The following is a 56,210-nucleotide window of genomic DNA, read 5'->3' as shown; positions in this document are numbered from 1 at the left end:
CTCGCTGCTTGCCAACCTTCGGCCGCGCCTCGCGGCGCTGATCGCACCCTCGTTCACCGAACCCGAGGCGGCGCTGACCGCGGCGGGAGTTCCGGTCAAGCATGTCGTGCTGCGCCCGCCGTTCGACTTGGACGGCGCGCGCGTGCCGAACGCCGCCGACCTGGTGGTGGTGGGCAATCCGACGAACCCGACCGGCGTGCTGCATTCCCGCGACCAGATCCTGTCGTTACGCAGGCCGGGCCGCATCGTCGTGGTGGACGAGGCGTTCATGGACGCGGTTCCAGGTGAGCCCGGGTCCCTGGCCGGCGAGCCACTTCCCGACGTGGTGGTGCTGCGCAGCCTGACCAAGACCTGGTCGGTGGCCGGGTTGCGGGTCGGCTACGCGGTCGGGCCCCGCGACGTCCTCGACAAGATGACCGCGCGGCGGCCGCACTGGCCGATGGGCACGCTGCAGCTCGAGGCGATCGCCGCCTGCAACGCACCCGAGGCGGTGGCCGAGGCGCGGCGCGGTGCTCACCGGTTGGCCGTACTGCGCGCCGCGATGGCCGGCGGCCTGAGTAGCATCGGCCTGGATGTCATCGACGGCAGTGCCCCCTTCGTGCTGTTCACCGTGCCGGACGCACAACTGATGCGAAAGATGCTGGACGGCAAGGGAATCGCTGTGCGCAGATGTGACACGTTCATCGGTCTCGACGGTGAATACCTGCGCGCCGCGGTGCGCCCGCACTGGCCTGTCCTTATCGACGCAATTTCTGAGTCGTTGCGATGAGCGTCGCGCTGTCCGAGATCATCGGCGTCCTCGACGAGGCATACCCGCCGCGGCTGGCGCAGGGCTGGGATTCGGTGGGCCTGGTCTGCGGGGACCCCTGCGAGACTGTCGAGACCGTCACCGTCGCGGTGGACGCCACCGCCGCCGTCGTCGCCGAGGTGCCCGACAGTGGACTGTTGCTTGCACACCATCCGCTGCTGTTGCGCGGTGTCGACACCGTCGCCGCCAGCACGGCCAAGGGCGCGCTGCTGCACCAGATGATCCGCACCGGACGGGCGTTGTTCACTGCCCACACCAATGCCGACTCGGCGGCACCTGGAGTGTCCGATGCGCTGGCGGGCGCGCTCGGGTTGACCGTCGAAGAGGTGCTGGAGCCGATCTCGGTAACGGAGGACGTGGACAAGTGGGTGGTCTATGTGCCCGCGGAGCACGCCGACGCGGTGCGCGAGGCCATGTTCGCCGCGGGTGCAGGCCACATCGGCGAGTATTCGCACTGCAGTTGGAGCGTGCCGGGCACGGGACAGTTCCTGCCGAATGAGGGTGCCTCGCCCGCGATCGGCACCGTGGGCAGCGTCGAGCGGGTGACCGAGGACAGGGTGGAGATGGTCGCGTCGACGCGGCTACGCGCCCATGTGCTCGCCGCATTGCGGACCGCACATCCCTACGAGGAGCCTGCATTCGACATCATTGCGCTCGCCGCCGTCCCCGGCGACGTCGGGCTCGGACGGATTGGCACCTTGCCTCGGCCGGAACCCTTGGCCGCGTTCGTTTCCCGGGTCCACGACGCGCTACCCGGCACCTCGTGGGGGGTGCGGGCGTCCGGTGATTCCGAGGCGGCGGTGTCGCGGGTAGCGGTGTGCGGGGGAGCGGGCGACTCGCTGCTCGACACGGTCGCCGGCGCAGGCGTGCAGGCCTACGTCACCGCCGATCTGCGGCACCATCCTGCCGACGAGCACCGGCGAGCGTCTGACGTCGCGCTGGTGGATGTCGCACATTGGGCCAGTGAATACCCCTGGTGCATACAGGCGGCCGATCTGCTGCGCAGCCATTTCGGCGACGCACTGCCGGTGCGGGTGTCGACAGTGCGCACCGATCCGTGGAACGTCGAGAGAAACGGAACATGAAAGCAGAAGTAGTGCAACAACGTTCGTTGCTCGAACTGGCCGAACTCGACGCCGAGCTGAGCCGGATCGCACACCGGGCCAAGAATCTGCCCGCCCAGCAGCATCTCGAGGAGGCGCAGTCGGCGCACCGGCAGGCCAACGATCGCCTCGCCGCCGTGCAGATCGCGCTGGAAGACCTCGACAGCCAGGTGGCCAAATTCGAGTCGGAGATCGACGCCGTCCGGCAGCGCGAGGACCGCGACCGGGCGCTCCTGACGGCAGGCAGCGTCGACGCCAAGCAGCTGACCGACCTGCAACATGAGCTCGAAACACTCGAGCGACGCCAAGCCAGTCTCGAGGATTCGCTGCTGGAGGTGATGGAGCGCCGCGAGGAACTGCAGAACCGGCAAGCCGGTGAACTTGCTCAAATCGACGAGCTGCAACAAAGACTCGCCGAAGCCCAGGAGGGGTGCGATGCGGCACGAGCCGAAATCGATCAGCTGAAGCACCAATCCCTCTCTCGCCGAGACGAATTGGTGGCGGCCCTGGACCCCGACCTGGTCGGCCTGTATGAGCGTCAGCGTGCACGCGGTGGCGCGGGCGCGGGTGTGCTGCAGGGCCGTCGCTGTGGAGCCTGCCGTATCGAGATCGACCGCGGCGAGTTGGCGCGCATCTCTGCCGCAGCCGACGACGAGGTGCTGCGCTGCCCTGAGTGCGGGGCGATCCTGCTGCGAGTCAAGGGAGTTGGCGCGTGAGGGTCATCGTCGAGGCCGACGGCGGATCACGCGGTAACCCAGGACCCGCGGGATATGGATCGGTGGTGTGGACGTCCGACCGCGCTGCGGTGCTCGCCGAGAGCAAGCAGGCGATCGGGCGTGCCACCAACAACGTCGCTGAATACCGCGGGCTGATCGCGGGCCTCGAAGAGGCGGCCAGGCTCGGCGCCACCGAGGTCGACGTCTCGATGGACTCCAAGCTCGTGGTGGAACAGATGTCGGGCCGCTGGAAGGTCAAGCATCCAGACATCGAACCGCTGCATCAGCAGGCGACGGCGCTGTCGAGAGGATTCGACCGGATCAGCTACACCTGGATCCCACGTGCCAAGAACAGCCACGCCGATCGGCTGGCCAACGAGGCGATGGATGCGGCGGCCGAACTCGAGCGGACCGCAGAAGAACCGAAGCAACCGCAGCCTGTGACGTCGCCTGCGGGGTGGACTGGGGCCCGCGGCGCGCCGACGCGCTTTTTGCTTCTGCGCCATGGGCAGACCGAGTTGTCAGTGGAGCGACGGTATTCCGGCCGGGGCAACCCCGCGCTGACCGAGGTCGGACGGCGCCAAGCCGACGCCGCCGCGCAGTTCCTTGCGCAGAAGGGCGGCATTGATGCCGTCATTTCCTCGCCGCTGCAACGGGCGTACGACACCGCGGCCACGGTCGCCAAGGCGCTGGGCCTCGACGTCGCGGTCGACCACGACCTGATCGAGACCGACTTCGGCGGCTGGGAGGGGTTGACGTTCGGTGAGGCGGCCGAGCGCGACCCAGACCAACACCGGCGCTGGCTGCGCGACACCGGAGTCGCCCCTCCCGACGGTGAGAGCTTCGACAGCGTCGCCGAACGGGTGCGTCGGGCGCAGGCGCGAATCATCAACGAGCACGGCGGCGCAACCGTGTTGGTGGTGTCGCACGTGACGCCGATCAAGACACTGTTGCGGATGGCGCTGGACGCGGGTCCCGGCATCCTCTACCGGTTACACCTCGACCTTGCCTCGCTTTCCATCGCGGAGTTCTATCCGGACGGCGTGGCCTCGGTGCGGTTGGTCAACCAAACGGCCTACCTGTAGTCAGCTGTGCAGGTGCAGCCGTTCTCCATGCACCCCGAACAGTGTGATCGCCTCGACAGGTCCGTCGATTGTCCCGAACCAATGCGGGGTCCACGTCGAAAACTCTACGGCTTCACCGGGTTTGATGATGAAGTCCTTGTCGCCGAGGATCAGCCGCAGGCGCCCCGACAGCACGTATATCCAGTCCTGGCCTTCGTGCACCGGCAGTTCCGGGGGAGGCGTGCGCCGCCGAGCGCTGATGCGGATCTTGTACGCATGCAAACCGCCTGCAGGTCCGGCGCGGGTCAGCGGCCAATACGTCACATCGTGATGGGTGTGCGAGCCGCCCCTGACCCGTGGGTCCTCGGTCTCCGGCGCGCGCAGGAGTTCGTCGGTGCTGATCGAGAGCGCGGCGGCAAGCCGCGGCAGATGGTCGAGCGCGAGTCGACGCTTACCGGACTCCAACCGGCTCAGAGTCGACACGTCGATGTTGGATCGGCTGGCCACGTCTTCGAGCGTCAGTCCGCGCTGCGTGCGCAGTTGCTTGAGCCGCTGCCGCACCCGCAGGTCCACGTCGTCCGAAGGGCTTTTTGCCTCCATGGCAAACGAGTTTGATTGATCCGCTTGGATTTGGGCAAGCTCGAAGCATGAACTCGAAATGGGATTGCGTCGTCGTCGGCGGCGGTGCGGCAGGCCTGAGCGCAGGATTGGTGCTCGGTCGTGCCAGGCGACGGACGCTGTTGATAGACGCCGGTCGGCAGAGCAATTTGGCCGCTCATGGCGTTGGAGGTCTCCTGGGGCACGATGGCCGCTCGCCGGCAGAACTGTACGAGATCGGCCGCCGCGAGCTCGCGGAGTATCCAACCGTCGAGGTGCGGACCGGCGAGGTGGTCTCCGGCGAGCGGGTCGGCGACCTCTTCGAGCTGAAGCTGTCCGACGGATCCCGTGAGCAGGCGCACCGGGTGGTGCTGGCCACCGGCATGGAGTACCGGCCGCCGGTAACGGAGGGGCTGCAGGAGTTTTGGGGCAAGTCGGTGTTTCACTGCCCGTTTTGCGATGGATGGGAGTTGCGTGATCAGCCTCTTGCGGTGCTGGCCCGTGGCGAGAAGGCGATCCATTCTGCGCTGTTGCTGCGCGGCTGGACCGACGATCTGATTCTGTTGACGGACGGCGAGGCGGATCTCAGTGACGACGACCGGGCCCGGCTGAGGTCCGCAGGGGTCAAAATGGACGAGCGGTCGGTGGCCCAACTCACCGGACGGCAAGGGCAACTCGAAGCCGTGCAGTTCACCGACGGCGGTCGGCTGGAATGTCGTGGGCTGCTTGCCGCCACCACGCTGCATCAGCGCTCCCGGCTGGCTGAGCAATTGGGAGCCGAACCCGGAGAGGCGACGCCGTTTGGCGAGACACCCGTGAAGGTGGACGGCCTGTGCCGCACCTCCGCGCCAGGGGTTTTCGCGGCGGGTGATCTCAGCACACAGTTACCGCCCTCGGTCGCCTCGGCGATCGCTGCCGGATCCTTGGCGGGAATGTCGGTGGTGCAAAGCCTGCTGGCAGACGATTGCGGGCTGCCCGTCCCGGATTGGAGCGAGCATGTCAACGCCTGATGCCAAGGAGCACTGGGAGCAGCACTACGCCGAAAGCGACAGGCGTTGGAGCGGTCGGGTCAACGTCCGTCTGGCCGAGATCGCTTCGCCGTTGCAGCCCGGTCACGCGCTGGATCTCGGTTGCGGCGAGGGCGCCGATGCATGGTGGCTAGCGGAGCGCGGTTGGACCGTCGTCGCGGTGGACATCTCGGACACCGCGTTGCAGCGTGCTGCCGCGGGCGCCGAGGATCGCGGGATGAGCGATCGGATCCGCTTCGAGCAGCATGACCTGTCGGAGAGCTTTCCCGACGGTGAGTTTGATCTGATCTCCGCGCAGTTCCTGCATTCGATGCTCCCGTTTGACCGGCCGAAGGTGCTCAAGCGTGCAGCGACAGCGGTGCGATCCGGAGGGCTGTTGGTGATCGTCGACCATGCGGGGCCGCCGCCGTGGGCGTCGAAGCTCGATCACCATCACCATGATTTCCCCAGCGCCGAGGAGGTCATCGACGCACTGGAACTGGGTGACGACTGGCAGCGGGTACGTGTCGACGCGGTCGAGCGTGAGGTGGCTGGACAGACCATGACGTGGACTGACAACGTGATCGTGCTGCGGCGAGGCTGAGCGCGCTCACGCAGGTCTCATGCGGCATCGTGGAAGACGAGCCCGAGGGTGAACCGCTCGCCCGATCGGACGGCCGAAACGCCATGTCGCACAGGCGATGCCGACCAACCGCGGGCTGATCGGACCGGTCGCTCGCGGGTGGTGAAGACGAATCCGTGGCCGAACGGCAGCAACGTCGCGGTGCCGCGGGACTGAGCCCGCGGGCGCTGTTCGACAAGCAGGAATTCACCGCCGGTGTGGTCGACACCCGGTTCGCTCAGGTTGATCACCACTTGCAGCGGAAAAACCAAGTCGCCGTAGAGATCTCGATGCAGCGCATTCCAGTCGCCCGCACCGTACCTGAGTAGGATCGCGGTCGACTTGCGCTGGCCGGCCGCGTGGCACATGGCCAGCCAGTCGTCGAGCGAGTCGGGCCACGGCGCGGTGCGGCCCAGTTTGGTCCACCAATCGCGCGCGATCGGCAGTAGGCGTGGATAGAGCGCCTCCTTGAGCGCCTGGACGGGTTCCGGATAGGGCTGCTGAAAATATCGGTATTCGCCCTCGCCGAATCGGTACCTGCGCATGTCGATCGTGGCGCGGAAGAGATGGTCGTCGGGGTACAGCCGTCGGACCTTCTCGGCCTCTGCCTTGCTGAGCAGCCGTGGGAGCAGCGCACCCGCGGAGTCGTTGAGCTCGGCAGTGATTGCATCCCAGTCGGCGGAGTCGACCCGCTGCTGCCATCTTGTCGGAGTCATCAGAACAGCCTCGCCGCCTTCACCTCGCTCGGTTCCTCCAATTCCAACAGAAGTTGCTTTCTCTTCAGCCCGCCCGCGTATCCGGTCAGGTTGCCGTTCTTGCCGACCACCCGATGGCAAGGGACCACGATGCTCAGCGGGTTGCGACCGACCACTTGCCCGACCTCGCGTGCGGTCGTGCCATCGCCCACCACGGCGGCAAGTTCCCCGTAGGAGATGGTCTCGCCGTACGGAATGGTGCTCAGCAAGTGCCAGATGCGCTGCTGGATTTCATCGCCGTGCAACCGGGTCGCAAGCGTGAAACCGTGCCGGCGGCCTGCGAGGTAGTCGACTAGTTGGGTCTGGGCCGCGGCGAGTAGTTCGTCGGAGCCGGCATCGACCCTCGGCCCCATCCTGTCGCCGTTCGGTCGGTACCAGTGGTGCGGGAAGTACAAACCGGTCAAGGCGTCGTCCTCGGCGATCAGGGTCAGTTCGCCGAGCGGGCTTTCGATTACCGCGTGTCGGGTGTTCATACCCAGAAGACGCTGGTCGGAGCTCGACCGTGAGATTTGTCGGCCTGTTGCCTCACGGCAAGATGCGCGCTTGGGCGGATTCGTTGCCTCACGTAAACGTGCGCGCTTGTTGATCGGTGTCGGAGCGGGCCGCAGCCACCTCGGTGATTGCCCTCGGCTCTGCCAACGTCAACCCCATCCACCGGGCGTACGCGCGCATTCGATGAGGCAACGAATCACCGGTTCGCGCGCATTCCGCTGTGGATAACTTCTGCTCACGTCGGTGGGCCGTGGCATTATCGAACATGTGTTCGAAGACATTGGGAATGGGGAGCTCATCGACGTGATGGGTGAGGCCACTCGTGATGAGTCGACTGCGATCGCGCAGCGGCTGGCCGCGGTGGCCGAACTTTATGTCCGGCGTGAGGAGGCGTCGTCACAGTGTGAGTGGTGGGTGGCTGACCATTGTGATGGGGTGGCCGCTGAGATCGCCGCGGTGCAGCACATCAGCCATGCCCGAGCGGTGGCGCAGGTGCAGTTGGCCTGCGATCTGTGGCATCGGCTGCCGCGGGTGGCGCGGGTGTTCATCTCCGGGGTGATCGATTACCGGCTGGTGTCCACGGTTGTGGCGCGCACCCAGAATGTCGATGAGGCCGTGATGCCGGAGTTGGATGAGGCGATCGCCCGGCACTGCGTGAAGTGGATGAAGCTCTCGCGCGAGAAGCTGCGTGACCGGGTCGATCTGTGGGTGACGAAATTCGATCCGGCCGGGGTGCGGGTGCCACCAGCGGTTGATGACAACCGGTATGTGGAGATCTCCGCGGTCAGCCCGGGTGTGGCCGCGATCGACGGCGTGGTGCGCGCCGAGGATGGCGCCGCCTTGAATGCCCGGCTGGACGCGGTGGCCGCCACGGTGTGCCCACGATCCGCGTACCCATGCCCAGCGCCGCTCCGATGCCGCTGGAGCGGTCGGCCGCTCGGAAGCCACCCTGGCCTGCCAGTGTGGACGTGTGGATTGCCCGGCCGCAGCCGAACGTGACCACGCGGCCGCAGCGGCAGCGGTGGTGATACACGTGGTGGCCGACCAGTCCACCATCGACGGCAGCGGTGATGCGCCAGGGTATCTGCCCGGGTTCGGGATCCTGCCCGCCGAATCGGTGCGCAACCTGGCGGGCACCGCGCAACTCAAGCCGGTGACGATGCCGTCGACCATGCCTGATCCGGGGTATCGGCCCTCGGCGATGACCCGGGAGTTCACTCGGTGGCGGGATCTGACGTGTCGCTGGCCTGGTTGCGACAAACCGGTGGCGTCGTGCGAGTTGGACCATACGGTGCCCTATCCGGGTGGGCTGACCCACGCCTCGGATCTGAAGCACTACTGCAAGATTCATCATTTGATCAAGACGTTCCACCCGGGCTGGGCAGAGAGGCAATTACCGGACGGGACAATCGTCTTGACCGGCCCCAGCGGACATACCTACGTCAGTGAAGCCCACGGGGCGGCGCTGTTTCCCACCCTGGCCCAACCCACCGAGGCGCTCGCGGCGTCAACGCTCACAGCAGAGCATCCGCCGTATCGGGAGGTGATGATGCCGCGGCGCAAACACACCCGTGAACAAAACCGCCGCGACCGCATCACCGCCGAACGCCGTCAACGCCGCGAACTCATCGCCGAAGAAGAACGCCAACGCCAAGCCTGGCTCGCCCAAAACTACGAGCCACCACCGTTCTGAGGCGCTGGCCGCCACGGCGTAACGCGTGGCACCCAGGCAGGCACATTACGGCGATAGTCCTCGTATTGTTCGCCGAACGACCTAGCGAGGGTTGGTTCTTCGTACCAGTGGACGAATGAGGCCGTCACGATCCAGCCGATGACGACGTAGAGCACGAGCCACGCGCTGTCGAAAAGCAGTGCCTGGCCGAGGATCGCTGTCAGCAGGCCGACGTACATCGGGTTGCGCACGAACCGGTTGAACCCGGTCAGCACAAGCCGGTCGGGTGGTGCGGCGGGCATCGGCGTGCCGCCGGCCATGGCGAACTGGCTGAACGCGTGGATCGGCGGGATGAGACCAAGCACGATCAGCGCGACGCCAAGCACCACACGCAACGGCGGACTCGTCTGCGGGATCTCCCATCGGGTGATCAGCCAGGGGCCCAGCCCGACAAAGGTGCCGGGCGCGACCACGAAGAAGGCCGCCGAGCCGACCGCTGCGGTGGACGTGCGCATTCACACAGTATTGGCCGGAGGCGGCGCCAGTTGGGTCAGTCGCACACTGTTTCCCGACGGGTCACGAAACCCTGAGTCGATCCCGTATGGCATCTGATGCGGTGGCTCGGTGAACTGTACGCCGCGGGAAGTCATTTCGTCGTAGTCGCTTTGGATGTCGTCGGTGGTGAGGAACACCGTGCCGGCGAATCCCTTTGCCGTCAGGTCGAGAACCTGCTCGCGGGTGGATGCGTCCATCACCGGCTGGCCGGGCACCGCCATCAAAACGATTGACACGTCATCCTGACCGGGAGGGCCGACGGTCAGCCAGCGGAAAGTGTCATCCATGTCGGGTAGTGAAACGTCTTGGCGCACTTCCATCCCGACCAGTTCGGTCCAGAATTTGAGTGCTTCATCCTGATCGTGAACCCATAGGTGAGCGCTTGCGATTTTCATCATGGCCGAAACGCTACGGTCGCGGCATGCGTCCCGTCTTCTCCCCGTGTGCTGTCTTGACGCGGCTGTCGGCGGGACGGCGGGTATCGCGCGCGAGAATGCAACTCGGCACGCGGGCGTAAATCGCGGCCGGCGGCATGCTGGCCCGGTACGCCGCAGGCGGCATGCCGTATACCCGGGCGAAGCTCGTGGTGAAGGATCCGACGCTCTGCAGTCCCACCATCACGCAGATGTCGGCCACCGAGCGGTCGGTGTAGCGCAGCAGTGCCGCCGCCCGTTCAAGGCGCCGAGACTGTAGATACGAGCGCGGCGACTCCCCGAAGGTCCTGGTGAACATCCTGCTGAAGTGCGCCCGTGACAGGCCGGCCGCGGCGGCGAGGTCGTCGACGGTGATGGCCTCGGCGTAGCGGGCGTCCACAAGATCCTTCGCCCGCTGCAGGTAACGGGCAGGCGGAACCTGCGTCATGCGATCATTATGCTGCGGATGAGTTGGCTGGGCGGCCGCGGACCTGACGGTTCGAGGAAAGTCCGGACTTCACAGAGCAGGGTGATTGCTAACGGCAATCCGAGGTGACTCGCGGGAAAGTGCCACAGAAAACAGACCGCCACCTTCGGTGGTAAGGGTGAAACGGTGCGGTAAGAGCGCACCAGCATTCCGGGTGACCGGAGTGGCTAGGCAAACCCCACCCGAAGCAAGGCCAAGAAGGCCGCACCCAGTGCGGTCGCGCAGGCGTCCGAGGGCTGCTCGCCCGAGCCTGCGGGTAGGCCGCTCGAGGCACCCGGCAACGGTGTGTCCAGATGGATGGTCGCCGCCTCGCCGCCGTTTAACACGCGGCGACGAGGGACAGAATCCGGCTTACAGGCCAACTCATCCGCCCGCTCGACGCACCGACCGGTCGAGCTTGCGCAACGCGTCGTCCAGTTGTGCGCGGGACCGCTGCGCTAGGTCGCCCTCCATCTGATAGAGCAGCCCGTAGGTGAAAGTGTCCTCGCCCGCGGCGTTGGCGGCTTCGGCCTGACGGCTGAGATGTGCGCGGCTGACCACACTGTCTTGATGGTCGCCGAGCAGCGTCTGGATGGTTTTGGCGCGGGCGGACACCTTGTCTTCGCCAGTGGCCGCCGCGGTGTAGCGAAGCCGCTTGGCGCCCTTGCGAATCCGGTGCAGTGCCTCGTCGCGGTCCTCATCGGCCGACGCGGCGGCGTGCTTCGCCGCCTTGCGCACGCGGCGGTAGGCCGAAGAGATCGTCAACTCCGCCCGCTCACCGTCGGGCGCAACCGGCGGCGGTTCCGCGGCCACCAGACCCTCCAGCGCGTCGAGCAGCCGGAAGTAGCGCTGCGACCGCATCGCGATCAGCGATCGCCGCAGGCCGGACTTGTACTGCTTCTTGGCGCCGTCGACCAACCGCTCCCTCACGGGTCCGCGCACCAGCTCGTCGGGCAATTCGTCGAGCGCCTTCTCGTATCGCTCGGCCAGCACCTCGGCGTCGCGGGCAACTCCCAAAATCGCTGCCAATTGCCGCAATTCGTCCAGCACCCAAGCGTCGTCGGAAATACCGAACGCATCTTCGGACGCCTGTAGCAGGCTGCGGATCTTTCGCGTGGTCACGCGCATCTGGTGCACGGAGTCGTAAACGTCGGCCCGCACCGCGCGATCCCACACCAACAGTTGCTCGACCTGCTCCGCCACCGCCCGGTGTACCGGGTCGGACGATGGCTCGGCCACATCGGCTTCGGATTCTTCGCCGTCGAGCACCCGCGCCAGCTTCGAACCATGTCCGGCCGACACCGCGCCCGCATCAATCAAGCGATTCGCCAGGCGGTCCAACAGACCGCGATCGGTGGCTTCGACCAGTTCCAGCTCCCACTCGCGCCACCGCTGCTCGGAATCCTCGTCGTCCTCGGCGCGCGCGACGACGTCATCGTCGCAGAACTCCGCCACCGGGCGACCGTCCGCTCCGTAGAGCACCTCGACCGTACGGGTGGTCGAGATGCGCGCGACGGGCCGCACCGGGCGGTCGCGCACGATGGCCAAGACCACATCCAACAAATCGGTCGGCACGGTGTCGTCGTCGTGGTCGCCGAGCGGCGTTCTGACCTCGGTCCTGGCATCCGGTCCTGCAGGCAGTTTCAGATGCCAGCCGGCATCTGAGCCACCGGTGCGGCGGCGCAACGTGATGCGGTGGGCCGCCAGATCGTGGGCGGGCGTGTCAAAGTAGACGGCATCGAGTTGCTGCGCCGGGTGACGTTCCACACGCGCGATCGACGACAGCCCCTCGAACGACGGGCTCACGGTGGACTCGAACACCTCGAACTTGCGCTCGACCTCCAGATACCTCGAGTTCGCCTGGTCATCCGATTTCGCCATGGTGCATCACAGCGTGCCATACGGAACGCGTGAGCTTCAGGACGCCCGGCGAAACTCTCCTGCCAGATCCCATGCCCGTCGTTCCGCGGCGAACGCGGCTGACTGCTGCCGACGGAACGCGCCGATGCTGTCGTCGTTGTCAGCAAGAAATCCTCGGTAGTCGGAGAGGGAGAACTTGCCGTCGTCGATGGTGACGTCGCCCCGCCCGGCGGCCATCTCGGCGCGCAGATGGACCAACTGGTCGGCGCTCACGGGATAGAAGCTGATGCGGTCGAAATAGCGGAGTAGCCACGGTGTCCCGGGCTCGAAGCACCGGGCCGTCCCGGGGTGGCGGTGATTCCACACCTGCGTGGTGCGCCCGACGAACTGATAACCGCCAGGACCCTCCATGCCGTAGATGCACAGGTACGCGCCCCCGATACCAACGGCGTTCTCCGGCGTCCAGGTGCGCGCGGGGTTGTACTTCGTGGTGACCAGCCGGTGTCGTGGGTCAAGAGGAGTGGCCACCGGCGCCCCGAGGTACACGTCGCCGAGGCCGAGGACCAGATACTCGGCGTTGTAGACGATGTCGTGTACCTGCGCGACATCGTCGAGACCATTGATGCGCCTGATGAATTCGATGTTCCACGGGCACCACGGCGCATCCGCCCGCACGCCGTGCATGTAGCGCTGGGTGGCTTCGTGGGTGGCCGGGTCGTCCCACGACAGCGGCAACCGCACAGTGCGGCTTGGCACGATGAGCTGATCGGATGGCGGCAGATCGGCGTCGAAACCGCGCAGCAGATCAGCGATTTCGGCTATCGAGAGCACCGCCGGATCGAATTGCACCTGCAGCGAACGCACGCCAGGGACCAGTTCCGTGATACCGGAAACGGCCTGGCCGAGGAGGTGCTCGTAGAGCACATGCACCCTGGCCCGCATGGCGAGGTCGAGCATCATCGGTCCGTACTCGATCAGCACTCCGCCGTCACCGGCGCGGCGCACCGTCACGTCGGTGCCGTCCGATGCGGAGTAGCGGTCGAGCATGCCGCCGTCGGCATCGCCGGACGTCGAGATCACCAGCGGAAATGACGCCCGCCTGTCGGCGTCGATGGTCTGCAGCGACGGCGCACGGTCCGCGCGCACCGCGACGAACCGCACCGCGTCGCCGGGCGCCATCTGACCCAACTTCCATCGGTCACCGCGGACCACGGTGACGGGACAGACAAACCCACCGAGGCTCGGCCCGTCGGGTCCGAGCAGGATCGGCGTGTCACCGGTGAAATCCAAACTGCCGACGCAATAGGCGTTGTCGTGAATATTCGACGGATGCAATCCGGCCTCGCCGCCGTCACTGCGCGCCCACTGCGGTTTCGGGCCCTGAAGTCGGACACCGGTGCGGTCGGAGTTGTAGTGCACCGAGTAGTCGGTGTTGAAAAGCGTGTCGATATCGGCGCGGGTGAAGAACTCCGGTGCGGCGTGCGGGCCTTCGGTCACCGCGACCTCCCAGCGGTGACCGATGCTGGGCTGCTCGTCGATGGCTGCTCGCGACGGGCGCACATCGACTGCCCCCGGATCGGCGCCCGCCGTGAGCACATCGCCTTCGCGGAGCGGCCTGCCGCGGTGGCCGCCGAACGTGCCCAGTGTGAACGTCGCTGTGCTGCCGAGGAAATCAGGCTCTTGCAGGCCGCCGGCGACCAGGATGTAGCAGCGCATGCCCGGACCGGTCAAGGTTGCGATGTCGAGCACTCCACTGGCTGGCACCGTGACCGACTGCCACTGCGCTACGGCCGCTCCGTTCAGCGTCACCGTCACCGGTGCCCCTGTGACGCACACCCGTCCACCCTCGGGGAAGCGCAGGGCCGGACCGCTTCTGGTGCACTCGAGCCCCGCCGCACCTTGAGGATTGCCAAGCACCCGGTTGCCGATCCGGAATGACAGGTCGTCCATCGGTCCCGAAGGTGGAACGCCGACATGCCAATATCCAATACGGCCGGGCCAGTCCTGGACTGTGGTCAGCATTCCCGGCCGCACCACCTCGATAGCGATCATGGCGCCGAGATCACCATGCGCACCGGCGTCGGGTTGAACCCGTTGCACGGATTGTTGATCTGCGGACAGTTCGACACCAACACCAACGTGTCGCATTCGGCGCGCAACGACAGCGACTTACCCGGCGCGGACAGTCCGTCCACGATGCCAAGGGTGCCGTCGGACTCGACGGGCACATTCATGAAGAAGTTGATGTTCGACACGATGTCGCGTTTGCCGAGATTCCACTTCGCGCCTTCGGCCAAAAAGTTTTCCGCACACGCGTGTTGGTGCACGGTGTGGTGGCCGTAGCGCAGCGTGTTGGACTCCTTGGAACATGCCCCTGCGAGGGTGTCGTGGTTGCCGACGTCGTCGGCGACGATCGTCATCAGCGCAGTGCCGTCGGCGGCTCGCAGCACAGAGCCTGTGCTCAAGAAGATGTTGCGTTGCGCGGCGACGGTGGCCTGCGCGCTGTAGCGAAGCCAGCGATCGACCTGATCGCCGGAGACGCCCCACAGCAGGGTGTCGACCGCCTGATTGCCGTGCAGATCGATGATTTGCAGTGTCTGGCCGGTGCGCACGATCGCCGACCATGGCGCGCACGCATCAACGACGTTGTCGGCGACGACGACACGTTCTGTGGTGGTCATTGCTCCGCCTCACTGGTGTGCGTTCCAGCCCAAGTACTTTCGGTGTTGAACAAGGCGCGTAAATATTCAGGATCGTGGTTGGCGGGGGTGGCGAGTTGTTCGCCCGCACGCCAGGCCAGCACGTCGAAGTCGGTGAGTGCCGGATCGGGATCAAGCGGGTGAGCGGTGTTGACCAGCGCGACCACCACGGGCATGTGAATGAGCAGATCGACTGCGGCGCCCTGGCCGGCCGAACCGGTGAAAGCGAGCGCACCGTCGTCCTCGACGCGAACACCCTTGAACAGCGACACCGACGGTCCGACGTCGCGGATGTCGAGACCGTGCTTGGCGGCGGCCAGCAGCATCTTCGCCCGACCCGCGTCGGTGATCCCGCACAACGTGTCGTGGTGGCCGGAGGTGTCGGCGACGACGGTCGCCAACACCCGGCCCTGATCGGACAGTAGCGGATGGCCCACACCCAGGTACGCCTGCCACGGCACCTTGATCGTGTCGGCGACGTTGAGTCGCTCCCACGATGCATCGGAGCGGAACAGCAACAGGTGAGCACACGCGCCGCCGTCGAAATCGATCAGCCGGAGTCGGGTCCCGCGACCGAGCGCTCTGGCGGCATACGAGCCTGCGGGTATGGCCTCGGCCCACAGCAGGCGGGACGGGTCGACGTCGGGCGGGGTGGCGGGTATCCGCATGCTGGCGGTGCGCACCTGGGACCGGGCGTGGTCGCGCGCTCCGGTAGTCGAGTCGGTACTCAAGGTCGGCTCCTGTCCGAATAACTGTCAGTTGAAAGTTTTCAGCGGAGCCGTTCCGCCCGCGTATCGCGGTTGTTACGAGTGCGTTGACCGTATTTCGATCAAGTGACAGGTACTGGCCTACCCGAGCAGCAAGGCCATCGCCGCGGCGAAACTGGATGCCAGAGACAGCAGTACCTGGCACACCATCCACCTGTGGGCTGAGCGGGCGACCTTCTTGTCGGCCTGGGCCTGTTCCTTGAATGCCTCCTGGACGACCTCAGGCGATTTGTCCGTGACGTCTTCGAGCTTGAGGTCTGCCATGCGCGTCAAGATGACGCGCATGGTGAACAGGGCGGCGATGAGCATCAAAATCGCCGCGGTCTCAGACCAGCCTCCCTTGTCGTTGTTCTGCATTGCGCCCACGACGAATCCGGCCGCGACCGGGAGCGAGAACATGACCACGAGCTTGGCGGTGTGCAGTACCTGGCGGGCATGGACGTCTTCTCGGGCCACCCATCTGGCTGTGCCGTAATCCTCGGTCACGTCGTGAGTATCCACCGCGATGGGCGACAATGAGGTCATGCGCAGCGAAAGCCGTGGCCGCCCGCGGCTCGAGCAGTCGCGGCGGCCAGGCAAGAGTGCACGCGAAGAGATTCTCGACGCCGCCGCGGAACTCTTCACCAGCCTCGGCTACGCGAGCACCTCGACCCGACGGATCGCCGACGCGGTGGGGGTGCGCCAGGCCTCGCTGTATCACCACTTCGCCACCAAGGACGACATTCTCGACGCGCTGCTGACAGGCACGGTCGACCAGCCGCTGCGCCTTGCCGGTGACCTACTCGGGGAGCAGGGGCCCGCCGCGCCACGTCTGCACGCTCTTGTGGTCGGCGACGCCACCCAACTGTGCGCCAGCCGGTGGAATCTCGGCGCGCTGTACCTGCTGCCCGAGTTGCGACTCGACCGGTTCGAGCAGTTCCGGCTGCGTCGCGGCGAACTGCGCGGCAGCTACCGCATGCTGTCGGCCGAGGTGATCGCGGAGTGCGACGGTCCCTCCGACGCCGACGACCTGCCATTTCGGCTGGTCGAATCGGTCATCAACCGCCGCTCCGACGACACCGACTGCCCACCGGAGCAGCCGTGGGTGATCGCCGACGGGGCATTGCGAACGGTGGGGTTCGACGGCGACTTCGCCGAACTCCGCAAGCTGACGGCGGCGCGGCTGGGGTTTGCCGATACAGTCCAGGTGTGACCGAATACCAGACCATCAAGTTCGAGCATTCCGGGCGCATCGCGCGGATCACGTTGAACCGGCCCGACGCCGCAAACGGCATGAACGACACCATGACTCGCGAGCTTGCCGCCGCCGCCAAGCGGTGCGACAACCCCGCGACCAAGGTCGTGGTGATCACTGGTGAGGGCCGATTCTTCTGTGCCGGAGGCGATCTGAAGTCATTCGCGGCGGCCGATACCCGCGGGCCGTTCATCAAGGGCGTCGCCGATGATCTGCACCGAGCCATCTCCACCTTCGCCAGGATGGACGCCGTGGTGATCACCTCGGTCAACGGTGTCGCCGCGGGTGCGGGTTTCTCGCTTGCGGTCACCGGTGATCTGGTGCTGGCGGCCGAGTCCGCGTCGTTCACCATGGCCTACACCCGCGCGGGACTGAGCCCCGACGGCAGTTCGTCGTATTACCTGCCCCGCCTCATCGGCATCACCCGAACCAAGGAACTGATGCTGACCAATCGCACGCTGAGCGCACAGGACGCGTCGCAGTGGGGGTTGGTCACCGAGGTGGTCCCCGACGCCGACCTTGCCGCCCGCACGGATCAGCTAGCCGACCAAATGGCAGCCACCGCAAGCAAATCGAACGGCGGCGTCAAGTCGCTGTTGCTGTCGACGTTCGCCAACGGGCTCGAAGAACAGATGGAACTCGAAGGCCGCCTGATCGGCCTGCTCGCCGATTCCGCCGACGGCCGCGAAGGCATCGACGCATTCCTTGGAAAGCGAAAAGCGGAGTTCGGCTAGAAGCAGTGCTCCTCGGCGGGGAACGCCCCGCTGGCCACCTCATTGGCGTATTGCGCTGCGGCGCTGCGTAATTCGCTGCCGACCTCAGCGAAGCGCTTCACGAACTTGGCTGTCTTGCCGCTAGTCATGCCCGCCATGTCCTGCCAGACCAGCACCTGCGCATCGCAGTTGGGCCCGGCGCCGATGCCGACGGTCGGAATCGTCAGCTTGCCGGTGATCTGGGTGGCCAGTTCGGCAGGCACCATTTCCAGCACGACCGCGATGGCGCCTGCTTCCTGCACAGCGATGGCGTCGTGGATCGTCTGCTCGGCGGCATCGCCGCGGCCCTGCACCCGGAATCCGCCGAGCCCGTTCACGCTCTGCGGAGTGAACCCGATGTGGGCCACCACCGGAATGCCCGCCTGGGTCAGCGTCGCGATCTGATCGGCGACTCGCTCGCCGCCCTCCAACTTGACCGCGTGGGCTCCGGTCTCCTTGAGGAACCGGGTGGCGGTCGCGAGCGCCTGCTGCGCACCCGCCTCGTAGCTGCCGAACGGCAGGTCTGCGACCACCAACGCGTGCGGGGCGCCGCGCACCACACCGCGCACCAGCGGAATGAGTTCGTCGATGGTCACCGGCACGGTGGTGTCGTAGCCGTAGACGACGTTGGCCGCGGAGTCACCGACGAGCAACACCGGGATCTCGGCCTCGTCGAAGACGCGCGCGGTGGAGTAGTCGTAGGCGGTCAGCATGGCCCATTTGTGGCCTTCTGACTTCCACTTCTGAAGGTGGTGGGTGCGCACCTTGGTCCGCGGTGCGGACGATTGGCCGGGAGTGCGCGGTTTGGAATCGGCAGCACCGTAAACAGTCTGCTCAGACATCGTTGTCCTTCGTAGGTTCGTCGGGTCGATCCTCGTGGCCCTGTGGGTCCCCGGGTTCGTCTGACCTTCACAAGTCTGCCACCCCGGCGTTGGAAAGTTAAAAGCCACGTTAAGTGGATTTCCTCACAGTCAGCGCGGCCACGCATAAGCTTCCCGGCATGCAACGGCTCAGTGGACTCGACGCCAGTTTCCTGTACCTCGAAACCGCAAAGCAGCCATTGCATGTGTGCTCGGTTCTCGAGGTGGACACGTCCACGATGCCCGGCGGCTACACCTTCGACCGACTGCGTGACGCATTGAATCTGCGCATCAAGGCGATGCCGCAATTTCGGGAAAAGCTCGCCGACAGCAGGTTCAACCCCGATCATCCGGTGTGGGTGGAGGACAAGGACTTTGACGTCGACCGGCACCTGCACCGCATCGGCCTTCCTGCGCCTGGCGGCCGACGGGAGCTGGCCGAGATCTGCGGCCACATCGCTTCGCTCCCGCTGGACCGCAGCAGGCCACTGTGGGAGACATGGGTGATCGAGAACATCGGCGGCACCGACGCTCAAGCGGGGGGCCGGCTGGCGGTGATGACCAAGGTGCACCACGCGGGCGTCGACGGTGTCACCGGCGCCAACCTGATGTCCCAGCTGTGCAGCACCGAACCCGACGCGCCCGCCCCCGACCCTGTCGATGGGGTTGGCGACGCGTCGAGCCTGGAAATCGCCGTCAGCGGCGCGCTCAAGTTCGTCACCCGGCCGCTGCGCCTGGTAAACGTGGTGCCGACGACGTTGTCGTCGGTCGTCGACACCGTCAAACGGGCCCGCAGCGGGCTGACGATGGCCGCGCCGTTCGCCGCGCCCAAGACCGCGTTCAACGTCAACGTCACCGGCCACCGCAACGTGGCGTTCGCGCAACTCGACCTCGAGGACATCAAGACCGTCAAGAACCACTTCGGCGTCAAGGTCAACGACGTCGTGATGGCGTTGGTGTCCGGCGTGCTGCGGAAGTTCCTCGCAGATCGCGGCGAGCTGCCGCAGAATTCCTTGGTGGCGATGGTCCCGGTGTCGGTGCACGAGAAATCCGACCGGCCGGGCCGTAACCAGGTGTCGGGAATGTTCTCGAAGTTGGAAACCCATATCGACGACCCGGCCGAGCGCCTGAAATCCATCGCCGAAGCGAATTCCGTTGCCAAGCAACATAGTTCGGCGATCGGCGCGACCCTGCTGCAGGATTGGACGCAGTTCGCTGCGCCCGCGGTGTTCGGTATCGCGATGCGCGTCTACGCCAGCAGTCGGCTGACCGAGGCCCGTCCCGTGCACAACCTCGTCGTCTCGAATGTGCCGGGACCGCAGGTGCCGCTGTACTTCCTCGGCGGCGAGGTCAAGGCGATGTACCCGCTCGGCCCGATCTTTCACGGCTCGGGCCTGAACATCACCGTGATGTCGCTGACCGGCAAACTCGACGTCGGGCTCATCTCGTGCCCCGAACTGCTGCCGGACCTGTGGGACATGGCCGACGACTTCGAAGCGGTGCTCGGCGAGTTACTGGACGCCGCGAGATAGCCAGGAGACGCCACGGAAAATCGGGCCTCGCCAGCGCCGATAGGTTGTCATGGCAGCATGTTGAGCCATGAACCTCAAGATCGGGGTCCTCGCGACCATCGCTGCCCTGTTGCTCGGCGGGTGCAGCAACATGGTCGACGGGCGTGCGGTCATCTCGGCGCCCAGGCCCGGCACCCCGATCCAGTGGAGTCCGTGTAAGGCGGCAGCCCCCTCGGAGACGGCCCGCATCCCCTCAGGGGCGGAGTGCGGCATGCTCTCGGTGCCCGTTGACTACTCCAAGCCCGACGGTGACGTCGCCCAACTCGCCATGATCCGATTCAAGGCGACCGGGCAGAAGATCGGCTCGCTGGTGATCAATCCGGGCGGGCCCGGCGAATCGGGTGTCGAGGCCGCCGCGTCGATGGCTTCGACGCTGCCTGCGTCGGTGCGCGAGCGGTTCGACCTCGTCGGTTTCGACCCGCGCGGCGTCGCCAACTCCACGCCCGCCGCGTGGTGCAACTCCGATGCCGACAACGACCGGCTGCGTGCCGATCCGATCGTGGAGTACACCCAGGAGGGCGTCGATCACATCGAGAGGGAGAACAAGGCCTTCGTCCAGCGCTGTGTCGACAAGATGGGATTGGAGTTCTTGGCCAACCTCGGAACCGCCAACGTGGCCAAGGATCTGGAAGCGATCCGAGTCAGCCTCGGCGACGACAAGCTGACATACCTGGGCTACTCGTATGGGACCCGCATCGGAGCGCTTTACGCCGAGGCGTATCCCGACAAGGTTCGCGCGATGATCCTCGACGGCGCCGTCGATCCGAACGCGGACCAAATCGAGGAGGAGGTCCGCCAGGCCGCCGCGTTCCAAAAGGCGTTCGACAACTTCGCCGCCGACTGCGCCAACAGCCCGGACTGCCCACTGGGCACCGATCCGAGTAAAGCGGTCGACGTGTACAAGAGCCTGGTCGAACCGCTGGTCCAGCATCCTGCCAAGACCAGGGACCCGCGAGGACTGAGCTACAACGACGCGATCGTCGGCACCATTCTGCCGCTGTACTCGCCGAACTTGTGGCGCCATCTCACCCAGGCGCTGTCGGAATTGAGAGATGGCGAGGGCGACACCATGCTCGCCATGGCCGATCTGTACATGGGTCGCGACGCGAAGGGCCACTACAACAATTCGACCGACGTGCGGGTCGCGGTCAACTGCATGGACAAGCCGCACATCACCGACCGCGCCAAGGTGGTCGACCAGGACCGCCGCACCCGTGAAGCGGCGCCGTTCATGAGCTACGGCCAATTCACCGGCCTTGCGCCCCTTGACTCTTGCGCGTTCTGGCCGATTCCCGCCACCGGTGATCAGCACGAGATCAAGGTGAGCGGCCTGCCGCCCATCCTGGTGGTGTCGACGACCAACGATCCGGCCACCCCGTACCAGGCCGGGGTCGACCTGGCTCAACAACTCGGCGGCACGGTGCTCACCTTCGACGGCACACAGCACACCGTTGTGTTCCAAGGCAACAACTGTGTCGACCAGATCGCGGCACGCTATCTGCTCGACGTTGTGGTGCCTCCGCCGAACACGCGATGCTAGCCGCCCGGTAACGGCGAGGTCACCGTTGTATCCCAGGCGCAGACCCGCGCCCGTCGCCCGTGCGAACATGTTGGCCATGTGGCGGGTGGGCAGGCTGAGTTCGATGCTGCTCGCGATCTTCCTTCTCTCGGCGATCGCGTGCCCTGCTGCGTGGGCGTCACCGGAGGGCGAGTCCGTCCAGCAATACGGCCAACCGCCGCTGTGGGGAAGCTGCGGCAGGTTCGTCGGCGACGCCGGCGCCGTCCCGACCGCCCAGTGCGGCACGGTGGCGGTGCCCGTCGACTACGCGAAACCTGAAGGCGCGCAAGCGCAATTGGCGGTGATCCGGATTCCGGCGTCGGGCGACCGAATCGGCGTTCTCGTCGTCAACCCTGGCGGACCAGGTGCGTCGGCGATCGACACCGTGGCCGGCATGGGCGCGTCGTTGGCGGACACCGACATCATGCGCCGTTTCGATCTGGTGGGCATCGATCCGCGGGGCGTCGGGCACTCCACACCGGAATTGCGCTGTCGCACCGACGAAGAATTCGATGCGTGGCGCCGTGAGCCGATGGCCGACTACAGCCAGGAGGGCGTGGCCCACATCGAAGCGCTCTACACCCAACTCGCCGACAACTGCGCCGCGCGCATGGGCCAGGAGTTCCTGGCCAACGCCGGCACCGCGTCGTCGGTGCGCGATATGGACGTGGTGCGCGCGGCGCTCGGTGAGAACCAGATCAACTATCTCGGGTTCTCGTACGGCACCGAACTCGGGGCGAGGTACGCCGAGCAGTACCCGGACCGCATCCGGGCGATGGTGCTCGACGGCGCCGTCGATCCCAGCCTCGACCCCATCGCGGGCAGCATCCGCCAAATGGCGGGCTTCCAAACGGCTTTCAACGACTACGCGGCCGACTGCGCACAGTCGACGGGCTGCCCGCTTGGCACCGACCCCGCGAAGTTCGTCGACCGCTTCCACGAACTGGTGGATCCGCTGGTGACCAAGCCCGGTTTGACGTCGGACCCGCGCGGGCTGAGCTATCAGGACGCGATCACCGGCACCGTCAACGCGCTCTACACACGCCGGTACTGGCCGTACCTGACCAGCGGGCTGCTCGGTCTGCAGCGTGGCACCGATGCCGGCGATCTGCTGCTGCTGGCCGACGACTACCAGCATCGTGACGAGTCCGGTCACTATAAGAATCTGCAGGACGCGTTCGCCGCTATCCGTTGCGTCGACACGCCCTATCCGACCGACCCGGCGGTGTGGGCCGACGCCGACCGGCAGATCCGCCAGGTCGCGCCGTTCATGGAGTACGGCACGTTCACCGGGTTCGCCCCGCGCGATCTATGCGCGATGTGGCCGGTGCCGCCGACGTCGACGCCGCACCCGGCCAGTTCGCCGGGGCCGGGCAAGGTGGTCGTGGTATCCACCACGCACGACCCGGCAACCCCGTATCAGGCCGGCGTCGACCTGGCCCACCAGATGGGTGCACCGCTGATCACCTTCGACGGCACGCAGCACACCGTCGTTTTCAACGGTGACCAATGCGTCGACACGGCCGTCGTCGACTACCTCGTCAACGCGGTGGTGCCTGCGGACGGAACGCGCTGCTGACCGCCAAACGCATCGCCCGTGTAACACAGATTTAACAGCGCGAACCTACGCTGCGGTCATGGATCGGCAGAAGGAATTCGTGCTGCGCACGCTGGAAGAACGCGATATCCGCTTCGTCCGGTTGTGGTTCACCGATGTGCTCGGATACCTGAAGTCGGTGGCGATCGCCCCGGCCGAACTGGAAGGCGCCTTCGAAGAGGGCATCGGCTTCGACGGTTCGGCGATCGAGGGCTTCGCGCGGGTGTCGGAAGCCGACATGGTGGCCCGGCCCGATCCGTCCACATTCCAGGTGTTGCCGTGGACCAGCAGTTCGGGCAAGCACCACTCGGCGCGGATGTTCTGCGACATCACGATGCCCGACGGTTCGCCGTCCTGGGCCGACTCGCGGCACGTGCTGCGCCGTCAGCTGTCCAAGGCCAGCGACCTCGGCTTCTCCTGCTACGTGCACCCGGAGATCGAGTTCTTCCTGCTCAAGCCGGGCGAGGAGGACGGCACGCCGCCGGTGCCTGCGGACAACGGCGGCTACTTCGACCAGGCAGTGCACGACGCGGCGCCGAACTTCCGCCGCCACGCCATCGACGCGCTGGAACAGATGGGCATCTCGGTGGAGTTCAGCCACCACGAGGGCGCGCCAGGTCAGCAGGAGATCGACCTGCGCTACGCCGATGCGCTGTCGATGGCCGACAACGTGATGACGTTCCGATATGTGGTCAAGGAGGTCGCCATCGGCGACGGGGTGCGAGCCTCGTTCATGCCCAAGCCTTTTGCCGAGCATCCCGGCTCGGCCATGCACACCCACATGAGCCTGTTCGAGGGCGAGACCAACGCCTTCCACAGCCCCGACGACCCGCTGCAGCTGTCGGATGTGGCCAAGTCGTTCATCGCGGGCATTCTCGAGCACGCCCAGGAGATCAGCGCCGTCACGAACCAGTGGGTGAACTCTTACAAGCGGTTGGTGCACGGCGGTGAGGCGCCGACGGCGGCGTCATGGGGTGCCGCGAACCGCTCGGCATTGGTGCGGGTGCCGATGTACACGCCGCGCAAGGCGTCCTCGCGCCGCGTCGAGGTACGCAGCCCCGATTCGGCCTGCAATCCGTACCTGACGTTCGCCGTGCTGCTGGCGGCCGGTCTGCGCGGCATCGAAAAGAACTACGTGCTCGGCCCTCAGGCCGAGGACAACGTGTGGAGCCTGACCGCGGAGGAGCGCCGCGCGATGGGTTACAAGGAGCTGCCCGGCAGCCTCGGCGTCGCGCTGACCGAGATGGAGAACTCCGAACTGGTCGCGGAAGCGTTGGGGGAGCACGTGTTCGACTACTTCCTGCGCAACAAGCGCACGGAATGGGAAAACTATCGCAGCCACGTGACGCCGTTCGAGCTGAAGACCTACCTCTCCCTCTGACCCGGCGCCGCGATAACGTCGAGGCGTGGCCAAACCCGCGACGCAGCGACCGAAGCTGCCAAGCGTAGGCCGGCTGGGGCTGGTCGAGTCCTCCGCGACCGCGGACCTCGACCGGCTGGGGTGGACCACCGACGCGCACGTCGAGCTGCTGTGGGCGCTTTCGCGGGCACCGGACGCCGATGAAGCCCTTCGCGCGATCGTCCGGCTCGCCGACGCCATGGGCGCCGATTGGGACGAACTGAACCAGGCACTGCTGAACGACAAGGCGCTGCGGGGCCGGCTGTTCGGTGTGCTCGGCTCGTCGCTGGCGCTCGGCGACCATCTGGTCGCCCATCCTTGGTCGTGGCGGCTGCTGTCGGGGGAAGTCGCACTACCGTCCGCCGACGAGCTCCGCGCGTCGTTCGCCGAGGTTGCCGAGAATGTCGAAATCGGCAGGGACACAGCGGCGGCGGTGGCGCCCCTGCGAACGCTCTACCGCGACCGGCTGCTGGTGCTGGCGGCTCTGGATCTGGCGCCGGTGGTGGAGAACGAACGAGTGCTGGCGTTCTCCACCGTCGGCGAGCATCTGTCCGATCTCGCCGACGCCGCGCTGTGCGCGGCGCTGACGGTCGCGACCCGCTCGGTCTGCGGGGACGGCGAGGCCCCGCGAATCGCGGTGATCGCGATGGGCAAGTGCGGTGCGCGGGAACTGAACTACGTCAGCGACGTCGACGTCATCTTCGTGGCGGACACCGCCGATGCCACCGCCACCAGGCTGGCGGGCGAGATGATGCGGTTCGCCGGGGACGCCTTCTTCGAGGTGGACGCTGCGCTGCGGCCGGAGGGCAAGCATGGCCAGCTGGTGCGCACACTGGAGTCGCACGTCGCGTACTACGAGCGATGGGCCAAGACGTGGGAGTTTCAGGCGCTGCTCAAGGCGCGGCCCGCGGCGGGTGATGCCGCGTTGGGTCGCCAGTACGTCGACGCGCTGATGCCGATGGTGTGGATGGCCAGCCAGCGCGAGGACTTCGTGTCCGAGGTGCAGGCGATGCGCCGCCGCGTCGAGGAACTCGTGCCTGCGGGTGTGCGGGCGCGGGAGATCAAGCTGGGCACCGGCGGGCTGCGCGACGTCGAGTTCGCCGTGCAGTTGTTGCAGTTGGTGCACGGCCGCAACGACGAGTCGCTGCATGTGGCGTCGACGGTCGACGCGCTTGCCGCGCTTGGCGAAGGCGGATACATCGGCCGTGACGACGCCGCGAACATGATGGCGTCGTACGAGTTCCTGCGGCTGCTGGAGCACCGGCTTCAGCTGCAGCGGCTCAAGCGCACGCACATGCTTCCCGACGAAGACGACGACGAGGCGCTTCGCTGGCTGGCGCGTGCCGCGCACATCCGTCCCGACGGGCGGCACGACGCGCTTGGGGTGTTGCGCGAGGAGCTCAAGCGCCAGAACATGCGGGTCTCTCGGCTGCACGCCAAGCTGTTCTATCAGCCGCTGCTGGAATCCGTTGGCACGGTCGGCATTTCCGAAATCTCCGGCGGCATGAGCCCGGAGGCCGCCGAACGCCAGCTCGCCGCGCTCGGCTACGAGGGCGCGCAGAGCGCGCTCACGCACCTGGCCGCACTCACCGGCAGCAGCGGACGGCGCGGACGGGTGCAACGGGTGCTGCTGCCGACGCTGTTGGACTGGTTGTCCGACACTCCCGATCCCGACGCGGGTCTGCTGGCTTACCGCCGGATCAGCGAGGAACTGGCGGACCATCGGTGGTACCTGTCGACGCTGCGGGATGAGGGGGCGGTGGCCAAGCGGCTGATGCAGGTGCTCGGCACCTCGGCGTACGTGCCGGACCTGCTGATGCGCGCACCGGAGGTGATCCAGCTCTACGCCGACGGCCCCACCGGACCGAAACTGCTCGAAGTCGAACCAGAGGGGGTGGCACGGGCGCTGGTCGCCTCGGCAGGCAGGCATGCCGAGCCCGTGCGGGCGATCGCCGCGGCGCGCACGCTGCGCAGGCGTGAGCTGGCCCGCATCGCGTCTGCGGATCTGCTCGGCATGCTCGAGGTGACCGACGTCTGCACGGCGTTGACCTCGGTATGGGTCGCCGTGCTGCAGGCGGCGCTCGAGGTGATCATCCGGGCCAACACCCCCAGCGACGGTGCGCCCGCCAGGATCGCGGTGATCGGAATGGGTCGGCTCGGCGGCGGTGAACTGGGCTATGGATCCGACGCCGACGTGATGTTCGTGTGCGAGCCGAACCACGGGGTCGACGAGTCCGCGGCGGTGCGGTGGTCGATCACCATCGCCGAACAGGTGCGCACGCTGCTGGGTACGCCTTCTGTGGACCCACCGTTGGAGGTAGACGCCGGGCTCCGGCCGGAGGGCCGGAACGGATCGCTGGTGAGAACGCTTGCGTCCTACGAGGCGTACTACGAGAAGTACGCGCAGCCATGGGAGGTGCAGGCGCTGCTGAGGGCGCACCGGGTGGCAGGCGACCCCGACCTGGGCGAGCGCTTCTTGTTGATGATCGACAAGACGCGGTACCCGTCGGGTGGGGTGTCCGCTGCCGCGGTGCAGGAGATCCGCCGGATCAAGGCGCGTGTCGACGCGGAGCGGCTGCCGCGCGGTGCGGACCCGAATACCCACACCAAGCTGGGCCGCGGCGGGCTCGCCGACATCGAGTGGACAGTGCAACTGCTTCAACTCCGGCATGCGCACAAAGTGCCTGCGCTGCACAGCACTTCGACGCTGGACGCACTCGACGCGATCGGCGCCGCCGAGTTGATCGCCGAAGGTGACATCGAACTGCTGAGGCAGGCATGGTTGACGGCGACACGAGCGCGCAACGCGCTGGTTCTGGTGCGCGGCAAACCCACCGATCAACTGCCGGGGCCGGGCAGGCAACTGAATGCCGTTGCGGTGGCGGCGGGCTGGGACTCCGACGACGGCGGCGAATTCCTCGACAACTATCTGCGGGTGACGCGGCGAGCCAAAGCGGTGGTACGAAAGGTCTTCGGTGAGTAGTGAGGCGCTGCGAATGAGCATGGACTTCGGTTTCGATGTGATCAGCGCGGAGGAGTACGACCGTCAGCGCGTTATGTACGAGCCGCTGACCGCAGCGATCCGGGAATTGATCGACGCGGGTATCCACACCGATGTCGACGATGCCACCGCACGCGAGGCGCAGGCGGCGGTCGAGGCGGTGACCGCGATGCTCCGGAAGAAGAGGCGGACCGTCACGACCACCCTGCGCCACGAGGATACCGGGCGCCCGCTGGCGTGGGCGAATCCGGCTGTGGGACTACGCAATGCGATCGCTCCGCCGATGGTGATCCATCACGAGCCCGATGGCCGGGCCTGGAGCGAGTTCACCCTCAGCGGTGCGTACGAGGGTCCGCCCGGATGGGTGCACGGCGGCATCTGCGCACTGGTGCTCGACCACATCCTCGGTGAGGCCGCCAGCGACGGGTTGACCAAGCCGAAATTCACCGGCACCATCACGCTGCGCTACTTGCGGGGCACGCCGCTGGGCCCGCTGCGCGCCGAGGCGTTCATCGAACGCACGGAGGGTGTGAAGACCTTTGCGCGCGGCTACCTCAGCGATGCCGAAGGCACCACCGTCGAGGCGGACGGCGTATTCATCCGGCCGGCGTGGGCGAGAGAAGTGGGATGAAGTTTTATGTCAGCACGGCGTTCCTGGACACCGGAGAGGCCATCGAGATCGCCAAGGCGGCCGACGATCTGGGCTACGAGGGGATGGGCATCCCGGATCACGTCATCAACCTGGAGACGCTCAACACACCGTACCCGTACACCAAGGACGGCAAGCGTCGCTGGGAAGCATTCACCGACTGGCCCGATCCCTGGGTGATGATCGGTGCCATCGCGCCGCAGACCACCCGTCTGCGCTTCGTCACCACGGTGTACCTGCCCGCCATGCGCGATCCGTACTCCGCTGCGAAATCCATTGGCACCGCAGCATATTTGGCTGGCGGACGCCTCGAGCTCGGCATCGGCGTCGGGTGGTGCGAGGAAGAGTTCACGTTGATGGGCCAGCGCTTCAGGGACCGCGGAAAGCGCACCGACGAGATGCTCGAGTTGATGAAGGCGCTGTGGCAGCCCGGCTGGACAGAATTCTGCGGCGAGTTCTATTCGGCGCCGCGGATGGAGATGGAGCCGACGCCGCCACACATTCCGGTGTATGTCGGCGGTCTCAGCGACATCGCGTTGCGCCGCGCCGCGCGCCACGACGGCTGGATCGGCGATCTGATCACCACCGACCGCGCCATCGAGCGAGTGGCCAAACTGCGTGAACTGCGCGCCGAACGCGGTTTGTCGATGGACGGTTTCGCCGTGCTGACACCGCTGACCGACGCCTTCACTCCCGAGCACTACCAGCGCGCCGAGGCCAACGGCATCACCGGGATCATCACGATGCCGTGGATGTTCTACACCGGCCCGCAGGCGTCGTTGGCCGAGAAGATCGACGGGATGCGCAAGTTTCGTAAGGACCTCGGGCTAGACGCGTAGCCCGACGGTCTTGGTCACCACGCCGCCATGCCCGTCGTCGGCGGTGACGGCGAAGTGGTCGACGAACCCGGCGACCGCCCTCGCGTTCGGTGTATACCGAAACAGTCCGTCGCCCACATCGCTGAGAGTCCCGCAGAACGGTTGGGTGGCTGTGACGGTGACGGTGTCATCGTCGGCATCCTCCACGGTCACCTGATACAGCCGGTAATCCACCTCGGTGATGGTCAGGCTCGGCGGTGTGTTGGCGGCGTCGGTGTCGATGACCGTGGTGTCGCGCGCGGTGATCTGCACCAGTGACGAGTGCCAGGTGTCCGTGACGTAGATGCGGTCGCCGCTGACCGCCAAGGCATTCGGCATGCCATGGATCGGGACGGAGGCGACTCGACCCGATGGCAGGTCGACGATCGACAGGCTGCTGGTGAACGTCGATTCGTACCCCTGGCTGGCGACGTACAGGTGGCCCCCGTTGTCGCTGACACCGACCGCGCATCCGCCGACGGGCAGCGTGTCGATGACCGCGCCCGTGGTCGCGTTGATGACCGTGGTGGTGCCGGGATGCGCGCTGTTGTACGAACCTTCGTTGTTGGCCACGTAAATTCGCCTGCAGTCCGGCGAGACCGCGACGCCGGTGGGGTAGTAGCCGACGGGTGCGACACGCATCACCTGCCCGCGCGCGCTGAGAATCGACACCGTGTGCGTGGACTGGCCGCCATAGAAGCCGTAGTCGTTGACGAACGCTTGACCCAGCGCCGCGGCCACCGCATACGGGTGGCCGCCCACCTCGACCGTGCGGACGACGACATTGTCGATGGTGTCGACCACGCTGACGGTGCCGTCCAGGTTGTTGGCGACGTAGAGGTCGGCACCGACAAGGGCCATGTGGAACGGATGATCGCCGACGCCGATGTAGTCAACGCCGGCGCCGGACGGGTCGAGCACCGCGATCCGGCGTCCGGCCGGATCGGCGATGTACAGGCGGCGGCCGTCGGGGCCGAGCACCACGCCTTCCGGCCGAAACGCCAACGGAATTCGCGAGAGGGTGTTGTCCGCGGTCCGGATCACCGTGACCGCGGCGTCGCCAACGAAGCTCGTCACGAAAACCCGGTCACCATGCGGGCTGATCACCACGTCGGCGGGCACCACGCCCAATGGAATTTCGGCCGTCACGGCGTAGCACGGCACGGTCTTCATCGAAACGAGCGGAACCGATACGGGTACAACGACTTTGTTGCGCTCAGCCTTGGAAAGCGTGACAGTGAACGTGTCGCGTCGCTGCGCGATCGAGGCTGTGTCGGCGACCGCGTCATGGCGCGCCGCGAGCGCTGGGCGGTAGGCCCACATACCCGTCTTTGCGTTGATGACCACCGTGCCCTTCGACGCGGCGCTGGCCGAGTACGTGTAGGCGCCGTCGGCCACGACACCGCAGTCGCCGGTGACCACGCCGGTGGCTGGATCCGGACCGTACGTCGTCGAGGTTGGTTGCGGCGCAGTCGGAATGCGGCGCGGGCTGATCGGGACGGTGACGGTGATGTACGCGCTTGCGCCTCGTGGGTCGACCGCGCGAAAACCCAGTGTCTCCTCGCCGGCGGCCGTGTCGTCACGTTCGCTCGGGTAGGGAACGTAGGTGAACGTACCGTCCCAGTCGATGGCGACCGAGCCTCGCTGGGGGAACGGCGCATCGAGCGTGAAGGTCAGCCAGTCGCCGTCGGGGTCAACGATATTCGGCGAGACGGTGACGGCGCCCGTCGTAGGATCCGGCGGCCATAGGCGTGGCGGGGCGACCGCGACGGGAACCTGGTTGTCGTTGACCCACGTCACCGTCGCATCGATCAGCCCACCGTTGCCGTCGGCGGCGGTGACGATGAAGGCGTCGGATTCGGCGTTGACCCGTGGGTCTGGCGTGTAGCGGAACATCCCGTAGCCCAAATCGGTGACGACTCCGTCCCGTGGCCGGGTGAACGACAGGGCGGCCACTGCATCGTCCGTTCCGATGACCGCCTGGTACGTCACCGCACCCGTGACGCGATCGCATTCCCCCACCTGATGCACGCTCAGCGCGGGGGCCGCATCGGCCATCGACCCGTGGGTCACTGATCAATCATCCGCCATGAGTTGCTATCAGGGAATCAGGTGTTTCCCTAGCCGTTGGTCTTGGGAGTTTGACCAGCTAATAATTATCGCCGTTGGTTAGCTGTCGAAGGATTGCTACCTTCGCTGATTTCGCCGGGCTGCGCGCATTGAGTCCACTGCATACCTACCGGGCCCGATGAACACCAACAGAAAGAACGCGAAGCAGAACAGGATCGCGGGTAGGCCGCCGTTGCCACCCATTTGCGGCCCCACGATCGGCCACAGTGCGTGTGGTTGATGCTGCCAGAAGTATGTGACGGCCATGTGGCCGGAGGCGATGAACGCCGCTGCTCGGGTGAAGAGCCCGAGCGTGATGAGCAGCCCCGTGACGATTTCGATGACCCCCGCCCACCACACCGGCCAGCTTCCGGTCGGGATATTGAAAGCAATTGGCCAATTGAACACATGCGATGTGCCGAACATCGTGAACAGGAATCCGAACACGACGCGAAACAGGCTCAGTACCGCAGGAGAGTACGAGGTGAGCCGTGAGTCCAGTCTGGTGGTCATGGGATCGACACTACGGTTTTGGCTCGACGCTGGTTTTGATTCGACGCGGTGCACATCAACGCCGGGACGTGGGGGGGGGGGGGGGGGGGGGGGGGGGGGGGGGGGCCGCGCCGCCCCCCCCCCCCCCCCCCCCCCCCCCCCCCCCCCCCCCCCCCCCCCCCCCCCCGCGGCTCCCCCCGAGAGATGAGGTTAAGGGGAGAGCCGCCGAAGAGGAATCGGGCGTTTCCCTACGTCGCACCGTGGTTTGTGGCGAGTGTCTTCGCCATTGCAAGCGAATCGGCTTAGACGTCGGGTCGGTGAGCCGACTTAGACATCGAAGTAGAGCGCCACCTCGTACGGGTGAGGGCGAATCTGCACCGGAAGGATCTCGTTCTCGCGCTTGTAGGAGATCCAGGTCTCGATCAGGTCCTCGGTGAAAACGCCGCCCTCGGTGAGGTATTCGTGATCCCCCTCGAGTTTGTCGATGACCGCGGACAACGAGGTCGGCGCCTGCGGGATGCTGGCGGCCTCGTCCGGTGGCAGCTCGTAGAGGTCCTTGTCGACCGGCGCCTGCGGCTCGATCTTCTTCTTGATGCCGTCGAGGCCGGCCATCATCATCGCCGCGAACGCCAGGTACGGGTTGCCCGAGCTGTCCGGGCAACGGAACTCGAGGCGCTTGGCCTTCGGGTTGTTGCCCGTGATCGGGATGCGCACACAGGCCGAGCGGTTGCGCTGGCTGTACACCAGGTTGATCGGGGCCTCGTAGCCGGGCACCAGCCGCTTGTAGGAGTTCACCGTCGGGTTGGTGAACGCCAGCAGCGACGGTGCGTGGTGCAGGATGCCGCCGATGTAGTGGCGTGCGGTGTCGGACAGGCCGGCGTAGCCCGACTCGTCGTGGAACAGCGGGCTGCCGTCCTTCCACAGCGACTGGTGGCAGTGCATCCCCGAACCGTTGTCGCCGAACAGCGGCTTCGGCATGAAGGTCACGGTCTTGCCCGCCTGCCACGCGGTGTTCTTGATGATGTATTTGAACAACAGCAGGTCATCGGCGGCGTGCAGCAGCGTGTTGAACTTGTAGTTGATCTCGGCCTGGCCCGCGGTGCCCACCTCGTGGTGACCGCGCTCGAGTACGAAGCCAGCATTCTGCAGATTGGTGCACATTTCATCGCGCAGATCGACGTAGTGGTCGTAGGGCGCCACGGGGAAGTAGCCGCCCTTAGGGCGAACCTTGTAACCGCGGTTGGCGCTGCCGTCCGACTCGACGGGCTCGCCGGTGTTCCACCAGCCCGACTCCGAGTCGATCTCGTAGAAGGTGCCGTTCATCTGCGAGTCGAAGGCCACCGAATCGAAGATGTAGAACTCGGCCTCGGCGCCGAAGTAGGCGGTGTCGGCGATGCCGGTGCTCGCCAGGTAGTTCTCCGCCTTGCGGGCGACGTTGCGCGGGTCGCGGGAGTAGGCCTCGCGGGTGAACGGGTCGTGCACGAAGAAGTTGAGGTTCAGCGTCTTGGCTTCGCGGAACGGGTCGATCTGTGCAGTGTCGGGGTCGGGGAGCAGCATCATGTCGGACTCGTGAATCGACTGGAAGCCGCGCACCGACGAGCCGTCGAAGGCCAGCCCGTCCTCGAACACGCTCTCGTCGAACGCCGAAGCCGGAATCGAGAAGTGCTGGACGACGCCGGGCAGGTCGCAGAACCGGATGTCGACGTACTGGACGTCCTCGTCCTTGATCTGCTTGATGATGTCGTCGGGCGTCTTTTCTGCCACTGAGTACTCTCCTTAGTTCTGGTAAACCCGCGGGTTGACGCTATGGACACGATGTTGCGCGGTCGTCAACCGCATGTTGCGCGGACGTTACGCAATTTGCCTGCAGCGGCGGCCGATGGGGCCGCTTCTCCTAACAGTGGCCCCGCCTATCCTGACAGTATGGCCCGCGAGATCGGGTCCTGGCTGTCGGGTCCGTCTTCGGAGCCGGGCAGCCAGGGCCGAGAACCCAATGACTATCCGGGTCAGCGGCTCGGTTTGCCGCAATCCGGCTCCAGGTCCCTTGCCCGGATGGGCAGGCGAATCGCCGCGCTGTTCGTCGACTGGTTGATCGCCTACGGGCTGGCCGCCCTGGCGATGTCGTTCGGGCTGGTGTCGATGTCCGGGCTGTCCACCGCTGTGCTGATCGTATGGCTCCTGCTGGGCGCGGTGTCGCTGCGGCTGTTCGGATTCACCCCGGGCCAGTACGCGCTCGGTTTGATGGTGGTGCCGGTCGACAATCGCCAGCACGTCGGATTCGGCCGGGCCCTGGTTCGGGGAGTGCTGATCGCAGTCGTCATCCCGCCGCTGATCACCGACGCCGACTTGCGCGGACTGCAGGACAAGGTGACGAATACCGCCGTCGTGCGGCGATAGTCAGCGCCTGCGCACGGTGCGCTGCACGTTGCGCATCTTGGCCTGCGTTGGCAGCGGGCCCTTGGGCATCGCCGCCGGCCCGGCCTTGGTGCCCAGCGCGGCCAGCCGTGACTCGAGCGAGTCCATCTGCTTGACGGTGATATTCGCGGGCAGCTTGGTCAGATGACGTTCGAGCTTGGACAGCGGCACCTCGTCCTCGCCGTTGCCGACCATGATGTCGTAGATCGGTGTGTCGCCGATGAGTCGAGCGGTGCGCTTCTTCTCTTGGGCCAGCAGGGGTTTGACGCGGTTCGCTGACCCTTCCCCGACGAAGATCACCCCGGGTCGCCCGATCACCCGGTGCACCGCGTCGAAATGGCCGGTGGCGGCGACGCCGGGGGTAACCCGCCACTTGCCACGCAGATTCTCCAGCGCCCAGGCCGCGGCGCCGGTCTGCCCTTCGGCCTTGCGGTAAACCGACTTCTGCGCGCGGCGACCGAAGATGATGAAGGCGACCAGCGCACCGAGCACGATGCCCAGCGGAATCATCATGTAGCCGGTCAAGCCGCCCGACATGACCCCGAAGGCCACCGAGGCGCCGACGATCACCACGAAGGCGCCGATCATGTACGGCAGCAGGCGCTTGTCTTCTTTGCGCTGGATCTGGAACGCCTGCCACAACTGGCTGCGCCGCTGCTTGGAGGCCGCCTTGCGGGCCGCCTTGGCCTCGGCCTTGGCGGCCTTGACCTGTTCGGGATTGCGCGATTTCGCCATTGGTTCAGGATACGGGCCGCGCCGCGACCGCCTGCGCGTACAGCCTGCCTGCCCGATACGACGAGCGGACCAGGGGACCTGCGAGCACTCCGGCGAAGCCGAGGCCGGTGGCGAACTGTTCGTGTTCGACGAATTCCTCGGGCTTGACCCACCGCTCCACCGGGTGGTGGCGCACCGACGGCCGCAGATACTGGGTGATCGTGACGATGTCGCAGCCGGCGGCATGCAGATCGACGAGCGCGGTGCGCACCTCATCGGGCGTCTCGCCCATGCCCAGGATCAGGTTCGACTTGGTCACCAGGCCGTAGTCGCGGGCCGCGGTCAGCACCGCGAGACTGCGCTCGTAGCGAAATGCCGGGCGGATCCGCTTGAAGATGCGCGGGACGGTTTCGACGTTGTGCGCCAACACCTCTGGGCGAGCCGCGAACACCTCCTCCAACTGCGCGGGCACGCCGTTGAAGTCCGGGATCAGCAACTCAACGCCGGTGTTGGGGTTCAGCGTCTTGATCGCCCGCACCGTCTCGGCATACAGCCACGCGCCGCCGTCGGGAAGATCATCGCGCGCGACGCCGGTGACGGTGGAATACCGCAGCCCCATGGCAGCCACACTCTCGGCGACCCGGCGCGGTTCGTCGCGGTCCAGGGCGGCGGGCTTACCGGTGTCGATCTGGCAGAAGTCGCAGCGACGCGTGCACTGCTCACCGCCGATCAGGAAGGTGGCCTCACGGTCCTCCCAGCATTCGAAGATGTTCGGGCAGCCGGCTTCCTCGCACACGGTGTGCAGGCCCTCGCGTTTGACCAGCGCCTTGAGTTCCTTGTACTCCGGACCCATCTTTGCGCGGGTCTTGATCCACGGAGGTTTGCGCTCGATCGGCGTCTCGGCATTGCGAACCTCGAGACGCAGCAGCTTGCGGCCTTCCGGAGCCGCATGGCCGGCGACATTGGATCCAGGAGCGACTGTCACTACGTCAACGCTACTACCAGGCGACCGTCGAGCGCGTCACACACGGCGTCGGCCACCGGCGACAGCACCTCGTCGACCGTCACCCGGCGGCCCAACTCGGCGGTCAACGACGTCACGCCCGCGTCCGAGATGCCGCACGGCACGATGGCGTCGAAGGCCGACAGATCGCAGTCGCAGTTCAGTGCGAACCCGTGCAGTGTGGTCGCGCGCGAAACCCGGATGCCGATCGCGGCGATCTTGCGTGCGGGTCCGCGCACATCGGCGGGCACCCAAACTCCGGAGCGGCCTTCGACGCGGCCGGTTTCAAGGCCGAGGCCCGCGCACACCTTGATGATCGATTCCTCAAGACGCCGAACGAAATTCACCACATCGAGTGGCTCGTTCAGGCCGATGATCGGGTAGCCGACCAGTTGCCCTGGCCCGTGCCAGGTGATCTTGCCTCCGCGGTCGGTCTCGATGACGGCGACGTCGGGTGTGCCCGGCCTCTCACCGGGCAACGTGCGCTTACCCGCGGTGTACACCGACGGATGCTGCAGCAGCAGCAGCGCGTCGGGGCCGCCGGCCACCCTGGCCTCGGCGAGATCGCGCTGCAGCTGCCAGGCCGTTTGGTAATCGACGGTGCTCAGTCGTCGCACGTCTACCGGTGTTGTCGCCGACCGGATCGATGACGCCATGGGCCCAACGCTACGCGTCACGGTTCTTGGCCGTCGCAAACGCCAGCGCCTCACCGATGGTGTTGTGGTGAAACTCGAAGCCGGCGCGCTCCAGCACCGCCGGGATCGCCCGCTGGCCGCCGAGCAGGCCTTCGTCGGCGAACTCGCCGACCGCCGCGCGCAGCGCGAACCCGGGCGCGATCAACGGCGTCGGCCGGTTGACGGCGCGGCCCAGCGCGGCGGTGAACTCGGCGTTGGTGACGGGCGCCGGTCCGGTCAGGTTGACGGGGCCGGACAGCTCGTGGTGGTTGATGGCGAACAGCAGCGCGCGCACCTCGTCCTCGATGCTGATCCATGGCATGTATTGGCGTCCGTTACCCAATCGCGCGCCGAGCCCCAGCGAGAACAGCGGCTTGATCCGGCTCAACAGCCCGCCGCCGGGCGCCAGCACCAACCCGGAGCGCGCCAGCACCACCCTGGTGCCGTCGTGTTCGGCGAATGCGGTCGCCGCCTCCCAGTCCTCACAGAGCCGCGCCATGAAACCGGTTCCCGGAGGCGCTGTTTCGTCGACGGTGTGGCTGTTGGTGTTGCCGTAGTAGCCAACGGCGCTGGCGTTGACCAGCGTGGGAACACCGGCCTCGATCACCGCGGCCGAGAGCACCTCGGTCGGCCCGATGCGGCTGTCGCGCAGGCTCTGCTTGAACGCACCCGACCATCGCTTCTGGCCGATGTTGACGCCGCACAGGTTGACCACCGCGTCGACCCCGGTCAGCGTGCTCGGGTCGAATTCACCGGTGTCGGGATTCCAGAACACCTCGTCGGCATTCGACGGTGCGCGCCGCACGATCCGCAACACTCTGCGGTCGGTGGCACGCAGCGCGTACACCAAAGCCGACCCGATCAGTCCTGAGGACCCCGCGATCGCGATGACGGCGTTGGTCACGGCTGTCTACAGCCCAAGATCGGCCTCGAAGGCGCCCTCTTCGAGGCGGCGCTTGATCGTGGTGAGGAAGCGACCGGCGTCGGCCCCGTCGATAAGTCGGTGGTCGTAGGTCAGCGGCAGATAGCACACCGACCGCACGCCGATCGACTCGTTTCCGTATTCGTCGGAGATCACCCGCGGCCGCTTGACGATCGCTCCGGTGCCCAGCATCGCCGCCTGCGGCGGCACCAGGATCGGGGTGTCGAACAGTGCGCCCTGGCTGCCGATGTTGGTGATCGTGAAAGTCCCGCCGGACAGTTCGTCGGGTTTGAGGTTGCCGGACCGGGCCCGCGCCGCGATGTCCGCGATGGCTCGGGCCAGCCCGCCAAGCGACAGATCACCCGCGTTGTGGATCACCGGGGACAGCAGGCCCTGGTCGGTGTCGACTGCGAAACCGAGGTGCTCGGCGTCGTAATAGGTGATCTCCTTGGTTTCCTCGTTGTAGCTGGCGTTGACGTTCGGGTGGATCTTCAGTGCGTCGATCACCGCGCGGGCGATGAACGGCAGGTACGTCAGGTTCACGCCTTCGCGTTCGGCGAAGGCGCTTTTCGCTTTTGCTCGCAGCGCCACGATCTTGGTCATGTCGACCTCGTGGGTTTGCGTCAATTGCGCTGTGGCCTGCAGTGATTCGCGAGTCTTCTTCGCCGTGAGCTGCCGGATCCGGTTGGCTTTCTGGGTGGTTCCGCGAAGGTGCGCCATCGCAGGCGACGGTGCGGCGGCTGCCGGCTTGGCGGTCGCAGGCGCAGGTGCTGCCGCGGGTTCTGGGGCAGGTGCCTTCTTGGCTTCAGCTGCCGCGAGCACATCCTGCTTGCGGATCCGTCCGCCGACACCGGTGCCCTTGATCGTGGCGAGGTCAATGTTGTTCTCCGCGGCCAGCTTTCGCACCAGCGGGGTGACGTACGGAGAGCTGTCCTCTGACGGCGCCTCCGCGGCGGCCGGCTTGGGTTCCGCTTTCGGTTCGGGCTTGGGTTCGGGTTTCGGTTCCGGCTTGGGCTCGGCCTTGGGTTCCGGCTTCGGTTCGGGCTTGGCCTCGGCGGCCGGTTCGGGCTTGGGTTCCGGTTTCGGCTCCGGCTTGGGCTCGGGTTTAGGTTCTGGGGCTTCGGCGGCCTCAGCGCCGGCCTCGCCGACTTTCGCCAGCTCGCCACCGACGGCCACCACGTCGTCCTCCTCGGCGGTGATGGACAGCAGAGTGCCCGCCACCGGCGACGGGATCTCGGTGTCGACCTTGTCGGTGGACACCTCGACCAACGGCTCATCGACCTCGACCGAGTCGCCGACCTTCTTGAGCCACCGCGTCACAGTGCCCTCGGTCACCGACTCGCCGAGCTCGGGCATCTTCACCGACGTGGCCTGGCCGCCGCCAGATGACTGCGCGGCGGGTTTGGCCGGCTCAGGCTCCGGCGCCGGGGCCTCCTGCTTCTCGGCCGCAGGCTTCGGTTGCGCGGCAGGCTCTTCGGCCGGCTTCTCCTCTTCGGCCGGCTTCTCCTCCTCGGCCGGCTTCTCCTCCTCGGCGGCCGGGGCCTGGGCTTGGCCGTCGGACTCGCCTGCGTCACCGATCAGGGCCAGGTCTCCGCCGACCTCGACGGTGTCGTCTTCCTGCGCGATGATCTTGGTCAGCACGCCTGCGGCAGGCGAGGGGATCTCGGTGTCGACCTTGTCCGTGGAAACCTCGAGTAAGGGCTCATCTTGTTCGACCGTGTCGCCCTCTTGCTTCAGCCAGCGGGTGACCGTGCCCTCGGTGACGCTCTCACCGAGTGCGGGCATCTGAACAGAGATGGCCATAGTGTTTTCGACTCCTCGTCGTACCGGCTCGAATGTCGGTTCCCATCCTGTCACGTCTTGATGCTCTGTTCGCCTCGGACCTGCGGACTCCACGCTCTGGCACTATCGATGGTGGTGAGAGAGAAGGAGCCGAGTCCAGGTGGGACTGTTCGAGCGGTTTCAGCGTGGTCGTCAAGCGCGCAGTGCGGCCGGTACTGATCCCGCCGCGGACCTGCGTTACCTGCAAACGTGGGTGGCGGAACACACCGGCGTCGAGGCTTTCGTCGAGCCCAGAACCACGGTCACCGACGTCACCGTTGTCCTGGTCGCTGCCGACGGAGAGTGGACCCGCCGCAGAGCGGGAGGCGACGCGGGGGCTCGCCGGTTGAGCGAACGGCTACGCATTCCCGTCTACGACGTGCAGAAGGTGGGCTATCCGCAGCGGATGCGAGATTCCGACGCCCGCAGGCGGATCGAACGGGAGCGGGCGCTTCGCGAAGAGCTGGAGGGCTGATGAGCGCTTGCGCGAAGAAGAGACAACCCTGATGAGCGCTTGCGCGAAGAAGAGACAACCCTGATGAGCGCTTGCGCGAAGAAGAGACAACCCTGATGAGCGCTTGCGCGAAGAAGAGACGGCCCTGATGAGCGCTTGCGCGAAGAGACTGCCCTGATACGGTACCAGCGGTCCCACTAACTCTTGCGGAGGTGCCATGGACCAGACAATCGAGCGGTTCGTCGACAGCACCGACGGGATACGCATCGCCGTGTACGAAGACGGCAAAGCCGATGGTCCGACGCTTGTGCTCGTGCACGGTTGGCCTGACTCGCATGTGCTGTGGAACGGCATCGTGCCACTGCTGGCCGACCGCTTCCGCATCATCCGCTACGACAACCGCGGCGTTGGGAAATCTTCTGTGCCCAAAGCGGTTTCAGCGTACAGATTGACCAGTTACGCGGACGACTTCGCCGCGGTGATCGACGCGCTTGCGCCTGGTCAACCGGTGCACGTGCTGGCGCACGACTGGGGATCGGCGGCTATGTGGGAGTACCTCTCCCGCGCTGGCGCAAGCGATCACGTGGCTTCCTACACCTCGGTATCCGGCCCCAGCCCAGCTCACCTGAGCCAGTTCATCATCGGCAGCCTGTTGCGCCCGTATCGGCCGCGGCGGTTTGTGCGAGCACTGAGCCAATTCCTGTCGTTCGCCTATATGGGGCTATTCTCCATCCCGGTGGTGGGCCGGCTTGCCGTCCGCGGGTTCATCGCCGACGGTTTGCGGCAGCTGCTTGTTCTGCGTGACGGAATTCCACCCGACAAACTGCATCACGCCGACACCTACAAGAAGGACGCGGTCAACAGCTTGAAGGTCTACGGCGCCAACTACTTCCGCAGCGTGACGGCCGGCAGAACCGACCACTATGTCGATGTCCCGGTGCAGGTCATCGTCAACACAAGAGACCCGTTCGTCAGGCCCTACGTCTATGACGACCTGCACACGTGGGTTCCGCGACTGTGGCGCCGCGACATCAGGGCCGGCCACTGGTCGCCGATGTCGCACCCGCAGGTGCTCGCGGCGTCGGTGGCCGAGTTCGTCGACTTCCTTTCCGGTAAGCCCGCCACCCGCGCCTTGCTGCGTGCGCAGGTCGGGCGCCCGCGCGAATACTTCGGTGACACACTGGTTTCCGTGACCGGCGCGGGTAGCGGCATCGGTCGGGCGACCGCGATGGCGTTCGCGCGCGAGGGCGCCGAACTGGTGATCAGCGACATCGACGAGGCCACCGTCAAGGAGACCGCCGCGCAGATCACCGCCCGCGGTGGCGTGGCCCACGCCTACACCCTGGATGTCGCGGACGCCGACGCCGTCGAGGCGTTCACCGAGCGAGTCTGCGCCGAACACGGCGTGCCGGACATCGTGGTGAACAATGCCGGTGTCGGCCACGCCGGACTGTTCCTCGACACCCCACGCGAAGAGTTCGACCGGGTGCTCGCCATCAACTTCGGCGGAGTGGTCAACTGCTGCAGGTCATTTGGTCGCCGCCTGGTCGACCGGGGCAGCGGCGGGCACATCGTCAACATCTCGTCGATGGCCGCCTATTCACCGCAGCAGTCGATGAACGCCTACTCCACCAGCAAGGCCGCCGTGTTCATGTTCGGTGACTGCCTGCGCGCTGAACTGGATCAGGCAGGGGTCGGGTTGACCACGGTGTGCCCAGGTGTGATCGACACGAACATCGTGCACACCACCCGATTCGATGTGCCCGCCGCGAAGCGGGCCAAGGTGGAGGCGCGGCGCGCACAACTCGAGAAGGCCTTCGCCGCACGCCGATACGGGCCCGACAAGGTGGCCAAGGCGATCGTGTCGGCGGTCAAGAAGAACAAGCCGATCCGGCCCGTCGCGCCCGAGGCGTACCTGGTCTACGGGGTCGCACACCTGCTGCCACAGGTGATGCGCAGTTCCGCGCGGGCAAGCGTGACGTAGAAGATTGCAGCTAGCCGCAATGCCGTATGCGCGGCAGCAGGGCAGACGTCGGCGACCTGCGGTGCGACGCTGGAAAAATGGCGACTTACAGATGGACGGTGGTCGGCGCCGGACCCGCGGGCATCATCGCGGTGGGCAGATTGCTCGATCATGGCGTCGAACCGACCGAGATTGCCTGGATCGACCCGGACTTCGCCGCAGGCGATCTGGGCGGAAAGTGGCGAGCGGTCCACAGCAACACCGTCGCGTCATTGTTCATGGCGTATCTGAACGCATCACCGTCATTCGGTTTCCGTGGCGCACCGCCATTCAAGCTGACAGACGTCGAACCCGACGAGACGTGTCTGCTGGACTTGGTGGCCGAGCCCCTTGTCTGGATCTCCGAGCGGCTACGTCGCCGAGTGGTGACGATGCGCACCACGGCAACTGACCTCCAGTTGCACCACAGTCAGTGGACGATCGAAACCGGTGAGGGCGCCATCACCTCCGAACGGGTGATCCTCGCGGTCGGAGCGACTCCGCGGAAACTGGACTATCCAGGCTTGACCGAGGTTCCGCTTGACGTCGTCCTCGACCCGGAGAAGCTGGCGAAACAGTCGTTGGATGGCGCCACCGTTGCCGTCTTCGGGTCGTCCCACTCGACGATGATCGCCCTACCTCACCTCCTGGACCAGCCCGTCGAACGAGTAGTGAACTTCTATCGGAGTCCGCTGAGGTTCGCTGTGGCCGTTGGAGACTGGACGCTGTACGACGACATCGGCCTCAAGGGCGAAGCTGCGCGCTGGGCGAAAACGAACATCGACGGCGTGTATCCCGACCGGCTCGATCGTGTCCCGATTTCCAGCCCGGACTTCGAGGAGCGCCTTGCCCAGTGCGACCACGTGGTGTACACGATCGGCTTCGAGCGCAGGCGCCTCCCGCGTACTCCGCAGTGGCAGAGGATCGACTACGACCCGACCAACGGGATCATTGCGCCAGGGCTGTTCGGTTTCGGCATCGCGTTCCCGGAATCCCACACGAACCCGTTGGGGCTGACCGAACACCGGGTGGGTCTGTACAAGTTCATGCAGTACCTCGACACAGTGCTTCCGCTGTGGATGCGGTACGGGGCCTAGGTTAGGCCTTCTCAGCCGCTCGAGCCGTTTTAGCCGCTCGCGGCTATGTCCTCCAGGACCGCGAACATCGTGCGCGTCGGCACCCCGGTGCCGCCCTTGCCGGTGTAACCCCACGGCCCACCGGTGTTGTATGCGGGGCCTGCGATGTCGATGTGCGCCCACTGCACGCCCTCGGCCACGAACTCGCGCAGGTATGTGCCAGCGACGAGCATGCCGGCATAGCGTGACCCGCTGACGTTGGCCAGGTCGGCCACGGTGGACTTCAGGTCGTCCTTCAACTCCTCCGGCAGCGGCATCGGCCAGCCATTCTCGCCGACCTGTTGGGACAGTTCGGCCACGCGGTCACGGAATTGATCGCTGCCCATCACGCCGGGAGTGCGCGCGCCGAGTGCCACCGTCTGCGCTCCGGTCAGTGTCGACGTCTCGATCAGGTAGTCCGGGTTGTCCTCGCACGCCCGCACGATCGCGTCGGCCAGGATCAACCGGCCCTCGGCGTCGGTGTTGAGCACCTCGACGGTGATGCCGCCGTACTGGGTGAGCACGTCGCCGGGACGCTGCGCGGTGGCCGACGGCATGTTCTCGGCCATCGGCACGGTGGCGATCACGTCGATCGGCAATTGCTGTTTGGCGGCCAGCACCACGGTGGCGATCACCGCGGCGGCGCCGCCCATGTCGGAGGTCATCTGGTGCATGTTGGCCGCGGGCTTGATCGAGATGCCACCGGTGTCGAATGTGATGCCCTTGCCGACCAGTGCCACCGTCTTGGCGTTCTTGCCCTTCGCGCCGCGGTGAGCCAGTCGCACCAATCGCGGCGGACGCGACGAGCCCTTGCCGACGCCGACCACCCCGCCGTAGCCGCCCTTCGCCAAGGCCTTGTCATCGAGCACCTCCACCTCGAGGCCCGCAGACTCACCCAAAGCCTTTGCACGCTCGGCGAATTCGGCGGGAAACAGGTGACTAGGCGGGGTGTTGACCAGATCGCGGGCGGTGGCCACCGCGGTCGCGATCGCCGTTGCGCGTTCAGCGGCGGTCTTCGTCGTGGCCTTCGTGTCGGCCGCCAGCACCGTGATCTCCCGCAGGCCCGCGTCCTTCGGCGCGGTCTTGGCGCTGCGGAAGTCGGTGAACCGGTAGGCGCCGAGGATCAGGCCTTCGATCGTTGCGCTCAGGTCGAGGTCCGACAGTGTGGTGATGACGGACTCCGTGCCGTTCAGCGAGCGGGCGGCTACCCCGGCCGCACGACGGATCACCTCCGCGGGCCAGTCGTCGCGATCCTTGCCGAGCCCGACGGCGAGAACACTGGTCACCGGTAGCGACGGCGCGACCACCCGGGTGACCTGGTCGGTGCCCCCCTTCGCGCCGAGCGCGCTCAGCGCCACGTCGATCTCACCGGTCGCCTCGGCGTCGAGGAACGAATTGCCGACCACTGAAGCGGTCGCGTCGTCGTCCTCGCCGCTGACGACGGGCACGATCAGCACTGTCGAGCCTTTCGCGCGATCGGGCAGCGACGAGGCGACGGTGACAGTGGGGGCCTGGTATCCAGCATGTGCGGAGCTCACGAGCCCATACCCTAGTCCTCAGCGGCTGAGGTGCAGGTCGTAGGCCGTCACCGGCTCGTCGAACCCCTTGAGCACCAACGGATCCTGAGCGACCGCCGGCCAATCCGGCAGCTCGTCACGGACATCGCTCGACACCAGGATCTGGCCGGGCGCTGCGGCCGCCACCAGGCGTGCCGCGAGGTTGACCGGCGTGCCGAAGTAGTCGCCGCCCAGAGCCAGCACCGAGCCGTAGCCGAGCCCCGCGCGTACCTGCAGGCCAGCCTCGCGTGCCCGCGGGTACTCGACGAGGTCGAGCGCGACCTTGGCCAGCAACTCAGGTCTGGCGGTCACCCACATCACCTCGTCGTCGATGAACTTCACCACGCGTCCGCCGTCGGCGTGTACGACGTCGCTGACGGCGCCGCCGAACTCGACCAGAAGGTCGGACAACTCGACCGGGGTGAGCTGCTGGGTCAGCGCGGTGAATCCGGATAGGTCGGCGAACCCGACGCCGCATGTGACGTTTGCCGAGGCGTCGCTGATCACGCCCTCGAAATAGGTTCGGGCACTTGTAATTTGGTGGCGGAACACCGAATCCATCAGTGTGGTGAGGCCGGGCACGAGCGCCGCGACCGACCGGTAGGCCAGCGCCGTGGTGAGCTCGTCCTGGGTGTGCGTCATCATCAGGTCGGGCTGCGCAACCCGAATCATCGATCCGCTGGCTTCGGCGAGGCGGGCCATCGAGGCCCCGAGCACCCGCAGAAAATTGAGCGCGGCATCCTCACCCGCCACCTTTCTCAGCGTGGCCCACGCCGCTAATCCGTCGATGTCGGCCTGACTCAGCAGCGGCACCTCGGGGTCGGCGACCCTCAGGCCGAGCGCCTCCCACGCGTGCGCCAGCTCGTCGTCGGGCACGCCGAGCGCCGCGGCAGCGCTATGCAGGCTGTGAATCGGACGACCGGACCACTGCAGCGCATCACCGGCGAGGCCGAACAGACGGCCGCGGCGCTCGGCCTCCACCATGTCCTCGGTTGTGAACCCGAGGCCGTCGAGATACTCGATCAGGCCGGCCCGCTGCCGGGCATTGGCGATTCCGGCAGCTTCGAGCGCGTCGAAATCGACCACACTCCGGAGTCTGCCAGCACGGACACCCACACTAGGGTGGATCGGCGTGAGCGAAGTTCAGCACGGCCCCCTCGAGGAACGTCATCGGCAACTCGGCGCGAGTTTCGCGGAATTCTCCGGCTGGCTGATGCCGGTGTCCTACGCGGGCACGGTCAGCGAGCACACCGCGACGCGCACCACGGTGGGTCTGTTCGACGTGAGTCACTTGGGCAAGGCGCTGGTGCGCGGGCCCGGGGCGGCCGAATTCGTCAACTCCGCGCTCACCAACGACCTGCGCCGCATCGGGCCGGGTAAGGCGCAATACACGTTGTGCTGCACCGATGTCGGCGGCGTGATCGATGACTTGATCGCCTACTACGTCTCCGACGACGAGATCTTCCTGGTACCCAATGCGGCCAACACGCCTGCCGTGGTGGCAGCCCTTGGCGAGCGTGCGCCCGAGGGCGTGACGGTCACCGACGAACACCGCTCGTATGCCGTGCTGGCCGTGCAGGGCCCGAAGTCGACCGACGTTCTCGGCGCGCTGGGACTGCCGACCGAGATGGATTACATGGGTTTCGCCGACGCCGACTTCGGCGGTGTACCCGTGCGTGTGTGCCGGACCGGCTACACCGGTGAGCACGGATACGAGTTGTTGCCCCCGTGGGACACCTCGCAAGCGGTCTTCGACGCACTCGTCGACGCGGTCGGCGCAGCAGGCGGCGAACTGGCCGGGCTTGGCGCGCGCGACACGCTGCGCACCGAGATGGGCTATCCGCTGCACGGCCACGAGTTGTCTTTGGAGATCTCGCCGCTGCAGGCAGGTTGCGGATGGGCGATCGGGTGGAAAAAAGACGCGTTCTGGGGTCGCGACGCGCTGCTGGCTGAAAAGCAGGCCGGTCCCAAGCGGGTGCTTCGCGGACTGCGGGCCGTCGGCCGCGGCGTCCTGCGCCCTGACCTCGCTGTGCTCGACGGCGACAAGCAAATCGGCGTCACGACGTCGGGAACCTTTTCTCCCGGTCTGAAAGTCGGCATCGCGCTGGCGCTGATCGACACTGACGTAAAGGGCACGGCCGTTGCCGACGGCCAGCACGTGTCGGTCGACGTTCGCGGCCGCGGCCTGGAATGTGAGGTCGTCAAGCCGCCGTTCATCGCGGCAAAAACCCGCTAGCTAGCGGATATACAATCGCTGCATGACTGACGGCCCCCTCGAATTCACCGTAGAGCGCAACGCTAATCCGGTGACCGAGGCGGTACGCGCCTCCATCCTGAACGATCCACCGTTCGGCCAGTTCCACACCGACCACATGGTTTCGATCGACTGGGCGCAGGGGAAGGGCTGGCACGACGCCAGGGTGATCCCGTACGGGCCGATCGAGTTGGACCCGTCGGCAATCGTGCTGCACTACGCGCAGGAGATCTTCGAAGGGCTCAAGGCGTACCGCTGGGCGGACGGTTCGATCGTGTCGTTCCGGCCGGAGGCCAATGCCAGGCGGCTGCGTTCGTCGGCGCGCAGGCTGGCCATCCCCGAGCTGCCAGAAGAGGTGTTCATCGAGTCGCTGCGGCAGCTGATCGCCGTCGACGAGCCGTGGGTGCCACCCCCGGGCGGTGAGGAGTCGCTGTATCTGCGGCCGTACGTGTTCGCCACCGAACCGGGCCTTGGCGTGCGGCCTGCGAACGAATACCGCTACATGGTGATCGCCTCGCCCGCGGGTGCTTACTTCAAGGGCGGCATCAAGCCGGTCAGCGTCTGGCTGTCGACGGAGTATGTGCGTGCCTGCCCCGGCGGCACGGGCGCAGCCAAGTTCGGCGGCAACTACGCCGCATCGCTGTTGGCCCAGGCGCAGGCCATCGAGAACGACTGCGATCAGGTGGTGTGGCTCGATGCCGCCGAGCGCCGCTTCGTCGAAGAGATGGGCGGGATGAACCTGTTCTTCGTGTTCGGCAGCGGCGGCACCGCCCGGCTTGTCACCCCGGAGCTGAGCGGCTCCATTCTGCCGGGCGTGACGCGAGACGCGTTGCTGCAGTTGGCAACTGACGCTGGATTCGCGGTCGAGGAACGCAAGATCGACGTCGACGAGTGGCAGAAGAAGGTGGCCGCAGGCGAGATCACCGAGGTGTTCGCATGCGGCACGGCGGCGGTGATCACCCCGGTCGCAAAGGTCAAGTACGGTGACGGCGAATTCACCATCGCCGACGGCGGACCGGGGGAGATCACGATGGCGCTGCGCGACACGTTGACCGGGATCCAGCGCGGCACGTTCGCCGACACGCACGGCTGGATGGCCCGGCTCTCCTAGCTGATCTTGCGGACCGCAGGCGGGTGCCACTGCCCGACGAGGACTTCACGCTTCGGTGCGTAGAGTCGCATGGTCACCCCCAACGGGCCCAAGGGCGCAGGCAACCAGTTCGATTGGCGGTCCGGCCCTGGGTTGTCGTGCTGCAGATGAAGATCCAGCGAACCGTCGGCGTTGTAGGTCAGCCGGTCGCGATCCCCGATGGCGAATCGGTTCAGCTCATTGGCCGCCTGATAACCCTCGGCGTCGTACATCGTCACCGACCAGAACGCATACGCCGGCGGCAGCTCATCGGCCTCGAAGTGAAGGACGTAGCGATGCTGTCCGGTCAGGGGCTGGCCATCGGCGTCGGCAGTCAGCAGCGGGTACACCGCGTCCTCGGGTTGGTTCGCGCCGAGGCCCACCAAAGCCACGGCAGCCCGCCGCAGGTACGCATTTCCGTACACCCCGATGGTGTCGGTCATCGTCATCCAGCCATTGACACTCGGCGCGAGCGCGGGCGCCGCGGCCAACAGAGCCTGGAGTGCGTCGTCCTTGCCCGCCTGTATCTGCGCCTGCTGTCCGGCGTCGAAACGGCTGGCGTCGAACGGCGCGCCCGGCTCGATCCCGAGGTGACGCAGACGCGCGAGAATCGCGTAGTCGGTCGCATGCGGTGGATTGACCGCCAGCAGTTGGGCGGCGTACGTCAGATAGTCCAGCGCGGCCATCCCGTTCACGATCCGCAACGGCTCGGTGGTCGTGTCCACCTCGGGATCGACGGAATGCGAGGGGCTTTCGCGAAGGGGAGCCAGGTGCAGGCCGTCCTGAACCTTGTTGACGGCGGCGTAGTCGTCAGGCCCATTCGTCTGTGTCCGGCCGATCACCCACACGTACGGAGTCGGAGCTTTGAGCACCGGCAGGCCTTCCGGCACATCGCCGGGGTCACCCGGCCCGACGATGACGAACTGCTGCTCGCCGGTGCCGTCTACCGACAACGTGCTCACGGCAGGACACTACCCGGCGCTAGCCGGCGCAGGCGGCCAATCCGACAGCCGCGACCGTGGTCGTCACCTCGATTGCCGCGCCGAGCACGTCGCCTGTGATCCCGCCGAACCGCCGGACGCAATGCGCAACGAGTGCCACCGCGCAGCCCAGCGCGACGACGACGACGACCAAGGGGCCTTGCCAACGGCGAGGATCGGCGAACACGGCCAGCGCTGCGAGCGCGCCCACCCAGAGCAGCACCACAGCGGCGGGTTGGGTCGCGGCGGCGCGGGCACCCAGCGAACTGCCTTGCGCGGCGGGCACGGAGCGTCTGCACGCCGCCACCGCGGCCACCCGGCCCGCTGTCACGGCAACCATCACCGCGACGACGCTGAGGCCGGTGAAAGCCAGTGCCTGCAGCAGAATCGCCACCACCGCGGCGGCCACTCCGAACGGCCCTACCGAACCGTCGCGCATCACAGCGAGCGCGCGTTCGGGCGGCCCGTAACAGCCCAGTGCGTCGGCGGTGTCGGATAGCCCGTCGATGTGCAGACCGCGGGTGACGATCAGCAGCACCGCGACCGCGAGCGCACCGCCGAGAGGGTTACCCGAGCCGAAGGTGATCGACGACGCCCACACAGTCGCGCCTGCCAACCCGCCGAGCGCCAGCCCGACGAGGGGCAGCGCAGTGATGACCCCGCGGCCGACGCCGGCCGAGCTGCCGACGGGCAGGACAGTCGCAAACGCCAATGCGCCTGTGACCGAGCGGATCACGTGCTGACGCCAGCCTCGTCGAACGTCGCCATCGACGCCAGCGCGGCGACCGCGGCCCGCACGATGGGCAGCGCGACCGCGGCGCCGGTGCCTTCGCCTAGCCGCATCCGCATATCGACGATCGGTTCAAGTCCGAGGTGTTGCAGCGCGAGTGAGTGCGCCGGTTCGGTCGACCGGTGCCCGGCCTGCCACCACTGTCGTGCACCGGGGGCCATCACATCGGCTACCAGTGCGGCCGCGGTCACCACCACGCCGTCGAGCAGCACCGGCGTGCGGCGGACCGCGGCCTGCGCGCAGAACCCGGCCATCGCTGCGAAGTCGGCGCCACCGCAGACCCGAAGCAACTCAACCGCGCTCGCGGACAATCCGCGAGCGCGGTACAGCGCGTCACGAACTGCGGCCGTCTTGCGTGCCCAGCCCGCGTCGTCGATGCCGGTGCCCCTACCCACCACGGCAACGGGCTCGGATTTGGTCAGCGCCGCTATCAAAGTGGTTGCCGCCGTTGTGTTTCCGATACCCATGTCACCCGCGATCAGCAGATCCGCACCGGAGTCCACCTCCTCGTCGGCGATGCCGCGGCCCGCGTCGATCGCGGCGACCGTCTCTTCGCGGCTGAGCGCGTCCTCGACCGCGATGTTGCCGCTGCCACGTCGTACCTTGTGCGCACCGATCGACGGCGAGTGCGGTTCGTCGGCGTCCACCGCGATGTCGACCACCCGCACAGTTGCGCCCGCCGTCTCGGCGAGCACGTTGATGGCGGCGCCGCCCGCGGCGAAATTGGCCACCATCTGCGCGGTGACCTCCGGTGGATATGCCGACACGCCCGCGGAGGTCACGCCGTGGTCGCCCGCGAACACCACCACTCGCGCGCGTTGGAACTGCCGAGGTGGGCACCTGCCCTGGCAGGCGGCCACCCACACCGAGAGGTCTTCGAGTCGGCCCAGCGAGCCTGCAGGCTTGGTCAACCGGTCTTGACGGGCGCGCGCCGCCGCGGCCGCGTCCGGATCTGGCGCGGTGATGTCGAATTCGGTCACGACGCCGCCTTCACAGTCAGCGGTTGGCCTGCGATCACCAGCACCACGCGATCGCACACGTGGCCCAACCGCTGGTTCAATGCGCCCAACTCGTCGGCGAACCGTCGGCCCGCCACGGTCGGCGGCACCACGGAAAGGCCTACCTCGGGACTGATGAGCGTCAGCAGCGATGGGTACGTCTGGACCGCGTCGACCAGGTCGGCGACGTCGTCGTCGACGGATCCCGTTGTCCAGGCGTCGCGGCGATCCATCGTCGCGGCCAGCCAGCCGCCGATGTCGTCCACCAACGTCGGTGTCGCGATAGCGGAACGCAATTGTGTTGAGAGGTCAGTAGTTTCGACCGTCTTCCAGTGCGACGGCCTGCGGGTGCGATGGGTTTCGATGCGGGCCGACCAGTCGGCGTCGTCATCGAGGTGTGCGCCGGTGGCCACATAGCGCACCTGGTCGGCGTCCGCCGATTCGGCGATCGCCGACTCCGCCCACTGCGACTTACCCGACCTGATACCCCCGAGCACCAGCGTGCGCGTGGGGCGGTCAGTCGGCATCAAGAGACACTGTCGCCGCGGTTGACCTGCGGCCGCGGGGCGCGCATCCGGCGCATCTGTGAGGCGCGGCTGGCAGCGTAAAAGCCGAGTTTCCAACCGCTTTCGGTGTGGTCCGGGAATTTCGCGTCGACCAGCTTGTTGACCCTGCGGCCCACGAGGAAGCCGTCGATCACCATGATCAACACCAGCACCAGCATGGCGGGCGACAGCAGCCGCTGAACCTGCACCGACGGCACCGCCAGCATGATGACTATCAGGCCAAGCGCGGCAGGCATGAACAGCCCCAGCACGTTGCGGCGCGAGTCGACGATGTCGCGGACGTAGCGACGCACCGGCCCCTTGTCGCGCGGCAGCAGGTACGCGTCCTCGCCGGCCATCATCTTTTCGCGGCGCTCGGCCGTGTCGGCGCGGCGAGCAGCGCTTGCCGCCTTCTTCTCCTCGCGGGTGAGTTTCGCGCCCGACTCCTTGCGGCGGCGGCGCGCCTCTGCCGCGGTCATCGGCGCGGGTGCCACCGGGCCACGCCTACCCTGGCTGCGCTTCGGAGTCGGCTTGCCCTTCGGAGCTGTGGTGCCCGCGCGCTGCGAGGCGGCCTCGGCTTCGGATGCGGCCTCGTCGGCCACCTTGTCCGAGTCCGAGTTGTCCTTCTTGCGGCCAAGCAGCTTCACGGGTGCCAGATTAGTCTGCCGTGGTGCAGGTGTTGATCGCCCCCGACTCCTTCGGCGACAGCCTGACGGCGGTGCAGGCCGCCGAGGCCATCGCTCGTGGGTGGCGTCGCGGCCGCCCCGACGACGAACTCACCCTGGCCCCGCAGTCCGACGGCGGCCCCGGCTTCGTCGGCGTACTGGCCAGCCGGTTCGGCGAGGTGAACACGCTGCGGGTCAGCGGCCCGCTGACTGAAGAGGTGTCCGCGCAGTGGGTGCTCGACCCGGCGCCGCCGCGGACGGCCTACATCGAGTGTGCGCAGGCGTGCGGGCTGGCGCTCCTGCCAGGGCCGCCGACTGTGCGGACCGCGCTGGCCGCGCACAGCCGCGGCGTCGGTCAGCTGATCGCGGCGGCGGTGGCGGCCGGCGTAGGGCACATCGTCGTCGGCCTCGGCGGGAGCAGTTGCACCGACGGTGGCCGGGCGATGATCGAGGAACTCGGCGGGTTGAGTCGAGCCCGCGAGCTGCTGGCCGACATCGAACTGATCGCCGCCACCGACGTCGAGCACCCGCTGCTGGGGCCGATGGGCGCCGCCGCCGTGTTCGGGCCGCAGAAGGGCGCCGACCCCGACACCGTGCGGGTGCTCGAGCGGCGACTGAGCGACTGGGCGGTGGACCTGAACGCCGCGGCCGGGCGGCCGGTCAGCGAGGAGCCCGGTGCGGGCGCGGCGGGGGGCATCGGAGCCGGGCTGCTGGCACTGGGCGGCAGCAGGGAGTCGGGCGCCGCGGTGATCGCCGAGCACACCGGGTTGGCCGACGATGTCGCCGCGGCCCAGCTGGTGATCACCGGCGAGGGTCGGTTCGACGACCAGTCGCTGCACGGCAAAGTGGTCAGTGCGCTCGCCGCGGGTGCGCGGTCGCACGGCGTTCCGGTGCTGGTGCTCGCCGGACAGGTGAGGCTTGACAAGGCCGCGTTGACCAATGCCGGCGTCGCGGCGGCGTTCTCCGTCGCCGACCACGCGGGTTCCGTTGACCTGGCTATCAAGGACGCGGCCAACCAGCTCGAAGGCCTGGCCGAGGTCACCGCGACGACCTGGGGATAACTCGGGAATAGCGGCAGAACAAGGTACCGTTGATGGTGTGGACCCAACGGTCTACCCACGATCATGTACAGGGGAGAAGCAATGACTGTTCAGGACGAGACGGCCACCAGCACCCACGGCGTCATCCTCACCGATGCCGCGGCCGCCAAAGCCAAGGCGCTGCTGGATCAGGAAGGCCGTGACGACCTGGCGCTGCGCATCGCAGTCCAGCCGGGCGGTTGCGCCGGCCTTCGCTACAACCTGTTCTTCGATGACCGGTCCCTCGACGGCGACCTCACCGCGGAATTCGGCGGCGTCAACCTGACCGTCGACCGGATGAGCGCCCCCTATGTGCAGGGCGCCACCATCGACTTCGTCGACACCATCGAGAAGCAGGGCTTCACCATCGACAACCCGAACGCCACCGGGTCGTGCGCCTGCGGCGACTCGTTCAACTGAGTCGCGTTCAGTACGTACCTGCCGTCCGCGGAAGGTAGGAGCACACCAGGACCTCATTGTCCTCGGCCAGTAGCTGCGCGACGGCTTGTTCCTCACCGCCGGTCGGTGGCTTACCCCGGGTGGAACCCGAGGGGGGCACCGTCTTCATCGTGAACAGCACCTGCGCCTGATTCGGTGACCAGAGCACCATCTTGTCGATCGAGGTCACCTCGGCGCGGCTGTACTGCTTGCGGAACGCATCGCTGCTCAGGCCCGCCAGTGCCAGGTCGGATCGACGCTCCTTGACCGAGTCGTACAGTCCGCACAGCGTATGCCGCGCCACCGTCTGGTCGTCGCCCTTCGACAGGGCGTCCAGGTACTCCTGAATCGCGGCTTTTGCCGACGTCTCAGTCAGTGCGGCGTGCTTCGACGCGCCATCGTTGCGCGACGCCAACACGATCGCGGTGACTATCGCCGCGATCACCACGACGGCCACCACGATCGCAACAACGGGTTTCCACCACCGGCGTTTCGGATACTGCAACGGAGGTGGCAGCATCGACGGATACGGCGACGGCACATTCTCCGGATATGGCTGCGGGGAATACATTTGCGGGCCGACCGGTCCAGCACCGTATTGGGGCGGGTAAGGGCCAGTCATGTATTTGCTCCCCCGAGATGAGTCGATCAATTTACCTGTCTACAGTGACCGAGCGGGCACTTGTAGGCAGGTTAGCGCACAGTCTGCGGGAACTCCGTGGGTAAGGTTATGTAGACGGCTTAATAAATGAAGGGTGACGTTTCGTGACCATTGCGGTGACCGGATCCATTGCGACCGACCATCTCATGCGTTTTCCTGGTCGGTTCTCGGAGCAGCTTCTTGCCGATCATCTGCAAAAGGTGTCGTTGAGCTTCCTCGTCGACGATCTGGTCATCCACCGCGGCGGCGTGGCGGGAAACATGGCGTACGCGATCGGCGTGCTCGGTGGTGACGTCGCACTCGTCGGCGCTGCCGGCAAGGACTTCGAGGACTACCGACAGTGGTTGACGGCCCACGGCGTCGACTGCGACAGCGTGCTGATCTCCGAGTCTGCATACACCGCGCGGTTCGTCTGCACCACCGACGAGGTCATGGCCCAGCTTGCCTCGTTCTACCCGGGGGCGATGTCGGAGGCCAGGAACATCAAGCTCGCTGACGTTGTATCGCGCACCGGCACAACCGATTTGGTGATCATCGGCGCCAACGATCCGGAGGCGATGTTCCTGCACACCGAGGAGTGCCGCAAGCTCGGTCTCGCGTTCGCGGCCGACCCCTCGCAGCAACTGGCCCGGTTGTCCGCCGAACAGATCCGCCAGTTGATCGACGGAGCGACCTACCTGTTCACCAACGACTATGAATGGGATCTGCTGCTGCAGAAGTCCCAGTGGTCGGAGGCCGAGGTGATGCGCCAGATCGACATGCGCATCACGACGTTGGGGGAGAAGGGCGTCGACATCGTCGGCCGAGACGGCACGTTCGTTCACGTCGACGTGGTGCCCGAGACGCACAAGGACGACCCGACCGGCATCGGCGACGCGTTCCGTGCCGGCTTCCTGACCGGCCGCAGCGCCGGATTGGGCCTCGAGCGATCCGCACAGCTCGCATCGATGGTCGCAACACTGGTGCTCGAGGCGCCGGGTCCGCAGGAATGGGTGTGGGACAAGGACTCTGCCGTCAAGCGGCTGTCCGACGCGTACGGCGCGGACGCCGGTGCCGAGATTGGTGCGGCTCTCTAGAGCTGCACCGGATAGGTCGGTTCGCTGATCTGTGGTGTGACACTGCCTTCGACGAAGATCGCGTGCCAGAGCATGAAGATCAGCATCGTCCACAATCGGCGGCTGTGATCGCTTGCGCCGGCGCGATGTTCGTCGAGCATGGCGCGCACCGCAGCGAGATCGACGTGTTCGGCTGCCTGTGAGGCGGCGATGGTGGCGTATGCCCAATCCATCAACTCGCCTGCGCGCAACCAATGCCGGATCGGGACGGGGAAACCCAGCTTTGGCCGGTTGAGCACATGGGCGGGAACGATGGGCTCCAGCGCCTTGCGTAACGCGAATTTCGTGGTGGCCCTTGTGATTTTCTGATCGACCGGTAGCCGGGACGCGACCGCGAACACCTCGGGATCGAGGAACGGCACCCGCAGTTCGAGCGAATTGGCCATGGTCATCTTGTCGGCCTTGACCAGGATGTCGCCACGTAGCCAGGTGAACAGGTCGATGTGTTGCATGCGCGCCACCGGGTCCCAGCCGTCGGACGTGGCGTAGACGGATGCGGTGATGTCGGTGTGCGTCCACTCGTCGCGGAAGCCGGGTAGCACCGCCCGCAGTTGGTCGTCGGAGAAGCTGCGCGCGTTGCCGTAGTAGCGCTCCTCGAGGGTGAGCGATCCGCGGTGCAGCAGACTCTTGCCGCGCATGCCGTCCGGCAGTGGTTTCGAAGCCCTGCCCAGCGAGCGCCTCACCGGGCGGGGGAGATAGTCGAAAGGCCGCAGCGACAATGGCTCCCGGTAGATCGTGTAGCCGCCGAAGAGCTCGTCGGCACCCTCACCGGACAGCACCACCTTGACGTGTTTGCGTGCCTCGCGAGCGATGAAGAACAGCGGCACCAGCGCCGGGTCGGCGACGGGTTCGTCCAGATACCAAACGATTTCGGGCAGCGCGGCGACGAACTCCGCCTGACTGACCACCTTCGTCACGTGGCGCGCACCGATTGCCTCTGCCGAGGCGACCGCCACGTCGACTTCGGAGAAACCCTCGCGTTCGAAGCCGGTGGTGAACGTGATCAGTCGCGGATTGTGCCGCATCGCCAGCGCCGCGATCGCGGTGGAATCGATCCCGCCTGACAGAAAGGCCCCGACGGTGACGTCGGCCCGCATGTGCTTGGCCACCGAATCCTCGAGCACCGCGGTGATCTCGTCATACCGACTCTGTTCGCGGTCCGCCACGAAGGGTACGGCGGTGAAGCGGGGAATGAAGTACCGCGT

Annotated in this window: 53 protein-coding genes, 1 other RNA gene and 1 pseudogene (2 of these 55 running past the window's edge); 26 read left to right on the top strand and 29 right to left on the bottom strand. The window is 66.6% G+C overall.

Annotated elements, in window-relative coordinates; genetic code table 11:
• The 4 genes in view from cobC to ACGFK1_RS15965 are tightly spaced (each overlapping or abutting the next) and all read left to right on the top strand, a layout consistent with a single transcriptional unit that may run on beyond the window.
• Positions 1–769: the 3' portion of an Rv2231c family pyridoxal phosphate-dependent protein CobC gene (gene cobC, locus ACGFK1_RS15980; RefSeq protein ID WP_393431246.1), read on the top strand. Its footprint begins 203 nt before the window's first position; the window shows 769 of its 972 coding nt (coding positions 204–972); its start codon lies off the left edge, out of view; it ends in the stop codon at positions 767–769.
• Complete coding sequence (locus ACGFK1_RS15975) at positions 766–1,893, top strand: Nif3-like dinuclear metal center hexameric protein (RefSeq protein WP_393430698.1); 1,128 nt, start codon at positions 766–768, stop codon at positions 1,891–1,893. The genes cobC and ACGFK1_RS15975 overlap by 4 nt, the downstream gene beginning before the upstream one ends.
• Positions 1,890–2,627 carry a zinc ribbon domain-containing protein gene (locus ACGFK1_RS15970; RefSeq protein WP_393430695.1) on the top strand — a complete coding sequence of 246 codons (738 nt, stop codon included), beginning with the start codon at positions 1,890–1,892 and terminating at the stop codon, positions 2,625–2,627. The genes ACGFK1_RS15975 and ACGFK1_RS15970 overlap by 4 nt, the downstream gene beginning before the upstream one ends.
• Positions 2,624–3,712, top strand: a complete 1,089-nt coding sequence (locus tag ACGFK1_RS15965) for a bifunctional RNase H/acid phosphatase (RefSeq protein ID WP_393430692.1) — start codon at positions 2,624–2,626, stop codon at positions 3,710–3,712. The genes ACGFK1_RS15970 and ACGFK1_RS15965 overlap by 4 nt, the downstream gene beginning before the upstream one ends.
• Here ACGFK1_RS15965 and ACGFK1_RS15960 read toward each other — a convergent pair whose 3' ends face one another.
• Positions 3,713–4,291: a helix-turn-helix domain-containing protein gene (locus ACGFK1_RS15960; protein WP_393430690.1), complete on the bottom strand. Its 579-nt coding sequence runs from the start codon at positions 4,289–4,291 to the stop codon at positions 3,713–3,715. It abuts the gene before it with no gap.
• Between the two features lie 47 nt (positions 4,292–4,338).
• On the opposite strand from ACGFK1_RS15960, the gene ACGFK1_RS15955 reads away from it, so the two are divergent.
• Positions 4,339–5,298: an NAD(P)/FAD-dependent oxidoreductase gene (locus ACGFK1_RS15955; RefSeq protein WP_393430687.1), complete on the top strand. Its 960-nt coding sequence runs from the start codon at positions 4,339–4,341 to the stop codon at positions 5,296–5,298.
• The gene (locus ACGFK1_RS15950; protein ID WP_393430684.1) at positions 5,285–5,899 is read left to right on the top strand and encodes a class I SAM-dependent methyltransferase; all 615 of its coding nucleotides are present in this window, start codon (positions 5,285–5,287) and stop codon (positions 5,897–5,899) included. The genes ACGFK1_RS15955 and ACGFK1_RS15950 overlap by 14 nt, the downstream gene beginning before the upstream one ends.
• Before the next feature lie 17 nt (positions 5,900–5,916).
• On the opposite strand, the gene ACGFK1_RS15945 is transcribed toward ACGFK1_RS15950, so the two are convergent.
• Positions 5,917–6,633 carry a 2OG-Fe(II) oxygenase gene (locus ACGFK1_RS15945; protein WP_393430681.1) on the bottom strand — a complete coding sequence of 239 codons (717 nt, stop codon included), beginning with the start codon at positions 6,631–6,633 and terminating at the stop codon, positions 5,917–5,919.
• The gene (locus ACGFK1_RS15940) at positions 6,633–7,145 is read right to left on the bottom strand and encodes a methylated-DNA--[protein]-cysteine S-methyltransferase (protein ID WP_393430678.1); all 513 of its coding nucleotides are present in this window, start codon (positions 7,143–7,145) and stop codon (positions 6,633–6,635) included. The genes ACGFK1_RS15945 and ACGFK1_RS15940 overlap by 1 nt, the downstream gene beginning before the upstream one ends.
• 325 nt (positions 7,146–7,470) lie before the next feature.
• On the opposite strand from ACGFK1_RS15940, the pseudogene ACGFK1_RS15935 reads away from it, so the two are divergent.
• A pseudogene (locus tag ACGFK1_RS15935) lies at positions 7,471–8,857 on the top strand (HNH endonuclease signature motif containing protein).
• Here ACGFK1_RS15935 and ACGFK1_RS15930 read toward each other — a convergent pair.
• Genes ACGFK1_RS15930 through ACGFK1_RS15920 form a run of 3 tightly spaced genes read right to left on the bottom strand, consistent with a single transcriptional unit; the run spans position 8,836 to position 10,252 of the window.
• Entirely contained in the window at positions 8,836–9,351 is a 516-nt protein-coding gene (locus ACGFK1_RS15930) for a methyltransferase family protein (protein WP_393430675.1), read from the bottom strand. The pseudogene ACGFK1_RS15935 and the gene ACGFK1_RS15930 sit on opposite strands and share 22 nt — an antisense overlap.
• Complete coding sequence (locus ACGFK1_RS15925; RefSeq protein ID WP_393430672.1) at positions 9,352–9,789, bottom strand: VOC family protein; 438 nt, start codon at positions 9,787–9,789, stop codon at positions 9,352–9,354.
• A 10-nt stretch (positions 9,790–9,799) separates the two neighbouring features.
• A complete protein-coding gene (locus tag ACGFK1_RS15920; RefSeq protein ID WP_393430669.1) occupies positions 9,800–10,252 on the bottom strand; it encodes a helix-turn-helix transcriptional regulator in 453 nt (150 codons plus the stop codon).
• A 19-nt stretch (positions 10,253–10,271) separates the two neighbouring features.
• On the opposite strand from ACGFK1_RS15920, the gene rnpB reads away from it, so the two are divergent.
• Positions 10,272–10,661, top strand: an RNA gene (gene rnpB / locus ACGFK1_RS15915) — RNase P RNA component class A.
• Here rnpB and ACGFK1_RS15910 read toward each other — a convergent pair.
• From ACGFK1_RS15910 to ACGFK1_RS15890, 5 genes are all read right to left on the bottom strand, one after another.
• On the bottom strand, positions 10,655–12,151 hold the full coding sequence (locus ACGFK1_RS15910; protein WP_393430667.1) for a CHAD domain-containing protein: 1,497 nt from the start codon (positions 12,149–12,151) through the stop codon (positions 10,655–10,657). The genes rnpB and ACGFK1_RS15910 overlap by 7 nt on opposite strands.
• 36 nt (positions 12,152–12,187) lie before the next feature.
• Entirely contained in the window at positions 12,188–14,182 is a 1,995-nt protein-coding gene (locus ACGFK1_RS15905) for a 5-oxoprolinase/urea amidolyase family protein (protein ID WP_393430664.1), read from the bottom strand.
• The gene (locus ACGFK1_RS15900) at positions 14,179–14,811 is read right to left on the bottom strand and encodes an urea amidolyase associated protein UAAP2 (protein WP_393430661.1); all 633 of its coding nucleotides are present in this window, start codon (positions 14,809–14,811) and stop codon (positions 14,179–14,181) included. The genes ACGFK1_RS15905 and ACGFK1_RS15900 overlap by 4 nt, the downstream gene beginning before the upstream one ends.
• Positions 14,808–15,560: a DUF1989 domain-containing protein gene (locus ACGFK1_RS15895; protein WP_393430658.1), complete on the bottom strand. Its 753-nt coding sequence runs from the start codon at positions 15,558–15,560 to the stop codon at positions 14,808–14,810. The genes ACGFK1_RS15900 and ACGFK1_RS15895 overlap by 4 nt, the downstream gene beginning before the upstream one ends.
• Positions 15,561–15,677: 117 nt before the next feature.
• Positions 15,678–16,082 carry a hypothetical protein gene (locus ACGFK1_RS15890; protein ID WP_393430655.1) on the bottom strand — a complete coding sequence of 135 codons (405 nt, stop codon included), beginning with the start codon at positions 16,080–16,082 and terminating at the stop codon, positions 15,678–15,680.
• 37 nt (positions 16,083–16,119) lie between these two features.
• Here ACGFK1_RS15890 and ACGFK1_RS15885 point away from each other — a divergent pair, with 37 nt between their 5' ends.
• Both ACGFK1_RS15885 and ACGFK1_RS15880 read left to right on the top strand, forming a co-directional pair.
• Positions 16,120–16,788: a TetR/AcrR family transcriptional regulator gene (locus ACGFK1_RS15885; RefSeq protein WP_393430652.1), complete on the top strand. Its 669-nt coding sequence runs from the start codon at positions 16,120–16,122 to the stop codon at positions 16,786–16,788.
• Positions 16,785–17,564: an enoyl-CoA hydratase/isomerase family protein gene (locus ACGFK1_RS15880; RefSeq protein WP_393430649.1), complete on the top strand. Its 780-nt coding sequence runs from the start codon at positions 16,785–16,787 to the stop codon at positions 17,562–17,564. The genes ACGFK1_RS15885 and ACGFK1_RS15880 overlap by 4 nt, the downstream gene beginning before the upstream one ends.
• On the opposite strand, the gene panB is transcribed toward ACGFK1_RS15880, so the two are convergent.
• A complete protein-coding gene (panB, locus tag ACGFK1_RS15875; protein ID WP_393430646.1) occupies positions 17,561–18,424 on the bottom strand; it encodes a 3-methyl-2-oxobutanoate hydroxymethyltransferase in 864 nt (287 codons plus the stop codon). The genes ACGFK1_RS15880 and panB overlap by 4 nt on opposite strands.
• Before the next feature lie 158 nt (positions 18,425–18,582).
• Here panB and ACGFK1_RS15870 point away from each other — a divergent pair, with 158 nt between their 5' ends.
• From ACGFK1_RS15870 to ACGFK1_RS15840, 7 genes are all read left to right on the top strand, one after another.
• Positions 18,583–19,974 carry a wax ester/triacylglycerol synthase family O-acyltransferase gene (locus ACGFK1_RS15870; protein WP_393430643.1) on the top strand — a complete coding sequence of 464 codons (1,392 nt, stop codon included), beginning with the start codon at positions 18,583–18,585 and terminating at the stop codon, positions 19,972–19,974.
• Positions 19,975–20,041: 67 nt separating this feature from the next.
• A complete protein-coding gene (locus tag ACGFK1_RS15865) occupies positions 20,042–21,553 on the top strand; it encodes an alpha/beta hydrolase (protein WP_393430641.1) in 1,512 nt (503 codons plus the stop codon).
• Positions 21,554–21,620: 67 nt separating this feature from the next.
• A complete protein-coding gene (locus tag ACGFK1_RS15860) occupies positions 21,621–23,150 on the top strand; it encodes an alpha/beta hydrolase (RefSeq protein WP_393430638.1) in 1,530 nt (509 codons plus the stop codon).
• A gap of 58 nt (positions 23,151–23,208) precedes the next feature.
• The gene (gene glnA / locus ACGFK1_RS15855; RefSeq protein WP_393430635.1) at positions 23,209–24,549 is read left to right on the top strand and encodes a type I glutamate--ammonia ligase; all 1,341 of its coding nucleotides are present in this window, start codon (positions 23,209–23,211) and stop codon (positions 24,547–24,549) included.
• A gap of 25 nt (positions 24,550–24,574) precedes the next feature.
• Positions 24,575–27,550 (top strand): bifunctional [glutamine synthetase] adenylyltransferase/[glutamine synthetase]-adenylyl-L-tyrosine phosphorylase, encoded by a 2,976-nt coding sequence (locus ACGFK1_RS15850; protein ID WP_393430632.1) that lies wholly within the window; start codon positions 24,575–24,577, stop codon positions 27,548–27,550.
• 19 nt (positions 27,551–27,569) lie between these two features.
• A complete protein-coding gene (locus ACGFK1_RS15845) occupies positions 27,570–28,199 on the top strand; it encodes a PaaI family thioesterase (RefSeq protein ID WP_393431243.1) in 630 nt (209 codons plus the stop codon).
• Positions 28,196–29,056 (top strand): TIGR03619 family F420-dependent LLM class oxidoreductase, encoded by an 861-nt coding sequence (locus tag ACGFK1_RS15840; protein ID WP_393430629.1) that lies wholly within the window; start codon positions 28,196–28,198, stop codon positions 29,054–29,056. Before ACGFK1_RS15845 ends, ACGFK1_RS15840 begins: the two co-directional genes overlap by 4 nt.
• On the opposite strand, the gene ACGFK1_RS15835 is transcribed toward ACGFK1_RS15840, so the two are convergent.
• The 3 genes from ACGFK1_RS15835 to glnA (ACGFK1_RS15825) all read right to left on the bottom strand — a co-directional run bounded on the left by ACGFK1_RS15835 (position 29,045) and on the right by glnA (ACGFK1_RS15825) (position 33,439).
• Positions 29,045–31,147 (bottom strand): Ig-like domain-containing protein, encoded by a 2,103-nt coding sequence (locus ACGFK1_RS15835; RefSeq protein ID WP_393430626.1) that lies wholly within the window; start codon positions 31,145–31,147, stop codon positions 29,045–29,047. The genes ACGFK1_RS15840 and ACGFK1_RS15835 overlap by 12 nt on opposite strands.
• Before the next feature lie 114 nt (positions 31,148–31,261).
• Positions 31,262–31,696, bottom strand: a complete 435-nt coding sequence (locus ACGFK1_RS15830) for a DoxX family protein (protein WP_393430623.1) — start codon at positions 31,694–31,696, stop codon at positions 31,262–31,264.
• 306 nt (positions 31,697–32,002) lie between these two features.
• Positions 32,003–33,439, bottom strand: coding sequence for a type I glutamate--ammonia ligase (glnA, locus tag ACGFK1_RS15825; protein WP_393430620.1), 1,437 nt, complete (start codon positions 33,437–33,439; stop codon positions 32,003–32,005).
• Between the two features lie 159 nt (positions 33,440–33,598).
• Here glnA (ACGFK1_RS15825) and ACGFK1_RS15820 point away from each other — a divergent pair, with 159 nt between their 5' ends.
• Complete coding sequence (locus ACGFK1_RS15820; protein WP_393430617.1) at positions 33,599–34,072, top strand: RDD family protein; 474 nt, start codon at positions 33,599–33,601, stop codon at positions 34,070–34,072.
• Here ACGFK1_RS15820 and ACGFK1_RS15815 read toward each other — a convergent pair whose 3' ends face one another.
• From ACGFK1_RS15815 to sucB, 5 genes are read right to left on the bottom strand one after another with little or no spacing between them, the layout of a single operon-like run.
• Positions 34,073–34,825 (bottom strand): DUF4191 domain-containing protein, encoded by a 753-nt coding sequence (locus ACGFK1_RS15815; RefSeq protein ID WP_393430614.1) that lies wholly within the window; start codon positions 34,823–34,825, stop codon positions 34,073–34,075.
• A gap of 4 nt (positions 34,826–34,829) precedes the next feature.
• Entirely contained in the window at positions 34,830–35,789 is a 960-nt protein-coding gene (lipA, locus tag ACGFK1_RS15810; RefSeq protein ID WP_393430611.1) for a lipoyl synthase, read from the bottom strand.
• Entirely contained in the window at positions 35,789–36,463 is a 675-nt protein-coding gene (gene lipB, locus ACGFK1_RS15805; RefSeq protein ID WP_393430608.1) for a lipoyl(octanoyl) transferase LipB, read from the bottom strand. The genes lipA and lipB overlap by 1 nt, the downstream gene beginning before the upstream one ends.
• A gap of 10 nt (positions 36,464–36,473) precedes the next feature.
• On the bottom strand, positions 36,474–37,385 hold the full coding sequence (locus ACGFK1_RS15800) for a TIGR01777 family oxidoreductase (protein ID WP_393430606.1): 912 nt from the start codon (positions 37,383–37,385) through the stop codon (positions 36,474–36,476).
• A gap of 6 nt (positions 37,386–37,391) precedes the next feature.
• On the bottom strand, positions 37,392–39,206 hold the full coding sequence (sucB, locus tag ACGFK1_RS15795; protein WP_393430603.1) for a 2-oxoglutarate dehydrogenase, E2 component, dihydrolipoamide succinyltransferase: 1,815 nt from the start codon (positions 39,204–39,206) through the stop codon (positions 37,392–37,394).
• 139 nt (positions 39,207–39,345) lie between these two features.
• On the opposite strand from sucB, the gene ACGFK1_RS15790 reads away from it, so the two are divergent.
• The 3 genes from ACGFK1_RS15790 to ACGFK1_RS15780 all read left to right on the top strand — a co-directional run bounded on the left by ACGFK1_RS15790 (position 39,346) and on the right by ACGFK1_RS15780 (position 42,777).
• Positions 39,346–39,699, top strand: coding sequence for an oxidoreductase (locus ACGFK1_RS15790; protein WP_393430600.1), 354 nt, complete (start codon positions 39,346–39,348; stop codon positions 39,697–39,699).
• Positions 39,700–39,895: 196 nt separating this feature from the next.
• A complete protein-coding gene (locus ACGFK1_RS15785) occupies positions 39,896–41,662 on the top strand; it encodes an SDR family oxidoreductase (RefSeq protein ID WP_393430597.1) in 1,767 nt (588 codons plus the stop codon).
• Between the two features lie 77 nt (positions 41,663–41,739).
• The gene (locus tag ACGFK1_RS15780; protein ID WP_393430594.1) at positions 41,740–42,777 is read left to right on the top strand and encodes an FAD-dependent oxidoreductase; all 1,038 of its coding nucleotides are present in this window, start codon (positions 41,740–41,742) and stop codon (positions 42,775–42,777) included.
• A 29-nt stretch (positions 42,778–42,806) separates the two neighbouring features.
• Here the strand turns inward: ACGFK1_RS15780 and ACGFK1_RS15775 are convergent, their stop codons facing one another.
• Together ACGFK1_RS15775 and ACGFK1_RS15770 are read right to left on the bottom strand one after the other, a co-directional pair.
• The gene (locus tag ACGFK1_RS15775) at positions 42,807–44,333 is read right to left on the bottom strand and encodes a leucyl aminopeptidase (protein WP_393430592.1); all 1,527 of its coding nucleotides are present in this window, start codon (positions 44,331–44,333) and stop codon (positions 42,807–42,809) included.
• A gap of 18 nt (positions 44,334–44,351) precedes the next feature.
• Positions 44,352–45,437, bottom strand: a complete 1,086-nt coding sequence (locus tag ACGFK1_RS15770) for an adenylate/guanylate cyclase domain-containing protein (protein ID WP_393430589.1) — start codon at positions 45,435–45,437, stop codon at positions 44,352–44,354.
• Between the two features lie 46 nt (positions 45,438–45,483).
• Between ACGFK1_RS15770 and gcvT the strand changes: the two genes are divergently transcribed.
• A complete protein-coding gene (gcvT, locus tag ACGFK1_RS15765) occupies positions 45,484–46,587 on the top strand; it encodes a glycine cleavage system aminomethyltransferase GcvT (RefSeq protein WP_393430586.1) in 1,104 nt (367 codons plus the stop codon).
• 22 nt (positions 46,588–46,609) lie between these two features.
• On the top strand, positions 46,610–47,716 hold the full coding sequence (locus ACGFK1_RS15760; RefSeq protein ID WP_393430583.1) for a branched-chain amino acid aminotransferase: 1,107 nt from the start codon (positions 46,610–46,612) through the stop codon (positions 47,714–47,716).
• On the opposite strand, the gene ACGFK1_RS15755 is transcribed toward ACGFK1_RS15760, so the two are convergent.
• The 5 genes from ACGFK1_RS15755 to ACGFK1_RS15735 are packed head-to-tail and all read right to left on the bottom strand — an operon-like array spanning position 47,713 to position 51,694.
• A complete protein-coding gene (locus ACGFK1_RS15755) occupies positions 47,713–48,696 on the bottom strand; it encodes a DUF1254 domain-containing protein (protein WP_393430580.1) in 984 nt (327 codons plus the stop codon). The genes ACGFK1_RS15760 and ACGFK1_RS15755 overlap by 4 nt on opposite strands.
• Before the next feature lie 19 nt (positions 48,697–48,715).
• Positions 48,716–49,450, bottom strand: a complete 735-nt coding sequence (locus ACGFK1_RS15750; RefSeq protein WP_393430577.1) for an adenosylcobinamide-GDP ribazoletransferase — start codon at positions 49,448–49,450, stop codon at positions 48,716–48,718.
• Entirely contained in the window at positions 49,447–50,484 is a 1,038-nt protein-coding gene (cobT, locus tag ACGFK1_RS15745) for a nicotinate-nucleotide--dimethylbenzimidazole phosphoribosyltransferase (protein WP_393430574.1), read from the bottom strand. The genes ACGFK1_RS15750 and cobT overlap by 4 nt, the downstream gene beginning before the upstream one ends.
• Positions 50,481–51,029, bottom strand: a complete 549-nt coding sequence (locus ACGFK1_RS15740) for a bifunctional adenosylcobinamide kinase/adenosylcobinamide-phosphate guanylyltransferase (RefSeq protein ID WP_393430571.1) — start codon at positions 51,027–51,029, stop codon at positions 50,481–50,483. Before ACGFK1_RS15740 ends, cobT begins: the two co-directional genes overlap by 4 nt.
• The gene (locus ACGFK1_RS15735) at positions 51,029–51,694 is read right to left on the bottom strand and encodes a DUF3043 domain-containing protein (protein WP_393430568.1); all 666 of its coding nucleotides are present in this window, start codon (positions 51,692–51,694) and stop codon (positions 51,029–51,031) included. The genes ACGFK1_RS15740 and ACGFK1_RS15735 overlap by 1 nt, the downstream gene beginning before the upstream one ends.
• Positions 51,695–51,717: 23 nt before the next feature.
• Here ACGFK1_RS15735 and ACGFK1_RS15730 point away from each other — a divergent pair, with 23 nt between their 5' ends.
• A complete protein-coding gene (locus tag ACGFK1_RS15730; RefSeq protein ID WP_393430565.1) occupies positions 51,718–52,773 on the top strand; it encodes a glycerate kinase in 1,056 nt (351 codons plus the stop codon).
• Between the two features lie 81 nt (positions 52,774–52,854).
• The gene (locus ACGFK1_RS15725; protein ID WP_067799197.1) at positions 52,855–53,211 is read left to right on the top strand and encodes an iron-sulfur cluster assembly accessory protein; all 357 of its coding nucleotides are present in this window, start codon (positions 52,855–52,857) and stop codon (positions 53,209–53,211) included.
• Between the two features lie 7 nt (positions 53,212–53,218).
• Here ACGFK1_RS15725 and ACGFK1_RS15720 read toward each other — a convergent pair whose 3' ends face one another.
• Positions 53,219–53,851: a hypothetical protein gene (locus ACGFK1_RS15720; protein ID WP_393430562.1), complete on the bottom strand. Its 633-nt coding sequence runs from the start codon at positions 53,849–53,851 to the stop codon at positions 53,219–53,221.
• 143 nt (positions 53,852–53,994) lie between these two features.
• Between ACGFK1_RS15720 and ACGFK1_RS15715 the strand changes: the two genes are divergently transcribed.
• Positions 53,995–54,966 carry a carbohydrate kinase family protein gene (locus ACGFK1_RS15715; protein WP_393430559.1) on the top strand — a complete coding sequence of 324 codons (972 nt, stop codon included), beginning with the start codon at positions 53,995–53,997 and terminating at the stop codon, positions 54,964–54,966.
• Here ACGFK1_RS15715 and asnB read toward each other — a convergent pair.
• On the bottom strand, positions 54,963–56,210 hold the 3' portion of the coding sequence (gene asnB / locus ACGFK1_RS15710) for an asparagine synthase (glutamine-hydrolyzing) (protein ID WP_393430556.1). 684 nt of this gene lie beyond the right edge of the window; 1,248 of the gene's 1,932 nt are visible here — the last part of the coding sequence; its start codon lies beyond the right edge, outside the window; it ends in the stop codon at positions 54,963–54,965. The two genes, ACGFK1_RS15715 and asnB, sit on opposite strands and share 4 nt — an antisense overlap.

The sequence above is a fragment of the Mycobacterium sp. NPDC048908 genome, from assembly GCF_043197955.1.
Lineage (GTDB): Bacteria > Actinomycetota > Actinomycetes > Mycobacteriales > Mycobacteriaceae > Mycobacterium.
Note: the sequence above shows the minus strand (reverse complement) of the source record. Positions and strands in the feature narration are given on the sequence as shown.

Excerpts from the sequence above, each read along its gene's own strand:
- ACGFK1_RS15975 (WP_393430698.1), top strand. The coding sequence starts at position 766 with ATGAGCGTCGCGCTGTCCGAGATCATCGGCGTCCTCGACGAGGCATAC.
- ACGFK1_RS15970 (WP_393430695.1), top strand. The coding sequence starts at position 1,890 with ATGAAAGCAGAAGTAGTGCAACAACGTTCGTTGCTCGAACTGGCCGAA.
- ACGFK1_RS15960 (WP_393430690.1), bottom strand. The coding sequence starts at position 4,291 with ATGGAGGCAAAAAGCCCTTCGGACGACGTGGACCTGCGGGTGCGGCAG.
- ACGFK1_RS15955 (WP_393430687.1), top strand. The coding sequence starts at position 4,339 with ATGAACTCGAAATGGGATTGCGTCGTCGTCGGCGGCGGTGCGGCAGGC.
- ACGFK1_RS15950 (WP_393430684.1), top strand. The coding sequence starts at position 5,285 with ATGTCAACGCCTGATGCCAAGGAGCACTGGGAGCAGCACTACGCCGAA.
- ACGFK1_RS15945 (WP_393430681.1), bottom strand. The coding sequence starts at position 6,633 with ATGACTCCGACAAGATGGCAGCAGCGGGTCGACTCCGCCGACTGGGAT.
- ACGFK1_RS15940 (WP_393430678.1), bottom strand. The coding sequence starts at position 7,145 with ATGAACACCCGACACGCGGTAATCGAAAGCCCGCTCGGCGAACTGACC.
- ACGFK1_RS15930 (WP_393430675.1), bottom strand. The coding sequence starts at position 9,351 with ATGCGCACGTCCACCGCAGCGGTCGGCTCGGCGGCCTTCTTCGTGGTC.
- ACGFK1_RS15925 (WP_393430672.1), bottom strand. The coding sequence starts at position 9,789 with ATGATGAAAATCGCAAGCGCTCACCTATGGGTTCACGATCAGGATGAA.
- ACGFK1_RS15920 (WP_393430669.1), bottom strand. The coding sequence starts at position 10,252 with ATGACGCAGGTTCCGCCTGCCCGTTACCTGCAGCGGGCGAAGGATCTT.
- ACGFK1_RS15910 (WP_393430667.1), bottom strand. The coding sequence starts at position 12,151 with ATGGCGAAATCGGATGACCAGGCGAACTCGAGGTATCTGGAGGTCGAG.
- ACGFK1_RS15905 (WP_393430664.1), bottom strand. The coding sequence starts at position 14,182 with ATGATCGCTATCGAGGTGGTGCGGCCGGGAATGCTGACCACAGTCCAG.
- ACGFK1_RS15900 (WP_393430661.1), bottom strand. The coding sequence starts at position 14,811 with ATGACCACCACAGAACGTGTCGTCGTCGCCGACAACGTCGTTGATGCG.
- ACGFK1_RS15885 (WP_393430652.1), top strand. The coding sequence starts at position 16,120 with ATGCGCAGCGAAAGCCGTGGCCGCCCGCGGCTCGAGCAGTCGCGGCGG.
- panB (WP_393430646.1), bottom strand. The coding sequence starts at position 18,424 with ATGTCTGAGCAGACTGTTTACGGTGCTGCCGATTCCAAACCGCGCACT.
- ACGFK1_RS15870 (WP_393430643.1), top strand. The coding sequence starts at position 18,583 with ATGCAACGGCTCAGTGGACTCGACGCCAGTTTCCTGTACCTCGAAACC.
- ACGFK1_RS15865 (WP_393430641.1), top strand. The coding sequence starts at position 20,042 with ATGAACCTCAAGATCGGGGTCCTCGCGACCATCGCTGCCCTGTTGCTC.
- ACGFK1_RS15860 (WP_393430638.1), top strand. The coding sequence starts at position 21,621 with ATGTTGGCCATGTGGCGGGTGGGCAGGCTGAGTTCGATGCTGCTCGCG.
- glnA (WP_393430635.1), top strand. The coding sequence starts at position 23,209 with ATGGATCGGCAGAAGGAATTCGTGCTGCGCACGCTGGAAGAACGCGAT.
- ACGFK1_RS15845 (WP_393431243.1), top strand. The coding sequence starts at position 27,570 with ATGGACTTCGGTTTCGATGTGATCAGCGCGGAGGAGTACGACCGTCAG.
- ACGFK1_RS15840 (WP_393430629.1), top strand. The coding sequence starts at position 28,196 with ATGAAGTTTTATGTCAGCACGGCGTTCCTGGACACCGGAGAGGCCATC.
- ACGFK1_RS15830 (WP_393430623.1), bottom strand. The coding sequence starts at position 31,696 with ATGACCACCAGACTGGACTCACGGCTCACCTCGTACTCTCCTGCGGTA.
- ACGFK1_RS15820 (WP_393430617.1), top strand. The coding sequence starts at position 33,599 with ATGGCCCGCGAGATCGGGTCCTGGCTGTCGGGTCCGTCTTCGGAGCCG.
- ACGFK1_RS15815 (WP_393430614.1), bottom strand. The coding sequence starts at position 34,825 with ATGGCGAAATCGCGCAATCCCGAACAGGTCAAGGCCGCCAAGGCCGAG.
- lipB (WP_393430608.1), bottom strand. The coding sequence starts at position 36,463 with ATGGCGTCATCGATCCGGTCGGCGACAACACCGGTAGACGTGCGACGA.
- sucB (WP_393430603.1), bottom strand. The coding sequence starts at position 39,206 with ATGGCCATCTCTGTTCAGATGCCCGCACTCGGTGAGAGCGTCACCGAG.
- ACGFK1_RS15785 (WP_393430597.1), top strand. The coding sequence starts at position 39,896 with ATGGACCAGACAATCGAGCGGTTCGTCGACAGCACCGACGGGATACGC.
- ACGFK1_RS15780 (WP_393430594.1), top strand. The coding sequence starts at position 41,740 with ATGGCGACTTACAGATGGACGGTGGTCGGCGCCGGACCCGCGGGCATC.
- ACGFK1_RS15760 (WP_393430583.1), top strand. The coding sequence starts at position 46,610 with ATGACTGACGGCCCCCTCGAATTCACCGTAGAGCGCAACGCTAATCCG.
- ACGFK1_RS15740 (WP_393430571.1), bottom strand. The coding sequence starts at position 51,029 with ATGCCGACTGACCGCCCCACGCGCACGCTGGTGCTCGGGGGTATCAGG.
- ACGFK1_RS15725 (WP_067799197.1), top strand. The coding sequence starts at position 52,855 with ATGACTGTTCAGGACGAGACGGCCACCAGCACCCACGGCGTCATCCTC.
- ACGFK1_RS15720 (WP_393430562.1), bottom strand. The coding sequence starts at position 53,851 with ATGACTGGCCCTTACCCGCCCCAATACGGTGCTGGACCGGTCGGCCCG.